Source organism: Frankia sp. CpI1-P, from assembly GCF_001421075.1.
Taxonomy (GTDB): Bacteria; Actinomycetota; Actinomycetes; order Frankiales; family Frankiaceae; genus Frankia; species Frankia torreyi.
Genome location: NZ_LJJX01000020.1, coordinates 56,695 through 114,365, shown reverse-complemented (window position 1 = coordinate 114,365; position 57,671 = coordinate 56,695). Strand labels below are relative to the sequence as shown.

Sequence of the window (57,671 nt, the reverse complement as noted above, 5' to 3'; positions counted from 1 at the left end):
CGCCAGGTACGCCGGGGAGGTACCGTGCCGGCGGTCCCGGACCTCGCCCGGGCCGCCCATGACCCCGGTTCGTAGCTTGGAGCGCCTACCTCGTGACGCGTCGCAAGAATGGGACGGCGGCGACCGCCCCGACCGGCAGGCGCCTGCCCGGACCTGCCCTGATCGCGACGCTGACCGCCCTCGTCGGGCTCGTCGACGTCATCGGCGCGATCAGCCACCGGCCGACCCGGTGGACCTGGCTCGGCCGGCTGATCCCCGGGGTGGTGACGCAGGCCGCCACCGGCACCAGCGTGGGCGTAGGCCTGCTGCTCGTCGGTCTGGCCCACGGTCTGCGCCGGCGCAAGCGCCGGGCCTGGCGCGCGGCGGTGGCGCTGTCCGGCGCGGCCGTGCTGCTGGACCTCGCCCGCGGCCTCGCGGTGGTTCCCGCGGCCATCGACCTCGTCCCGTTCGCCGTCCTGGTCGCCGCCCGGCGCCACTTCCCGGCCGCCGGTGACCCACGGACCAGGTGGCGGGCCCTCGGCGCTCTCGCCGCGCTGGGAACCGCGGACCTGATCGTCGGGCTCTCCGTCATCCGGTTCCGCCACGGCGGCGGCGGCCTCGCGGCGCGGCTGGAGCACGTGCTGGCGGGCCTCGTCGGGGTGACCGGACCGGTTCGGTTCGGTCCGGGCGACGGCGACCTTGTCGCGGCGGTCCTGCTCGCCCTCGGCGCGCTCACCGTCGCCGTCCCCGGCTACCTCGCGTTACGCCCGGCCGCCCCGGTCGCCGCGCTGACCGTGGCCGACGAGACCGCGCTGCGGGCGCTGCTGGCCCGCCACGGCGGACGGGACTCGCTGGGCTACGTGGCGCTGCGCCGCGACCGCAGCGTGCTGTGGTCGCCGTCGGGGAAGGCAGCGATCAGCTACCGGGTCGTCGGCGGGGTCGCGCTGGCCGCCGGCGACCCGATCGGCGATCCGGAGGCGTGGCCCGGGGTGATCCGTCCGTTCCTCGACCTCGCCGCCGCCCACGCCTGGGTTCCGGCGGTGCTCGGCTGCGGGCCGGACGGCGGGCGCGCCTACCAGCGGGCGGGCCTGCGGGTGCTGGAGCTCGGCGACGAGGCGGTCGTGCGGACCGCGGCGTTCAGCCTGGACGGGCGGGCGATGCGTGGCGTGCGGCAGGCGGTGGCGCGGGTCGAGCGCGCCGGCTACACCGCCCGGATCGACCGGGCCACGGAGCTGAATCCGGCCGAGCGGGCGGCGCTGGCGGACCGGGCGGCGGCCTGGCGTTCCTGCGGCACCGAACGCGGCTTCTCCATGGCGCTGGGTCGCGTCGGCGCGCCCGAGGACGCCGACTGCGTGATCGTCCGGGCGTTCCAGGGCGGCCGGCTGCGCGGCCTGCTGACCTTCCTGCCCTGGGGGCCGGGCGGCCTGTCCCTGGACGCCGTGCGCCGCGACCGGACCGCCGCGAACGGGCTGACCGAGTTCATGGTCGTGGCCCTGCTGCGCGAGGCCGACCGGCTGGGCGTCACCCGGGTGTCGCTGACCTTCGCCCCCTTCCGCGCCGCCCTGGCCCACGGGGAACGGCTGGGCGCGACCCCCGCACTGCGGCTGTGGCGCGGGTTGCTGCTCGCGGCGTCCCGCAGGTTCCGGATCGAGTCGATCTACCGCTTCAACGCCAAGTTCGACCCTGACTGGCAGCCCCGCTACGGCTGCTACCCGACCACCCGCGACCTTCCCCGCGTCCTGTTCGCCGCCCTGCGCGCCGAGGCCCTGCTCCCCCGGCCCTCGTTCCCCGGACGCCGCCCGCACCTGCCCTCCCCGACAGCCGACGTCAGCAGCACCGACACCAGCAGCACCGACGTCAGCAGCACCACCGACGGGCGCGCCATCGACGGGCGCGAGGACCCCGGCGACGCGCGTGCCGCCGCGCCCGGCACCGCCCCGGGCGCGGGAGCGGAGACGGCCCAGCAGGCGCCGCAGGACTCGTCCGAACGGCCAGGATCCGAGCCCGCGGTGTCCGCGGGATCCGCGCGGGCGGAGTTGCCGGCGCGGTCCACCGGCCGCCGCCGGGAGGGAACTCACCCGACCGACGGTGGCCATTCCCGCGAGGGCCGACACAGCCAGGAGACCGATCAGGCCCACGATGGCGGCCATTCCCGTGACGGCGCCCGCCGCTCCCCACACCGGGCCACCCGACCGCGTTCCCCCCGACCGCGCCACGCCGAGGCCCCCGACCGTTCCCCCTTCAACACCTGACCGCGGTGGTCCGACTCGCCCAGGGGTCAGCTGCCGGTGGGGCGGCAGGGCTTCTGGTCGGCCGTCGAGACTTCGATGTTCGTCGCGGTCGCGGCGAGCGACAGACCCGTGGCGTCGGTCGAGGCGTTGGTGACGGTCAGCTTGAAGGGCAGGTCACCGACGGGAATCGGGATCTGCGGCACGTAGCTGCCGAGGTTGCCGAGCGGGAGCGTCAGGTTGAACAGTCCGCTCAGCGAGATCTCCGACGGCACCAGCGTGACCTTGTTGTCGTGGACGGCGAAGGTGGTCACGCCGCCGACCTGCTGGTCACCGAGCAGCGGGAGGTTCGCGGTCGCGGTGATCTCCAGGCGGCGCCCACCGTCGACCGGGGTGATGTGCACCCGGCCGGGCTGGGTGCGGAGGAAGGCGTTCAGGTCGGCGTACGTCATGTGGACCGCCGCCCTCATGTCGTCGATGCGGATGGTGCCGTCGCCGCCGGTGGCGAGCCTGAAGATCGGGACGTGGACGCCGCGGACGTGTGCGCTGATCCGCTCGATGCGGGGGCCGGTCGTGGGCAGGCCGGTCATGGTCATGCCGACGTCGGAGAATGATCCGGTCAGCACCTGGGTGAGGAACGGGAAGCCGCCGATGCTGACGTCGGAAACCGTCGGCGGGGGGGTGTCACACGGCAGGTCGGCCAGGGCGCCGCTGCGGATCTGGCTGGCCATCTCCCGTTTCGCGAACGCGACGGCGACTCGGTCGGCGACGAGGAACTGCGCGACGAGCGCCACCAGGACGATGAACACGATCCCGGCACGGCGACCGGGGCGCCAGCGCCGGGTGGTGCGGGTCCGACGGGTCGCGGTGACTCGCTCCGGCGAGTCCAACGAGTCCGACGGTTGCGCCGGCAGGTCCGGCGACTCGTCGTCGGCTGCCGTCGCGACGGCTGTGCCCGCGTCGGGATACNCGACGGTGTAACCACCGGTCCGTGACCATTTTTCGCTCCACGGCCTGTCCACCGCATCGTTTCCCTGNTCGGCGTCGACCTCGACCTCCCGTGACCTGGCGGTGTTCCTCAGGCTACCGTCACCGGTGCGCGCGGCGGCCGATTGACATCCTCCTCGGCGTGAACGCGGGGGATTCCAACATCTACCCGTCCGCCAGGAGAGGATGTGTGCAGTGTTGGGGTTCGCGGTTCGCAGGCCGCCTGTTGGCGTCGCCTCCCCGCGCAGTCACCCACGTGGTTGCCCACTGATGCCCCAGGACGCTGTTGCGTGCCGCGTTCACGTCCGCGTGCGCCTGCTGCCCGCAGCCCCGGCAGCGGCAGCGGCAGACGGCTTGACTCTCCCGCGCCGCCCGATCCCGGGTCCCGCAGGTGTTGCAGGTCTGCGACGTCCACGCAGGATTGATCTTCTCGACCCAGTCCTTACGCCGGTCGACCTCCCGGGCTTGCACCCGGGCGATCTGCCCGACCAACCGGGCCCGCCGCTTCGATCCCCGTCTGGCTCGGGCGAGGCGACGCTGCAACCGGACCAGTCGGGCCGCCTCACCGGGGCGCAGCCCGGGGCAGCGCAGCAACTCCCCGGTGCTCAACGCCGCCGACACCGCCACACCCCGGTCGACCCCGACGACCCCACCGGTCCCCGGGGCGCCAATCGGGTCGGGCACCGCGGCGAACGCGACATGCCAGCGACCCGCACGATCCCGCGTGATCCGGTAGGACCTGGCATCCGGAACGGTGCGGCTACGGCGAAACCTGACCCAGCCCACCTTGGGGATCCGCACCTGCGACCAGCGGCGGTTGACCTGCCGCACATCACCCGACCTGACCGCGACGATCCGGAACCCCTCACCCCGCCCGCGCCGACGCCACGTCGGCCGCCGATGCGAACCACCGAAAAAGTTCGCCCTCGCGGCGGCAAAATCCCGCAACGCCTGCTGCTACACGATCACACTCCCAGCAGCCAGCCAGTCACACGCGCCCCGCGCCGCGGTCAACTGCCGGTTCCACTCGGCGTAACCGGGAGCGGGGCCACACCGCGGGTTCCACCACGGCTGCTGCTCCACACACAGGTTCCACACGAACCGCGCATGCCCACAATGCACCAGAAGAGCCTCTTCCTGTGCCACGTCGGGATACAGCCGGAACCTCGACATCAACCGATCCCAACCCACCGGGACCGCGGAGAAGAAGGTCCTGAGATTCCCGGGCGACCCGCACCCCCACATCACCGAAACCATCAAAGAAGACGACTATTCNCCGAACAGGNAAATCATCCACCTGNNACAGGNNGCGTTCGCACNGCAGTTCACCTGATGGTGCATCGCCTATCCCTACCCCGCTCNGCGGGTGCGGGTGCGGGGAGCCGGATTCCTCCCCGGCCTGAAGGCCGGGGCATCCTCCGGAATTCTCGGTGACAGGTGGCGCAACCTTGCGGCTGGCGCTGGTGAGCGCGGCACCGACGTCGGCGCTGCGGGCCGCCCGATTCCCGGTCGACGAGGACCTCGACCCCGATGGCCGGCGCCGCGCCGCGCTCGCGGCCCAGGCCGTGGCGGGCGGCGTGCTGCCCGGCCGGGCGCGGGTGCTCACCGACGGTTCCGCCCGCGCCCGGCAGACCGCTCAGGCGCTAGCCCTTCCCGGCGCCGACCCGCCCGCGGACGTCGACGGGAGCGGGACCGTGCCCGCAGCGGGCATCGAAGCCGCGCTGCGGGACCTGGACGTGGGTGACTGGCGGGGCCGCGGGCTGGACGAGGTGCCCCTGGACAGCCTGCGGCGGTGGCATGAGGACCCGGCGATGACGCCGCCGGGCGGCGAGTCGCGGCTGGACCTGCTCGACCGGGTCGGTGGCTGGCTCGCGCGGTTGGGCGGCGAACCGGGGAATGTCACTGCGGGCAATGTCACTGCGGGAAATGTCATCACGGGCAATGTCATCACGGGCAATGTCATCGCGGTGACCCATCCGGCGGTGGTCCGCGCGGCGCTGCTCCTCGTGCTGCGCTGCCCGCCGGAGGTGTTCTGGCGCATCGACGTCGCCCCGCTGNCCGCCNCCCTGCTGCACCGTCGCGTCCCCGCCGAACCCGCCGCCGGCTGGACTCTCACCCAGGCCTGCCGTCCCCTCTGACCGTGCCCGGAGCGGCCCGCGCCGGCCGGGCGTGAGGACCGGTGGCGATCAGTGGGCGGCGGCGGGGAGGAAGGGGCGGTTACCGGTGTCGGCGGAGGCAATGGACGCGGGAGCCGGTGCCGCAGCGGGAGCGAACAGGCCGGCGCGGGCGAGCTGCGGCAGGACGCCCTCGCCGAACCAGTACAGCTCCTCCAGATGGGGATAGCCGGAGAAGACGAACTCGTCGATGCCCAGCGCGGCGTACTCGGCGATCCGTTCGGCCACCTCGGCGTGGCTGCCGACCAGCGCGGTGCCCGCGCCGCCGCGCACCAGCCCGACTCCGGCCCACAGGTTCGGGGCGATCTCCAGGGCACGCGGGTCGCGCCAGCTTCCGTCGGCGCGGTGGCGGGCGTGTAGGGCCAGCATCCGCGACTGGCCGATGGATTCGCTGCGGGCCAGGCTGGCCTGCGCGGCGGTGACGACGTCCTCGCCGAGGGCGTCGAGCAGGCGGCGGGCCTCCCGCCAGGCGTCCTCGGCACTGTCGCGGGTGATGACGTGCAGCCGGATGCCGAAGCGGAGGGTGCGGCCGCGCTCCGCGGCGAGNCGTCGGATCCAGGCGATCTTCTCGGTGACGGCGGCCAGCGGCTCGNCCCAGGTCAGGTACACGTCCGCGTGGGTCGCGGCGACGGGGCCGGCTGCGGACGAGGAACCGCCGAAGTACAGCGGCGGGACGGGGTCGGGCAGGGTGGGCAGTCGGGCGGCCTCGACGTCGAGGTGGGTGCCGCGGTGGGTGACGGTCTCCCCCGCCCACAGCCGGCGCACGACGGCGAGGAACTCGTCGCAGCGGGCGTAGCGGGCCTCCTTGTCGAGAGGGTCGCCGTAGGCGCGCTGCTCGTGGGCCTCCCCGCCGGTCACGACGTTGAGCAGCAACCGGCCGGGGGCGTGCGCGCTGAACGTGGCGGCCATCTGGGCGGCGAGCGTCGGACTCAGCAGGCCCGGCCGGAACGCGATGAGGAACGCCAGCCGCTCGGACTCGCGGGCCAGCATCGCCGTCGTCAGCCAGGCGTCCTGACACCACGCCCCGGTCGGGGTGAGCGCGCCGGCGAACCCGAACTCCTCGGCGGCGCGCGCGATCGACGACAGGTAGCCGATGGTGGACCGCCGGTCGCCGGCCNCGACCCCCGCGGGCAGTCCGTGACCCCCGCCGACGATGAAGCGCGAGTCGCCGTAGGTGGGCAGGAACCAGTGCAGCCGCAGCGTCATGTGCGGACACCTCCAGGGATCGCGAGTCCGGCGGGGGCACGCCGGGCGGGGCGTTCAGAGCTGGCCGTGGCGGGGCGGCGGGGTGCCGGACAGCAGCCAGCGGCCGATGTGCTGGACCTTCCAGCGGCTCGGGTCGTGCAGGGTGTGGGTACGACCGTCGCGCCAGTGGCGGGCGAGGTTCAGCGCGCCGGCGGCCGCACGGGTGCCGCCGAGCTCGAACAGCTCCGACGCGGCGCGCACCGCGGCCCGGGCGCCGGCGACCTTGGCCACGGCGGTGGCGACGGACGCCCGCGCGGTGGCCTCGTCGGTCGGGTCGAGCTCGGCGGCGTCGATGGCCGCCGCCGCCTCGCGCAGCAGCGCCTCCGCCGCTCGCACCTCGATCTCCAGCTCACCGGCCTGCTGGACGAGCAGCGGATCGTCGGCGGCCCGCGCCGCGCCGCTTTCGAACCACGGCCGGGCCGTGGCGACCTGCGCGACGGCGGCGTCGAGCGCGCCGCGGGCGATGCCGGTGTCCAGCGCGGCGTGCAGGACCTGCGCGCGGGCACCGTACGTCGTCGGCCCGTCGAACAGCGACGAGAACGGGACGACCTGGCGGGCCTCGACCGCCACCTCGTCGAGACGGACGGTGCCGCTGGCCGTGGTGCGCTGGCCCAGGCCGTCCCAGTCGTCGACGACCTGCACGCCAGCGGCGTCCCGGGGAAGGTAGGCCAGCACCTTGACCGGCGAGCCGTCGGGGCGCGCCGGGGTGTCGGCGAGGACCGCGCGCACAACCAGCCAGTGGGCGAACAGTGCGCCGGTGCAGTAGAACTTCTCCCCGGTGAGCAGGTAGCCGCCGGCGGGGCCGCGGCGCAGCGTGGTGGCGTCGTCGGCGATGGTCCGCCCGCCGCGCTCGGTCTGCGCGTTGGCGAAGCGCCGTCCGGCAAGCGCCTGGGCGAAGTAGAAGGCCTGCTGGTGGGTGTCACCCTGGCGGCGCAGGGCGTCGAGGAAGACGAAGTGGCTGTGCGGGATCTGGGCGAGGCTCGCGTCGGCGGTGGCGAGCAGCCGGAACACCTCGGCCAGCGTCGCCACCGCCACGTCCGCGCCGCCGAAACGGGCCGGCACGGTGATGCCGAGCAGCCCCGAGCTGGACAGCTCCTCGACCTCGACGGCGGGCAGCCGCCGCTCGGCGTCCCGCGTGGCGGCGCCCGCCGCGAACCGTGCCGCGAGCGAGCCCGCGACCTCGACCGCCTCGGCGTCCGAACGCAGCACCGCGGCTGGACGGTCGACGGCCGGCGCGGTCGCGGCGGCGGACGGACGATCGGACACGTCGGCACTCCTGAGGTCGAGGGGCAGCCCTGAGGTCGAGGGGCAGCCCTGGACGGTCGGACCGGTCAGCGGTAGAGCGAGAACTCCGGGGCGCGGCGGTTGAGCGTCCAGTCGCCGACCTCGCGCGCCTTGTAGGCCACCGGGTCGTGGACGGTGTGGGTGCGCAGGTTGCGCCAGTGCCGGTCGAAGCCGTAGGCGCTGGTCGTCGCCCGCGAGCCCTGGATCTCGAACAGCCGGCTCGCCGCCGCCAGCGACACCTTCGTCGTCAGGTACTTCGCCTCGTAGACGGCGATCGCCGCCTCGGCCCGTTCGTCCGCGGTCAGCTCCGGGCCGACGTTCAGGGCGTCCTGCAACGCCGCACCCGCCCGGTCGGCCAGCAGGGCGGCGGCACGGATCTCACTGCGCAGCTCCCCGACGGTCTGCAGGATGTAGGCGTCGTCGGTGGCCCGCTCGACGCCGGCGGTCTCCCACGGCGCGGCGTGCAGGCGGGTCCAGTCGAGTGCCTCCTCCAGCGCGCCCTCGGCGGTGCCGATGTAGAAGTTGACGAACGCGAGCTGCCAGTGCGGCGTGACCAGCGTCTGGTAGGGCGACAGGGTGCGGCCGGTGAGCGGGTCGTCGCCGAGCAGCTCGGCGCGTTCGATGCGGGCGTTGTCGAACACGACGCCGCCGGAGTCGGTGAGCCGCTNGCCGATGTTGTCCCAGTCCTGCAGGGCCTGGAAGCCCTCACGCCCGGCGGGCAGCGAGACGAACACGAGCTCGCCGTCGAGCGCGGCGGTGACGGACAACTGGTCGCCGAGGCTCGCCCCCGAGGCGAACGAACGCCGGCCGGTCAGCCGGAAGGCGTCGCCGTCGCGGGTCAGCACCAGGTCGGAGCCGCCGCGCGGGTTCTGCACGCCGCCCCAGAACAGCTTCTCGGCGCCGTTGCGCCGCGACTGGGCGTCGGCCTGCTCCGGCGTGCCGAACAGCGGAGCGATGCGGGTCTGGGCGTAGTGGTAGCCGAGCAGGTGGGCGATGGACGTGTCGCCGCGGGCGATGCGGCGAGTGAGCTGGGAGGCCTGGGCGTAGTCAAGGCCGTCGCCGCCGTAGGCGACGGGCTCCTGGACGGCGAGCAGGTCGTGGCGGCGCAGCAGTTCGACCTCGGCGCGCGGGGTGCGGTTGGCGCGGTCACGCTCCGCGGCGGTCGCGCGCAGTTCGGCGGCGACGAGATCGGCACGGGCCAGCGCCGCGGTGAAACGCGCCGCGTTGTCGTCGGCGGTCGTGGCGGCGGTCGTCGTGGTGGCGGTCGCGGTGGCGGCGGTCGCGGTCGTGGCTGCGGTTGGGGACGGTCGCCGGTCGGCGTCAAGAGACATGCAGGGCTCCTCGATGAGGGAGATGGACACGTACGTGGTGGTGCGCGTGCACCCCGGAGGCGGAGGCTGGTCACGGACACTGGGCGCTGCCCGTGCGGCGGTAGTCGACGTGGCGCCGCCGGACCAACCGCCGGTGGGCCGCGTGCGGGCGGTCGGCGGGCATCGTCAGGAGGCTCCCCGGACCAGCTCGCCGCGTTCGGCGGCGTCGGCCTCCAGCTCCCGCACGAGCGGCAGGATGCGGCGGCCGAAGTACTCGACGTCCTCCAGGTAGTGCAGGAAACCGAGCAGCAGCAGGTCGACGCCGCGGCGGCGGTAGGCGACGATGCGCTCGGCGATCTGCTCGGGCGTGCCGACGAGGCCGGTGCGGAAGCCGTCGTTGTACTGGACCAGGTCGGCGAACTCCGAGTCCTGCCACATGCCCTTGCCGTCCGAGGTGGACCGGCCTGCCTGCTTCACCGCGGAGCCGAAGCCCTCGACGGCCTCCCGGTCCGCCTTGGCGATGATCTCGCGGAGCACCTCGCGGGCCTCGGTCTCGGTGTCGCGGGCGATGAGGAATCCGTTGAGGCCGAACCGGACGCGCCGGCCGTGGCGGGCCGCCTCGGCGCCGACCTCGGCGATCTGCTCGCTGACGCCGTCGAGGTCGCGGCCGTTGCTGAAGTACCAGTCCGACACCCGGCCCGCCATCGCCCGCGCGGCGGTGGAGTTGCCGCCCTGGAAGATCTCCGGATGCGGCCGGTCGAGGGCCGCCACCGGCTTGGGCTTGAGGTCGAAGTCGTGCAGGCGGTAGAAGTCACCACGGAACTCGGCGTGGTCGTCGGTCCAGATCTCGCGCAGGTAGCGGATGAACTCCTCGCTGCGCCGGTACCGCTCGTCATGCTCCAGCCAGGGCTCGNCGAGCTTGGTGAACTCGTCCTTGAACCAGCCGCTGACGACGTTGACGGCGGCCCGGCCGCCGGAGAGCTGGTCGGCGGTGGCGATGAACTTGGCCAGCACACCCGGATGCCACAGCCCCGGGTGAATCGCGGCGATCACCTTCAGCCGCTCGGTCGCCAGCAGCAACGCCAGGCTGAAGCCGGTCGACTCGTGCTGGTAGGCGGCGCCGTAGGACGCGATGTAGCGGACCTGGCTGAGCGCGTAGTCGAACCCGTTGTTCTCGGCGAGCACGGCGAGGCGCCGGTTGTAGTCGTAACTCCAGTCGGTGCGCTGCTCGATCCTGCTGACCACCAGGCCGCCGCTGACGTTCGGCACCCAGTAGGCGAACTTGATCGGCTCGTGACCGACGTCGACGTCATCTGACATCGGGTAGTACCTCCATGGCGACAGAACGAACAGACGGCAGGACGAATACGAATGACGGCGAGTCCCAGTGCTGCTGAAACGCAGAGTCCCAGGACGGCGTTACCCCAACACGGTGATCTCGCCACGGCGCAACACTGGCGGCACCGCGAAATACCAGCGGTACGGCGCAATACCAGCGGTACGGCGCAATGCCGGTGGTACGGGAATGCGGAGCACGGGAATGCTGGCACTACGCAGAATGCAGCGGCCCCGGAGAAGGGCGAGCCGGCGAGGCCGGCGCGGTGTTACTGACCCGACCGCGGCCGGTGCCGGTGCCGTCGGTCAGGCGGCGGGGCGGGCCCCACATCGTCCGGACCGGCAACAGGGCTCGGCCCGGCGACAGGCACGCCGGGCCAGGGTGGCACGACCAGCNCCCGCATCGACGGACGGCCGGTGCTGCCCGGCGATCCCTATAATGCCCATCGACATGGTGACCAGTCTGACCGCGCCGTCCGGACCGGTCAATCAGGGCTCGGCGAGGGTGCGATAGGGCGGCCCTTGCACCGTCCGGGCAGGAAGGCTGCTGCGGTGCGGATCGAACAGCTCGAGTGCCTCGCCGCGGTCGTCCGCCTCGGGTCGATGCGGGCCGCGAGCGAGGCGTTGCACCTGTCCCAGCCGGCGCTGAGTGAAACCATCCGCAACCTGGAACGCGAGCTCGGCCTGACCCTGCTCGACCGCCGCCGCACCGGCGCGACGATCAGCGCGACCGGCGGCGAGCTGCTGCCCTACATCACCGACGTGTTGGAGTCGGTTGACCGGCTGCGCGCCGCCGCCGACGACCAGCATCGCTCCAGCCGCATGATCCGGATCGGGACAGTGAACGCCGCCACGGTGCCGTTGCTCGCCCCCGCCCTGATCGAGTTCCGCGCCGCCCAGCCGAACACCCAGGTCGAGGTCGTCAACACCCAGCAGGCCGACATCCACCGGCTGCTGCTCGACGGCGGGCTCGATCTCGGCCTGGTCAACCTGATGGACGGCGACGACGTCGCCCCCGACCTGGAGACCGCCGAGCTGTTCCGCGGCCGCGCCGTGCTGTGCTGCCGAACCGACAGCCCGCTGGCGCGCCACACCAGCATCCGACCGGCGCAGTTGCTGTCCGAGCCGTTCATCGCGATGCGCTCGGGCTACCTGATGCACCNCTATGTGCACCGGCTGTTCCGCGACGCCAACCCGGCGCTGTCCTATTCGACCGACGGCGCGGAGATGGGCAAGCTCATGGTCGCCCAGGGCCTGGGCGTGACCGTCCTGCCCGACTACAGCATCGCGGGCGACCCGTTGGAACGCGCCGGCCTGATCACCTATCGCCCGCTCGAGACCGACGACGCCACGGTCATCCTCGTCGTCCAACGCCGCCGGACCCGCCACCTGCCCGCCGCGGTGCGCCGTCTGCAGACCATCCTGCTCACCCAGGCCGCCCAGTACCGAGCCGACCGCCAGGCCGGCTNACCATAAAGCGGCCTTCCTCCGAGCCCCCAGCCGTCCGACGCCTGATCGGGCAGGACCCCTGCCTGTATCAGCTATGGTCAGGCTGGCCGTCTTGATCCTTCTCACCCTTGATCGCCCACAGCCGCACCGTACTATCGTCACTGGCGGTGGCAAGAGTCCGTCCGTCTGGCGAAAACGCCACCGACAACACTCCGTCGGTGTGACCGGTGAGAAGAGCACCGAGCCTGCGCGGGCGACTCAGGTCGGCAACATCCCAAAGCGCAACACACCTATCGTCGCTGGCGGAAGCCAGAGTCCGCCCATCCGGCGCAAACGCCACCGACCACACACCACCGGAGTGGCCAAAGAGGGGCTTTCCCAAAGAACGTGGCCGAGTCGGATCAGCCACATCCCACAGCCGCACCGTCTCATCGTCGCCGGCAGAGGCCAGAGTCCGACCGTCCGGCGCAAACNCCACCGACGACACCCAATCAGTATGNCCAAAGAGAGGATCACCAAGGGCACGCGCTTGACTCGGGTCAGCCACATCCCACAGTCTCACCATCTCATCTCTACTGGCGGTGGCTAATGTTCTCCCGTCCGGCGCAAACGCCACCGACCACACTCCTCCGACATGGCCGGCAAGAGGTCTAAAGATCAGCCTTGGCATAGACTCTTGCGCAACCGAAAGTGGGTCAGGAAAAGATGGTGGCGCGTTCGACACATCACGCCGCGGGAAGGCAGGCTCGGTATCCGGTTTCACCCGACCTTTCAACGAAGCGTTTACAGCCGCAAGAAAACGTAGCCGGGCCACGTCGGCAGGAAGATCGAACAAGTCGATCGACACAACCGTCGCCAGCGTACCCGGACGATCACAGTCGTCGATCCTGACGGGCAGCAACTTCCGGATAAGTCCTTCCGGATCGGCGGCGCGCGCAGCCCTCCACTCCTCGCCTCCATAGACCGACGCAAGATAAGACTCCGAGAGGACCGCGATCGTCCGCGTCGCGCGAGTGACACCCTGTTCCATCTTGACTCGCCAGTCGGATCCAGGTACGAAGTCCCACGCCTGAATCAGCACTCGGTAGTCTGCGGCCTCCAACTGCCAGGCCATCCACTCTGCCCACCGCCGATCAGCAGCGGTGTAGGAGATAAAGAAGTCCCACCCAACCGTGCCGTCATCAACCCCCGACATAACGCAACATCTTCTACCGGATTTGCCGACAGTGGTGCATCACGTCGGATATCGGCGTGGCGTGCGGCGCGTGCGGCACGGTGGCCACCGAGACCGGCACGCGGGGCTAGTAGAAGGCAGGCTCTCGATGCATGAGTACCTTCGGCATGCGCCGCGCCGATCCGAAGGAGATGTCCGCCGTGCCGACAGATAGGGGGAGCCGGATCCGATCCATCGGCACCACCGGCCGCTTGCGGGGGATCCCCGACCGCGGGCCGAACAGCACCGCTCTCCCCCGCGGCCCCAACGACAAACAGGTAAGATCGGCGCGGAGCGCGGNGCGTCGGCCCCGACAGCAAGATCAGAGTTGGAGCGAGGTACTGTCTCGCGAAATACTAAGATTGCAAGAGTGGGAGCAAGAGCCCGACAAGTTGGTGCGGTTCCACGGACACCATGATCGCCGAGGTTCGGATCAGGCGGGACGCTCGGTGTGNGGCTCGTAATCGACTTGCAGCCACTCGGGCTACGGAGCGGCGTCAGCGGTGGCCGACGTCGAGGAGTTCCTCGTGGAAGCCGCCGAAACCGGCGGCACGGTCGACGAGGTGGATCTCCAGGATCCAGCGGCAGGGCCGGCCGTCGACGTCGACCCGCCGCATCGGCTGGTCGCTACCGGGGGTGACGTAGTAGTCGATCTTGTTGCCGGGGATGCGGGCGTGCGGGAACTCGCCGATGAGGTGGCCGGCGAGCGGGCCGCCGTAGGCCCAGCCGGCGTCGGCGGCGAGCTGGCTGACGGCGGCGTACAGCTCGGCGCCGGTGATGTCCGGGCGGGCCTCGAAGTACCGGCGGCCGGCATCGAAGATCCGCGGTAGGTCGGCGAGCAGCCGGTGCTTGACCGGGTCGTCGCCGAGGACGAAGGTGCGGCCGAAGTCGGCCTCCCAGCCGTCGAAGACCGGCCCGAAGTCGCAGAAGACGATGTCGTCGGCGCCGATCGGCCGGTCGGGCGGGTTGTCGGCGTAGGGGTACAGGGTGTTCGGGCCGGCCCGGACGATCCGTTTGTGCCAGTGCCGCTCGACGCCGAACATCTCGTGGGCGAGGTCGCGGATCTGGTCACTGACCTCACGTTCCCCGCGGCCGGGGGTGATCAGGCCCCGCACGGCAACCTCGTCGAACAGCTCCGCCGCGCGGGCCTGCGCGGCGAGCAGGTGGGCCACCCGGTCAGCTTCGAGATCCACGATGGCCCATCGTACGGACGCCGTGGCACCGGCGCCCCAAGTCTCACATGGAGCTGGCAGCCGAGGTGCGCGCGACGTTACCGCCGCCGCCGGCGCGCGCGATGCCCGCGAAACGGGTCGTTCCTACAGTCGGTGCGGACATCGCCCGGCTGTCCCTGGTCAGGGAGGGGACCACCCATGACCGCACCCGCCCATCCGGCCCCGACCCGCCAGGACATGGCAGGTCAGGTGCGGTCGGTCTGCTCCTACTGCGGGGTCGGCTGCGGGATGGTGCTCGACGTCGAGACAGGCGACGACGGCCGGCGCCGCGTCGTCAAGGTCGCGGGCGACCGCGACCATCCGGCCAACCGCGGCCGGCTGTGTACCAAGGGCGCCACCAGCGCGGAGATGCTGGCCGCGCCGGGCCGGCTGACCAGCGCGCTCGTGCGCGGCGACCGGCAGGGCGAGCCGGCGGCGGTCGACGTGGACGCCGCCATCAGCCGGGTCGCCCGGGAGCTGCGCCGGATCGTCGACACCCACGGCCCCGACGCGGTCGCGTTCTACGTCTCGGGGCAGATGTCGCTGGAGGCGCAGTACCTGGCGAACAAGCTGGCGAAGGGGTTCGTCGGCACCAACCAGATCGAGTCGAACTCGCGGCTGTGCATGGCCAGCGCTGGCAGCGGCTACAAGCTGTCGCTCGGCGCGGACGGCCCGCCCGGCTCGTACGAGGACTTCGACCACGCCGAGGTGTTCTTCGTCATCGGCGCGAACATGGCCGACTGTCACCCGATCCTGTTCCTGCGGCTGCTCGACCGGGTCAAGGCCGGTGCCCGGCTCATCGTCGTCGACCCCCGGCGCTCCGCGACGGCCGCCAAGGCCGACCTGTTTCTCCAGATCAACCCGGGCACGGACCTCGCGCTGCTCAACGGCCTGCTCCACCTGCTGGTCACCGGCGGTCACATCGACGAGGCGTTCATCGCCGAGCACACCGAGGGCTGGGCGGCGATGCCGGCGTTCCTCGCGGACTACCCGCCGGACCGGGTCGCGGAGATCACCGGCATCCCGGCGGCGGACATCCGCCGGGCGGCGCAGTGGATCGGCGCGGCCGGGGCGTGGATGAGCCTGTGGACGATGGGCCTGAACCAGTCGACCCACGGCACCTGGAACACCAACGCGCTGTGCAACCTGCACCTGGCGACCGGGGCGATCTGCCGGCCGGGCGCGGGCCCGTTCTCGCTGACCGGCCAGCCGAACGCGATGGGCGGGCGGGAGATGGGCTACATGGGTCCGGGCCTGCCGGGGCAGCGCTCGGTGGTGGCCGCGGACGACCGCGCCTTCGTCGAGCAGCAGTGGGGCCTGCCGGCGGGCACGCTGCGCACCGACGCCGGGCGGGGCACTGTCGACATGTTCGCCCGGATGGCCGCCGGCGAGATNAGGGCCTGCTGGATCATCTGCACGAACCCGGTGGCCTCGGTCGCCAACCGGCGCACGGTGATCGAGGGGCTGGAGGCGGCCGAGTTCGTCGTCGCCCAGGACGCGTTCGCCGAGACGGAGACGAACGCCTACGCCGACGTGCTGCTGCCCGCCGCGATGTGGGCCGAGAGCACCGGCGTCATGATCAATTCGGAACGGAACCTGACCCTGGTGCAGCAGGCCGCCGACCCGCCCGGCCAGGCCATGGCGGACTGGCGGCTCATCGCCCGGGTCGCCGCCGAGATGGGCTACGCCGACGCCTTCACCTACCGCGACGCCGAGGAGGTCTTCGCGGAGATCCGGGCCTTCCACAACCCGCTGACCGGCTACGACCTGCGCGGCGTCAGCTACGACCGGCTGCGCGAGACGCCGGTGCAGTGGCCGGCCGCGGCGGCGGACGGCCCGGCGCGCAACCCCGTCCGGTACCGCAACGACGGGGTCAGCCAGCGCCTCGTCGAACGGCCCGACGGGACACGGCCGCGCCTGGCGTTCGCGACCCCGTCGGGGCGGGCGGTGTTCCATCCGCGTCCGCACCTGCCCGCCGCCGAACTGCCCGACGACGACTTCCCGTTCGTGCTGAACACCGGCCGCGTCCAACACCAGTGGCACACCCTGACCAAGACCGGCAAGGTCGCGAAGCTCAACCGGCTCAACCCGGGCCCGTTCGTCGAGATCCATCCGCGCGACGCCGAGGCCCTCGGGATCGGCGACGGCGACGCGGTCGAGGTCGCCTCCCGGCGCGGACGGGCGGTGCTGCCGGCGGTCGTGACCGACCGGGTGCTTCCCGGGAGCTGCTTCGCCCCGATCCACTGGAACGACCTGTTCGGCGAGTACCTCAGCGTCAACGCGGTCACCTCCGACGCCGTCGACCCGATCTCGTTCCAGCCGGAGCTGAAGGTCTGCGCGGTCTCCCTCATCCGGGTCGCCGCCGCGTCGCCCACCGCGCCGGCCGATCTCCCCGCGGCGAGCGCCCCTCCCGCGGACGCGCGAACCGCGCCGACCGCAGCGGAGACGCCGACCGCAGCGGAGACGCCGACCGCGGCGGAGACGCCGACCGCGGCGGAGACGCTCGGGGAGCTGTTCGGCCTGCGGGCAATCGCCGCGCCGGCCCTCGGCGACGACGAGCGGCGCTACCTCGCGGGTTTCGTCGCCGCCCTGGGCGGTGCGGTCCCGGGGGCACCGGGCGGGGTTCCGGTCCTGCCGCCCGGTTCTCCCCTCTCCCCCGCGCAGGCGGTGTGGGTCAACGGCGCGCTCGCCGGGGCGTTCTCCCGGACCCCCGTGCCCCCGCTCNCCTCCGTGCCCCCGCTCGCCCCCGTGGACGACGCGGAGGACGGGACGGGACCGGGGACGCGGGAGGTCACCGTGCTGTGGGCGTCCCAGACGGGCACCGCCGAGGACTTCGCCGTCACGACCGCCGCCGAGCGGCTCACCACCGCCGGTTGGACGGCGCGGGTGCGGTCCATGGGTGAGTTCTCGCCCGAAGAGCTGCGCGACGGCGGCGACCTGCTCGTCATCACGAGCACCTTCGGCGACGGCGAGGCGCCGGACAACGGCGGCGACTTACTGGAGTCGCTGTCGGCGCCGGATGNGCCCCGCCTGCCGCACCTGCGCTACGCCGTTCTCGCCTTCGGCGACTCCAGCTACGCCGACTTCTGCGGCCACGGCCGACGCGTCGACGAGCGGCTCGGCGAGCTCGGCGCGGTGCGACTGGTGCCCCGGACAGACTGCGAACCGGACTATGAGCAGGACGCCGCGAGCTGGCTTCACGCCGTGCTCGCCGCGCTGGCCCCCGCGGACCACGGCGCCCCCAGGAAGCCGGCCGGCCCTGCGAGGCCCGCCGGCCCGGAGAACCCGGCGGGCACGGCGCCGGCCACCGTCGCAAGCCGGCCCTCCCGCACCGCGCCGACCGCCGCGCCGCTGATCGGCAACGAGCTGCTCAGCCGGCCCGGTTCAGCGAAGGAGGTGCGGCGGTTCGCCTTCCGCACCGCCGGCACCGCGCTGACCTACGAGGTCGGTGACGCCCTCGGCGTCTGGCCGGTGAACGGCGCCGACCTCGTCGCGGAGTGGCTGGAGCGCACCGGTGCCGACCCGGGCCAGCCCGTGCCCGTCAGCGGGGTGGGCGAGATGCCGTTCGCCACGGCGCTGCGCAGCCACCTGGACATCACGGGGATCACTCCGGCGTTGCTGCGGTTCGTCGCCGAGCGCAGCGGTGACCGCGACCTGCACACCCTGCTGCGCCCGGACAACTCCGACGCGCTCGCGCAATGGACGTGGGGACGCCAGGCGGCGGACGTGCTCGCCGAGCTGCCCGTGCGGGCCGGGGCGGCCGAGTGGGCGGGGGTGCTGCGGCGGCTGCAGCCCCGGCTGTACTCGATCTCGTCGAGCCCGCTGGCCCATCCCGGCGAGGTGCATCTGACCGTGTCGGTGGTCCGGTTCGACGGTCGGGGCGGCCGGGCCCGCGGGGGCGTGTGCTCGACGTTCCTCGCCGACGGACCCGGTGAGGCGCCGGTGCCGGTGTTCGTGCAGCGCTCGGCCCACTTCCGTCCGCCGGCCGACCCGGACACGCCGCTGGTGATGATCGGACCGGGGACGGGTGTGGCCCCGTTCCTCGCGTTCCTGCAGGACCGCCGCGCCCGCGGTGCCCGCGGCCGGACGTGGCTGTTCTTCGGCGAGCAGCGCCGGGCCACCGACTTCTACTACGCCGAGGAGCTCGCCGCGCTGCAGGCGGACGGCACGCTGCACCGCCTGGACGTCGCCTTCTCCCGCGACCAGCGGTCGAAGGTCTACGTCCAGGACCGGATGCGCGAGCACAGCGCCCGGCTGTGGTCGTGGTTGCAGGACGGCGCCCACCTCTACGTCTGCGGCGACGCCAGCCGGATGGCCGCGGACGTCGACCGCACGCTGCGCGAGATCGTCGCCCTGCACGGCGGACTCGACGCCGACGACGCCGCCGCCTACGTCCGCCAGCTCACCGCCGACCGCCGCTACCTGCGCGACATCTACTGACCAGCCGCCGCCAACAGGTCATCACGGAGTGTCAACCACGGTCGGACGCGTAGCGCCCTGGACACTGTCCCGCATCTGACGATGCGGCCGTGGGGTGGGGCCGGGACCCGTGGAGAGGACGACGATGCGCTCGGTGCGTACCCTCATGGCCTCCGCCGCTGCGGCGGTGCTGGCGACGATCCCGATGGCGGGGCCGGCGGCGCAGGCCGCGACCGGCGAGCGGGCGGGGCCGCGGCCGGTGGCCGGCGGATCCGACCAACCGGTCGCGCCGGTCGATCTCGGGTTCGCGCCCGACCTGCCCTACCACTCCGCGACGGCGATCAACGACCGCGGGGTGATCGTCGGGACCGCCTCCGGCGGCTCGTACGACCTGCACGGCTTCCGCTGGGCGGCGGGGCGGTCGGCGGCGCTGCCGGACGACGCCCCCGGCCCGTCCGAGATCAACAATGATGATCAGATCGCCGGGTTCGTGCCGCACCGGGACAGGCTCAACACCGGGTTCGTGCTCGGCGCCGGGCGCGGCACCGTCGACACCGGCTTTCCGGTCGGCGGCCAGAACGAACGCGGTGAGGTCGTCGGCGCCCTGCCGGGGCCCGACGGGAACAGGCGCGCGGTGCGCTGGTGGCGCGGCCAGACCATCGACCTCGGCGCCCCGCCCGCAACGTCGAGCGACGGCGTGGCGATCAGCGACGGCGGNCAGATCGCCGTGCGGGTCAGCGACGCGGACGGCAACCACGCCCGCGTGGCCCGCTGGGCCGGCGGCCGGCTCGACGCGCTGCCCACGCTGCCCGGTGGGGGCGCGGCCTGGGCGACGGACATCAACAACCGCGGGGACATCGTCGGCTGGGCGGACACCGCCACCGGCTCCCGTCACGCGGTCGTGTGGCTCGGCCGGCGCCTGATCGACCTCGGCGCCGCCCTGCCCGACCGCACCAGTGAGGCGACGGCCGTCAACGACGCCGGGCAGGTCGTCGGGCAGACGTCCGACGCCGGCGGCCAGCCCGGCCACGGTGTGCGCTGGGACCTCGGGCGGCCGCGAGACCTCGGGACCCTCGGCGGCACGACCAGCGTGCCCATCGCGATCAACGACCGTGGGGACGTGATCGGTGACAGCACCACCGCCGACGGCCACCGCTACGGCTTCCGCTGGTGCGACGGCCGGATGACCGGTCTCGGCGATCTCGGCGGCGGGGAGAGCCACGCCGCGGCGATCAACGACCGCGGTCAGGTCGTCGGCGCCGCGCAGCTCCCCGGCGGCCGTACCCGCGCCGTCCTCTGGCAGTGATCGTCAGGAATCGCGGCCCGGCCTGCCCACGCCCTCGCTGCACGGCCTGGACTCGACGCCCGGACCAGCATCACTACCGCGTGCCGGCCGACGTTGCCCGTCGGCGTCGTCACCGCTATGCGCATCGGGCGCCTCCTCGATGATCCTCTCGGACTGCCGCCCGATCTTTACCCCGACCGGCGGCGCCCCGGGCGCGGGCGGACCGGCCGGGCGGGCGGGGGTGGCGCCGCTCGGCACCGACGCCCCGCGCAGCACCGAGGCGAGGCCGGCGAGCACGCCGAGCCCGGCGGCGACCGCGAACACGATGACGAGCCCGTGGTGGAAGGGCCCGGCGAGCAGCTCGGGGAAGAACTCGCGGCCGGTCAGCGTCGCCCGGTTCGCGGACGGCACGGCGGCCAGTCCGCCGCCGGCCGACAGCAGGTGCTCGACCGGGTTCACGCCGAGGACGGTGGCGAACAGCGACGACACCGGCGGCAGCGCGGCGACATCGTGGGCGACCCCCGCCGGCACGCCCTGCGCGCGCAGGCCGCCGTCCAGCGCGTCCGGCAGGGTGGCCGCGAGACCCGCGATCATCAGCGAGAAGAACACGCCGATGGACAGCGCGGTGCCGGAGTTCTGGAACGTCGCGCGCATCCCCGAGGCGGCGCCGCGCTGCTCCGCCGGCACGCTGCCCATGATCGCCGAGGAGTTGGGGGCGGCGAACATCCCGCCGCCGATCCCGTTCAGCCCGATGAACAGGGCGAACGCCCAGTACGGGAAGTCGACGGGCAGCAGCATCAGGCCGACGAAGCTGCCGGCGAACACGGCCATCCCGGCGGAGGCGAGGCCACGGGCGCCGAACCGGTCGGACAGGAAGCCGCAGACCGGCCCGGCGACGAGGATGCCGACGGTCAACGGCAACAGGTAGATCCCGGCCCACAGGGGCGTGTCCTCGTAGTCGTAGCCGTGCAGCGGCAGCCAGATCCCCTGCAACCAGATGATGAGCATGAACTGCAGGCCGCCGCGGGCGACGGACACGGCGAGCCCGGCGACGTTGCCGGCGGCGAACGCCCTGATCCGGAACAGNCCGAGCGCGAACATCGGATCGGGGTGCCGCCGCTCGACGGCGACGAAGGCGGCGAGCAGCGCCACTCCCCCGACGAGCAGGCCGACGACCGCGGGATTGGTCCAGCCCATGGCGTGCCCGCGGTAGGGCTGCAGGCCCTCGGTGACGGCGATCAGCACGGCGGCCAGGCCGACCGCGAAGGTGATGTTGCCCCACCAGTCGATGCGCCGGGGGCCGCCGCGCGGCGTGGCGGTCTCGCGCAGCCGCCGGTACGCCCACACCGTCCCGAACACCCCGACGGGCACGTTCACCCAGAAGACCGCCCGCCAGTCCAGCACGGCGAGCACGCCGCCGGCGACGAGGCCGACGAACTGGCCGGCGAGCGAGGCGACCTGGTTGATGCCGAGCGCGAAGCCCCGCTGCTCGGCGGGGAAGGCGTCGGTGAGGATCGCGGCGGAGTTCGCGGTCAGCATCGACCCGCCGACCGCCTGCAGCACCCGCCAGCCGATCAGCCACAGCGCCCCGCGGCCGGCGTCGAACGGGTCGAACGACAGCAGGATCGAGGCGAGCGTGAACACCGCGAACCCGGCGTTGTAGATCCGGACCCGGCCGAACAGGTCACCGAGCCGGCCCAGGGCGACGACGAGCACCGCCTGCACAAGCCGGTAGCCCATGATCATCCAGAGCAGGTAGCCGACGTTACCCGGGGCCAGCGGGTCCAGGTGGATGCCGCGGAAGATCGGCGGCAACGCGATGAGAACGATCGACCCGTCGAGCGCGGACATGAACACCGCCGCGGTCGTGTTCGCCAGCACCACCCACCGGTAGTTGTCGTCCACACCCGCCGCCGCGACGGACCTCCCCGCGCCGAACCTCCCTGCGCCGAACCTCCCCGCGCCGAACCTCCCCGCGCCGGATGTCCGCGGCCCGGAGGCCGGCATCAGACGCGTTCCGCGAGGCGTTCGAGCAGCGGCGCGGCCGCGGCGAGCTGGTCCAGTTCGGCCCGGGTGAACCCGGCCGACAGCGCCCCGGTGAGCAGCTCGGTGCGCGCGTCGCGGCGGCTGCGCAGCGCCGCGAGCCCCGACCCGGTCGGTGAGAGGATCACCTGCCGGCCGTCAGCCGGATCGCGACGGCGTTCGACCAGGCCGCGAGCCTCCAGTGCGGCGAGGGTGGCGCCCATGGCCTGCGGGCTGATCTGCTCGAGCCGGGCCAGCGCCGCCGCCGTGGCCGGGCCGCCCCGGTCCAGGCGGGCCAGCGCCGCCGACTCGGGCATCGTCAGCTCCCCCGCGGGCTGGGCCTGGCGCAGCCGGCGCACGAGCATCCCGAGGCTCAGCCGCAGGGCGACGGCGATCTGACGGATGTCAGGAAGGACCTCTGGAAGGTCATCGGGCTGGTCGTCGGGCTGGTCGTCGGGGTCCGAGGGCATTTCATCAGGCTAGGTTGATAAACCTGGACTGACAAAATCTGAACTGCGAGTGTCTGGACTGCCACGCCGGGCGTCAGGCAGCCCCCGAGCCCACGCCGGCGCGGGCCTCGTCGAGTACGCGGGCGAGCAGCCGGGCGGCGAACTGGTCGATCGGCGGCACCAGGTCGGGCGGCAACAGCTCGTACTGGCGGATCAGCCGGGTGACCCGGGCCGCGAGCAGGGTGTGACGCAGCGAGGCGAGCAGGAGGTAGTAATCCATGTCCTCCATCGGCCGGCCGAGGAGCTCGGCGTAGCGGGCCACCGTCGCCGCGCGGTCCGGCAGGCCGGGCAGACGCGCCAACCCGACGCCCTCGCCGAGGTGGCGGTCGAGGTGCAGGAACCAGCCGAGGTCGGTCTCGGGCTGGCCAAGCGACACCATCTCCCAGTCGAGCACGGCCGCGACCCGCTCCCCCTGGAAGATCAGGTTCCCGATCCGGGCGTCCCCCCACACCAGCCGGACGGGATGGCGCTCGGCCGGCGGATGGTCGTGCAGCCAGGCCAGCGCGTCGTCCACCACGCCCCGGGCGGCCTCGTCGACGGCGAAGAACTCCAGGTGACGCTCGTAGGCGGCGAGCTGCTGGACCGCTCCGACCGGGCCGTACTCGGGCTGCCCTGCGAAGTCGAGCCCGAGCCGCTGCNGGTCGAGCCGGTGGATCCCGGCCATCGCGACCAGGCCCGCGTCCCAGACCCTGGCCCGCGCGGCCGGCGCCATCTCGATCATGAAGCCCTGCATGTGGTAGGGCGGGAGGTCGGCGGGCACGTCGCCGTCGACCCGACCGAGCACGACGAACGGCGCGCCGAGCACCTCCGGGTCGAGCTCGTGACCGTACACCGGCGGCACCGGGACGTCGGTGTCGCGGGCCAGGATCTCGGTGACGCGGCACTGCTCGGCGAACCGGTCCCACGGGTAGAGCCGGAACCGCCGCGGCGCCATCCGCACGACCAGCGGCAAGGAGACCCGCTGCCCGTCCGGCCCGATCCGGGTCGCCGGCAGCAACACCAGCTCCCCGGAGAACCCCTGCCCCGACGGCACGGTCGGCTCACCGACCTCCCACCGCACCCCCGCCGTCCCACCACCCGCCGGGCCACCACCCGCCGGGCCGGTGGCATCGGCGGGATGCTCGGCGAGCCAGGCGGCGAGCCGAGCCCGCAGCCGATCCGGATCGGTCTGGAACGGGACGGCCACCGCGCACCCCCTCGCGCCAGACCGGACGGCATGGCGGTCGACCCTCACCTCGGGCGAGACCCGAGGACTGCCCGCGGACGAAAAAATCACACCGAACGGAACATTCTCCCGAGCCAGCCTCCCGCCGACCCCCGCGCCGCGCAAGCACCACAGGCGGTTCCGCGCAACCGCGCCTCACCGCCTGGCCGCGGGGCGCCGCAACCCGCCCGCCGCTGCGCAGGAACCACCGCACCGGCATCGGCGGGCGCGAAACCACCATTACGGTCGCTGCGCTCCGATCCGGACGTCGACGCCCGGCGAGTAGTGCACGAGCGGGTCGCCGGTCGGATGCGGCAGCCCGGCCGCGGTGAGCAGGTGATCGTCGACGTCGAGCAGGTCGGCGCGGTGCAGCGGCCACGGCTCGTGCCAGACCGGGGCGTGGCGGCGCCGCCCGCCGGCGGCGCTGAACAGCCGCCAACGGGCGGTCAGGGAGTGCTCGCGCGGGCCGAGGTCGGCGGCGGCGAACGGCGCACCGATGCGCACCCGCACCCGGCTCTCCGCCGCCGCCGGACGCGGGGCCCGCCGCCGGCACCGGTAGGTGATCTCGTCACCGACCCGGGTCAGCGCCATCGACGACCAGAAGTACGGCAGCCGGAACCGCGTGCGGGCGACGACGACGGCGCCGAGCCGCGCGGCGTCCAGCGAGAGGAACCACACCCCGTGCCGGCCCGCAGCGTCGACCACGTAGGTCCGTACGTTCGTCTCGCAGAACGTCGTCACCGGCCCGAACCCCCGGCCGCCTGCGCTCGCCACCCGCATCCGGAACGGCACCAGTCCCACCCAGGGGGCGCCGTCGAGGACCTCGACCCGCAGGTGCGCGGGCACCAGTCGCGACACCACCGCCGGGTCGAACGCCCAGTGCACGAACGTCAGCTCCGCCCACCGCTGCGTCATCGTGGGTCGCTCGACACGGAACGGGCAGGACCCGCCCGCAGCAGGGACTCCGCCATCCCCCAGGTGGGGGCGGCGGGGGGAGGTCAGGTGCGGTCCTGGATCTCGCGGACGGCGCGGTCGATGTGGTCGGAGTGCTTGTGGTCGGTGCGGTCGTCGACCACGTCGCCGAGCTTGGCGACGGCGGCGTCGATCTTGTCGTCGTGCTCCTCCGCCAGGTCGCCGAGCTTGCCGAGCGCGCCCTTGAAGTCGACCATCGAATGCTCCCCTTCGTCGGATGCCGGGCCCAGGGCCGCGGGCGGGACGCACGGCGTCGTCACCTCCGCGGCGGCCGGGTCGCCGGCACGATCCTGCCGCCGCTCATCCTTCCAGGTGGTGAGGAGCGGTGGCGCCGGAACGGCCACGCCGCCGCAGCAGGAGCAGGGTGGCGTCGTCGTCGTTGTCCGGGTCGCGGCAGGTCCGGAACAGCGAGTCGCCCAGGCCGCGCAGGTCCGGGTGGGCGGCCGCCGCGGGGACGGCCTGGGCGCGCAGCCGCTCGATGCCGACGTCGGGGGCCTCGGTGCGCCGCTCGGTGAGTCCGTCGCTGAACAGGGCCAGCGCGTCCCCGGGCGCGAGGCGCACCTGCGCCGTCCACCCGCCAGCCCCGCCAGCAGCGGCCTCGCCGCCTGTCCCCGGAGGCATCGTGCCCGCCAGGCCGGGGATCGCGGCGCCCACCGGCGGGGCGATCTCGACCTCGACGACGACCGGCTCCCCCACGGTCGGCAGCAGCACCGGCGGCGGGTGACCGGACGAGGCGATCTGCGCGAGCCCGGTCACCGGGTCGGTGACGGCGACGGCGACCGTGGCGATGGCCTCCGGCAGCAGGGCGGCGGCGAGCCGGTCGAGGCGGTGCAGGACGCTGCGGGCGGGCCGCGGGTCGGTGGGGTCGAGGTCGACGACGTAGGCACGCAGGGCGTTGCGCAACTGCGCCATCGTGCCGGCGGCGGCGACGCCGTGGCCGGCGACGTCGCCGACGATGAGGGCCACCCGGCCGTCGGGCATCGGGACCGCGTCGTACCAGTCGCCGCCGACCCGCCCGGCGGCCGCCGGGTCGTACCACGCCTCGATCTCGAAGCCGGGAATCGACGGGAGGCGCTCGGGCAGCAGGCTCTCCTGCATCAGCCGGGCGAGGTCGGCGCCGCGGCGGGCCGGCGGGTACACCAGTCGCAGCAGATGCTGGCGCAGTTCGGCGGCGATCGCGAGGTCGTGGGCCGACCAGGGGCGGGCGCGGCCGCGGACGACCTCGCGCCAGCGGTCGAACGACCGGCGCGGGCTGAGCCGCACCCCGGCGCCCTCCTGGGCGGTCAGCTCCTTGTTGCGCGGATCGCCGCCCCAGTCGACGGTGCGGACGGTCTCCGGGCGGAACCAGGCGACCCCCTCGTCGCCGGACAGTCGGAAGGCGAGGATGCCGCAGGCCACGTCGCGGTGCTCGGCGAGGTGCGGGGCGTCGCGGGGCAGCGCGTCGCAGGCGAGGATGGCGCCCTCGGTGGCGAGGGCGTCGAAGGCCGCCCGCAGCGCCGCGCGGGGCGGGACGGCGCCGAACGTGCGGTACTCGCCGTCGATCGCGACCGCGACCCCGCCGCAGGAGATCAGGTCGGCGAGGTTCGGCCCGCCCGCGGTCAGGACCTCGACCAGCGACGCACCGTCCCCCTGCGCCTCGGCGAGGAGCCGGTCGAGCGCTTCGCGGGTCGCCAGCGTCGCCTCCAGGGTCTGCTCGTTCTCCCGGGACACCAGCCGCAGCGAGAACAGGTGGCCGAGGAACTCGGCGGCGGCGCAGATCTCGTAGCCGGGTTCATGCGGGCCGGAGTAGTGATGGCAGGCGATGAGGCCCCACAACCGACCGTCGCGCAGCAGCGAGATGGACATGGACGCGGTGACGCCCATGTTCTTCAGGTATTCGATGTGGATCGGCGAGACGCTGCGCAGCCAGGCGTCGCTGAGGTCGAGCGGGCCGCCGGTGACCGCGTTCACCGCCGGGACGAGCGGGACCGGCCGATAATCCACGTCCGGGATCAGCCGCAGCCACGACCGCTCATAGAGGGCACGGGCCTGCGCGGGAATGTCCGTGGCCGGATAGTGCAGTCCGCGAAAGCTGTTCAGGCGGTCGAGTTTCGCCTCGGCGACGACCTCACCGTTCCACTCGGCGTCGAACCGGTAGACCATCACCCGATCGAATCCGGTCAGCCGCCGAACCTCCTCGACCACCACGTCGAAGAGGTCGGCGAGCGAACGGGAGCCGTTCAGGCGCAGCACGGACTGTCGGGTCCGTGCGTAGGTCCCGGAATAGGACAGCGGCCGGGCGCTGCGGGCGGGTTGCAGCTCGATGACGACCTGTTCGCCCACGCGGTGCAGCAGGGCGTCGTAACGGCGCAGGTCGTGACCGTCGCCGACGGCGAGGTCGAGCGGGCTTGCCTCGCNCAGGTCGAACGCGGTCCGCACGACGTCACGCACGGCCTTCGCCGCCGAGGCGCCGACGAGCTCCCGCAGCGGCCGGCCGACCGCGGCCGCGGCCTCGTGGCCCAGGGTCTCCGCGGTGTTGGCGGAGACCTGCACCACGGTGAGGTCCTCGTCCGCGCGGACCGCGAGCAGCACGCCATGGGGCTGCACGCTGCCCGGGATGTGGATGGGCTCGCGGTCGCAGTTCGTCAGGTCCACGGGCTCCGGCCGCGGCATCTCCGAGGGCGGCATCCCCGACGACGGCATCCCCGACGACGGCATCCCCGACGACGGCATCCCCGTGAACTCGCCGGCGCCACTCACCGGGCGAATTCCGCCTCGAGGGCGCCGAACAGGGCCGCCGCGGCGCCGGCGCAGGCCTCCACCCGCGCCGCCTCGCCAGCCGTCGCGGCGCGGATCGCCTGGCGGACCTGGCTCCAACGCCGGCCGACCTCGTCGCCGTAGGAGCCGAAGAACGCCGTCGCCGCCGGCGGCACCGCCGTCGTCACGACGTGGCGGACGATGAACCGGCCGCCCAGCGTGGCCCCCTCGAATACGTACAGCACACCCATCGCCGCCGCGATGTCGTCGACCGTCGGTACCCGGGGGCGCGGCCGCGCGGCGAGGGCCGCGTCATCGACGCCGAGCAGCCGCAGATCATGCCGCAGCAGCGGCACCTTTCGCCGCGACGGCCAGTCGGGCAGCGGCGAGCCGGCGCCGGTCAGCATTTCGTCGAGCCGCGGCTCCAACGCGTCATAGTAACCGTGCATCCGCATCAGGACGTCACGATAACGACTGACCGAAAGGTCAGGCGACAGCAGCTCGAGTGCGCTTTCGAGCCGGGTATGTGCCGCGGCCGTGCTCCGCCGCAGCACCGCCATCACATCGGGAAACGCCGGAACGGAACCGCCACCGTCGTGCATAGCGATGCTGCCCCTCAGTACTCGTCGCACTCGGATTACTGCGATATGGCGTCACCTTCGCCTACCGGCAGCATACCGGCGCCGAGGTGACCGCCGTGGGGCTTGGCAACGATGCGAGGACCCCGCACCACGGCGTCAGCGCAGCTCGTCGGCGGTGGTGCGGGCGGCTTCGGTATCGCCGGTGCCGGTCGGGCCGGAATGCTGCTGGCCGGCGGGGCGGACGTGGTCCACGATCGCCGCACAGAAGGCCTTCAGATCATCCGGGCGCCGGCTGCTGATCAGCGTGTTCACTCCCGCGGTGTCGAGGACGACCTCCTCGTCGACCCAGTGGGCGCCGGCGTTGACGAGGTCGGTGCGCACACTCGGCCAGCTCGTGATCCGCCGGCCGCGCACGACCTCGGCGTCGATGAGCGTCCACGGGCCGTGGCAGATCACCGCGACCGGCCGGCCGGCGTCGAAGAAGGCCCGGGTGAATCGGACGGCGTCGCGCTGCGAGCGCAGGAAGTCCGGGTTCGCGACGCCGCCGGGCAGGATCAGGGCGTCGAAGGCGGCGGGGTCGGACTGGTCGACCGTCTCGTCGACGTCGAAGCGGTCGCCCCGGTCGAGGTGGTGGAACGCCTGGATCTTTCCGGGGGCGGTCGACACGAGGACCGGCTCGCCGCCGGCATCCCGGACGGCCTCCCAGGGCTCGGTGAGCTCCACCTGCTCAACGCCGTCGGGGGCCACCAGGAACGCGATGCGGGTGCCCGCGAGATCCTTCGTCATCAGCGTGCTCCTCTCTCGTCCGCTCTTGTCTGCTCTCGTCTGCTCTCGTCCGCGGTCTGCTCTCGGCAGCCCTGCCCGGCCTCGGCCCGGTTACGCAGGTCCGCCACACAACGATCCGGCGGTGACTCTGAGAAACATCACGTTGACGCATGGCCCGACAGCTCCGGCGACCGACCTTAATTTATTACAGAAAGCGACACATCCGCTCCTGTCGGAATGACGACTCATCCCGGAGCATCGGCCATTGAAGACGGCCACATACGATTTCCTCCGACCGGGACATATGATCTTGGGCCGCCGGTATGGCGGGTTCTCCAAGACATGTCCGCCGCATCAGGGAGGCATCCGATAGACCGCAACGAGCTCATCGACCTGACTCGACGGGCGCTCAAAATCGTCACCGACAAGACAACGGACATGACGCCCGAGGAGCGGCGTCAACCGGCGGCCGTGTACACGGAACGGGAACGCTTCGAGGCTGAGCGGGAACTCGTCCTGAACTCGCCGCAGCTCGTCGGCTACCGGTCCGAGCTGCCGAACCCGGGAAGCTTCTGCACGAAGACCGTCATGGACGTTCCCGTGCTGTTGACCCGCGGGTCGGACGGCATTGTGCGAGCCTTTCAGAATGTGTGCGCCCATCGTCAGGCGCCGGTCGCGCAGGGCTGCGGCGAGGCCGAGCGGTTCGTCTGCCCGTATCACGCGTGGACGTACGACAACCGCGGCTGCTTCGTCGGCGGCCCCGGCCGGGAGGGCTTCCCCACCACGATGGCGGGCGGCGTCCGCCTCACCGAGCTGCCCGCCGCCGAGCATTCCGGCTTCCTGTGGGTGGGCCTGCGGCCGGACGCCGGGCCGCTCGACATCGGCGCCCACCTCGGTGATCTCGGCCCGGAGCTCGAGTCCTGGAACATCGGCAACTGGGCGCCGATCGGCGAGAAGACCCTCGATTTTCCGATCAACTGGAAGCTCGCGCTGGACACGTTCGCGGAGAACTATCATTTCGCGACCGTGCACAAGGACACGTTCGCCCTGTTCACCCGGAGCAACTGCGCGCTGTTCGACTCCTACGGCCCGCACCATCGGCTGGTGTTCCCGATGCGTCACATCGGGGATATCGCCGACCAGCCGGAGGAGAGCTGGGAGCCGCTACACAACTTCGTGGTGATCTACGCGTTGTTCCCGAACATCGTCCTGTCGTGCACCGTGGCCAACGGCGAGGTGTTCCGGGTCTACCCCGGCACCGGTCCGGGCCACTCGGTGACCTACCACCAGAACGCCACCCCGATGGATCTCACCGACGAGGCGACCCGCAAGGCGGCGGACGAGATCTTCGAGTACGCCCACAGCACCGTCCGCGACGAGGACTACGTCCTGGCCAGCGACATCCAGCGGACCATGGCGACCGGCGTGCGCCCCGAGCTGGTGTTCGGCCGCAACGAGCCCGGCCTGCACCACCGGCACGCCGCCCTCGATGCCGCCCTCGGCACCGCTCTCGGCCAGCCGATCGCCGAGCCGCTCGGCCGCTGACCCCCGCGCGGGCGCCCCGCCCCCGCCCGCGCCGCCCCGGTCCGTCGCTCACCGCGCACGGACCGGGGCGCCACGCCCGTGTGCCATGAGGTTCCACCGAACCGCGCCAGGCCACTCGCCCGCAAGCCCAACGACGATCTGCGACATGTGGATGTAATGGGCGGGATCTAACGTGCTGGACGCCGAAGTCGCCGGGTGAGTCAAGGGATGCCGATGCCGACCCAGGACGCGGAGACAGCCCTCGCCCGGCTCGCCGGGATGCTGATGTCGGCGTTCGCGCAGGCCCTGGGGCTGCCCGAGGACTACTTCGCCGACCACACCGGCCGGGCCCCGAACGTCATGCGGGCCAACCGCTACCTGCGCCAGCCCGGCTTGCCGGATCCGGCGCCGGGCCAGCTCCGGATGGGCGCCCACGCGGACTACGGCGCCTGCACGGACCTGCTCGCCGACGACATGCCCGGCCTGGAGATCCTCGGCCCGGACGGGGCGTGGCACGGGGTGCGGCCGGTGCCGGGGGCGTTCATCGTCAACATCGGCGATCTGCTCGCTCGCTGGACGAACGACCGATGGCGCTCGACGCTGCACCGGGTCGTGCCGCCACCCGGCGCGCTACCCGGCGGAGACGGTCGCCGACCACCTCATGGGCAAGCTGCTCGGCCCGCGCACGCTGACCCCGTCCGCGGCGACCTCGACCAGCACCGACCGCCTCGCCACCTGACCGCCGCCCCCGCGCGGGGGACGGGTCGGCGCTCGCCCTGGCGTGATGAACGTCAACGCGAATCGCCGGGCGCGCCGGGAACTCCGTCGGCGACAGTCCGCCGGGGACGCCCGCGGCCAGCGGTTTCCGCCGAGGCACTGGTGCGGCAGGGCCGCCGGTCCCCGGCGGGCACGACCTTGGGCCCCCGGCGGGTGCCCGGCGGCGGCGTAGCGTGCCGTGTATGGCATCGGTACCCACTGCACCCGTCGTCGCGACCGGTCTCGTCGGAGGCTATTCGGCCGCCCGTCTCAGCGGGCGCCGGGAACTCGCCGGCGTCGTCCTCGCCGTCGCCGGCGCGGTCTGCGGACGCACCTGGCTGCGCACCCGCGGTCCCGTGGTGACGGGCGTGCTGCTCGGCACGTACACGGCAGCGTTCGGGGCGGCTCACCCGCTCGCGAAGAAGCTCGGAGCCTGGCCCTCCGTCCTCACCGTCGCCGCCACCGCCACCGCCACGACCTACCTGCTCGCCGACCGTCCCACCGCCTCCTCGAACTGACCGCGCCTGCTCGAACTGACTGCGCCTGCTCGACCTGACTACGCCTGCTCGAACTGACTGCGGACGAGCGCCGCGCCGCGGGGCCGCCCGCGGCCGGCGCCGTCCCGCTCAGCAGCGGTAGACCCGGGCGGCGTTGGCGGCGAACAGGCCGTCGCGGGCCGGGGCGGCAAGCTCGTCGACGAGCCGCGCGTACGTCCCGTACAGGTCGTCGAAGCTGCCGAACATGCCATCGACCGGGAAGTTCGACGCGAAGAAGCAGCGGGCCGGGCCGAAGACCTCCAGGCTGTGCGCCACCCACGGCCGGAACGACGCGACGTCGATGCGGTGCAGCGTCATCGCCAGCCCCGACAGCTTGAGGTGCACCCGCGGGCCGAGCCCGGCCAGGCGGGCCAGGCCGTCGCGCCACACCGTGGCGTGCTCCGGGTCCTCCGCCAGCGGCCAGCCGGTGTGCTCGACGACGACGGTGAGGTCCGGGAACGCGGCGAGCGCCGCAGCGGCCGCCCGCATCCCGTCCGGATGGACGACGAGGTCGTAGACCAGGCCGCGGTCCCGGAGCGCGCCGAGCAGGGCGTGCCCGGTGTCGGTGTCGAGGTCGAGACCGGCGCTGGCGCGCACGCCACGGAGACCCGGCGCGCCCGCCTGGGCGTCGAGCTGCGCCACGATCCCGGCGGCGCCGTCCCGCCCGTCGACCCCGCCGATGATCGCCTGCGGCTGGCCGGTGGCCTTGGCGAGGCGGGCGATCTCGGCGGTCTCGGCCACGAAGTGCTCGGGCGCGGCGGTCACGTGCACGTACGCCTCGACGTTCCAGCGGCTCGCCTCGGCGAGGTACGTCGACTGATCGAACGGCCGGCGCATCCGGTCGGCGTCGGGCATGCCGACGGCGGCGAGCGAGGCGTCGGCGGCGAGGAACGGGTACCACTCGGTGCGCGCCGGATCCCAGTGGTGGACGTGGGCGTCGACGACCCGTTGCGGATGTTCCACAGCAGCCTCCCGGGGACGGGGCCGATCAGCCGAACGGTGCGAGGGCGTCGCGTAGCACGTCGTCGATCCAGGGGCCAGGTTCGGCCCCGGCCAGCGACGCGGTGACGGCCGGCGCCGGGTGCGCGCGCAGGCCCAGCCAGCCGGGCCGGACGACGAGTTCGGCGCCGGCCAACGGCGCCGTGTCCGGCGCGGCGACGAGGCTCGCCACCAGCTCGACGAGCCCGACGCGGTCGGCCGGGTACGGGCTCTCCGCGCTGACCGCGAACTCCAGCAGCCTGCCCCCCGAGCCGCCGGCACCGTCCGGGCCGCCGGCACCGTCCGGGCCGTTGGAGCCGTCCGGGCCGTTGGGGCCGATCGGGCCGGACAGTCCGGGCCCGGCCGGGGTGATCGGGGTGTCGTTGACGGAACGGGCGAGCTGGGTGACGGCCTGGGCGGCGCTGCGGCCGCCGGGGGTCAGCGCGGGCACGACATGCACGACGCGCAGTGCCCGTCCGGTCGCCGCCACGTGCCGCGCGGCGGCGCGGGACCACGCGGCATGCCCGAGGATCGTCGCCGCCGTCCCCGCGTGGCTGGTCAGGATCGCGTGCCAGTCCCCGCCCGGTTCCCCGCCGGCGCTGGTCGCGTCGGCGCCGTGGATGACGACCACGGCGTCGAGCCCGGCCCCCGTGCCCGCCGCGGCCCGGCGGATGCCCTGCTCGGCCGCGGCGAAGCCGGCCGCCGCGTCGCCGGTCCCGGTGTCGCCGACCGGCGCCGCGACGGTGCTGTAACCCCACGGCGCGAGCGCCCCGGTGAGCTGCCCGGTCAGCGCGCGATCGTCCCCGACGACGAGGCAGGCCCGCCCCGCCGAACCGGCCGGCCCGACCACACCGACGGAGCCGGCCGGTTCCGCGGAACCGGCCGGCGCGGCCGAACCTGGAGGCGCGGCTACGAGCGGGGCGGAGCGCGGGTTCGAGCCGCCGGTCGAGCGCTGCTGCGCCTGCGCCGGCGCCAGCACCGGCCGCACGAGCGCGCCCAGCGCGGCGGCCGCGCCCGCGCCGCCCGTCGCCACCGCCTCGACCAGGCGCGGCGGCGCGATCAGGGACAGCTCCGAACCGGCGGAGAACAGCACCCGCCCGCGGCACCAGCCGAACTCCTCACTCGCCAGGCGGGCGGCGGCGGGAGCCATGTGTTCCGGCTGCGGCATCGCGGACAGGTCGAGGCCGCGCGGATCGGCGCCGGCGGCGACGAGGCCCTCGGTCACCATCCGGGTGGCGGCGATGGGCGACAGCGCGTTCACCGCCACCCCCGCCGGCAGGACCGGACCGAGCTGCCAGGTCAGGGCGGCGACGGCCCGCTTGGCGCTGCCGTAGGCCGGCCCGTCGACCGAGGTCCGCGCCAGCCCGACGCCGGAGGTGACGCCCACGATCCGGCCGTACCCGCCGGCCGTCATCCACGGCAGCGCGGCGGCCAGCAGGTTGAGATATCCGCCGAGGTGGACGCCGAGCACCGCCGCCCAGTCCTCCGCCGAGGCGTCGGCGATGCGGGGAAAACGCAGGATCCCGGCCGTGTTGACAACGATGTCCAACGAGCCGAACCGGGCGACCGTCTCCTCGACGAGCCCCCGCACGGCGTCGGCGTCGGTGACGGAGATCGGCGCGGCGACGGCACGCCCGCCCTCCGCCTCGATGCGCCGGACGGTCCGCTCGGCGCTGCGCTCCCCCAGCGGCTCGCCGCGCAGGCCGTCGCCGCTGTCCAGCACGACGACGGTGGCGCCGCGCCGGGCGAGCTCCACCGACACCGCCGAACCGATGCCGCCCCCGCCACCCGTCACGATCGCCACGCGGTCCCGCACCCGGCCGACCTCCCGTCCATTCCGTCAGGTGACGCCGCTCACACGCTAGGAGCGCGACGATTTGTCGTCAACGCGGCGGCTGGCCCTGCCCGCACCCGCGCCAGCACCGACCGGCTCCCGCAGGCCGACCCAGAGGCTGTCGCGGGCCCGCGTGAGGGCGACGTAGAGCTGGCGGCGTTCCAGCACAGCGCGCTCGCGGTAGGCGTCGTCCGACTCGGTGGCGCGTCGCGGGCGCGGGAAGCGGTTGCGGTCCGGGATGTACACGCGGGCGAAATCCAGGCCCTTGGATCGGTGGTAGGTGCCCACCTTCACCGCATGAGACGTCGTCCCGTCGTACCTGGACAGCGGCACCGCCGGGATGCCGGCTCCGAGCAGGATGCGCTCCCAGCGAGCGGCCGCGTCGTTGGTCGGGGCGAGCAGGGCTATGTCGCCGTAGCGGACCCCGCGGCCGTCGTGGGCGTCGACCAGATCCGCGCGCAGCGCCGCGGCCTGTTCGGCCGGGCCGGTGACGGCGACCTCGTCGATCTCACCACCGGGACGGTCGATCTCGACGTCGCGCCGGCCGCGTTCACCGGCGACGTCGAGGTCGTCGAAGCTGTCCCCGGCGACCACCTGCTGGGCGTAGCGCAGAATCGCCTCGCGGTTGCGGTAGTTGCGGGCGAGCACGGTGGACCGCCCGACGACGGACACGCCGGCCTCCGCCAGCGTGAACCCGCCGGGGTAGACGGACTGCTGCCCGTCCCCGACGACCAGCAGGCCGTCCTGTCGGTCGCCGACGAGGGCGTGCAGCAGCTGCAGGCCGACGCAGGTCAGGTCCTGCACCTCGTCGACGATGACGGCGTCGAACTNGCCGCCGGCGCGCTCCCTCGCCAGGTCGCGGGCCAGCAGGAGCACGTCGCCGCGATCGAGGACCCCGCGGGCCGTCCGCAGCCGCTCGTAGTGCTCGTACAGCTCCCACACGGCGCGCCGGTGCGTCGGCTGCAGCGGCATGCTGCGTCCGATCCGGGCAAGCTCGGCGTACTGCTCGAAGCCGGTCAGGCCCCGGCCCTTGATGACGGTCGCGATCTCGTCCCGCCAGTACCCCGGTTCCACCCCGGAACGGCCCAGGACCGACGGGAGGCCGACGCGCCCCCACGCCAGCCAGAAGCAGTTGTCGGCGATTCCCTGCTGGTAGCGGGCACGCTCGCCCCGCTGCTCGAGATGGCGAACGGCGAGAGCGTCGACCGTGGTGAACTCGATCCGGCCGACATGCTCGGGGGCCATCCGGGCCAGCAACGCCCGGTTCACCGGCCCGAGGGTGCGGACCAGCGAGGTGAACAGCACCCGGTCCCCGCGGGCGGCCAGGTACTTGGCCCGGTGCAGCGCGACGACGGTCTTGCCGGTGCCCGCCGCGCCACGGATGCGGGCCGGTCCGGACGAGCGGCGGCAGACCAGCCGGGCCTGCATCGGATGCAGCCAGGTCATCCACGCCTCGATCGGCTCGCGGGCCGCGGCGTCGACGAGCTCCCGCCACAGCTCGTCCCGGCTGAACAGCTCGTCCCGGCTGAACACACCGTCCGCGTCCGCTGCCTGCCTGGCCGGCGGCGCCGTCGCAGCGGCGTCCGCGGCAGCCTCGCGCATCGGCGGGCACGCCTCGTCCAGGCATGCCAGCACCCGCTCCACGACGGCGGGTTCCAGCCGCAGGCCACGCCGCACCAGGTTGCGGGTGAGATCGAGTTCGCCGGTGACCTGCACCCGGTCGAGCTGCTCGGTGCCCCGCCGCCCCACGAGAACCAGCAGCGGCACCACCTCGGTCGGCGGCAGACCGGCGTCCGCCAGCACCTGCTCGACGGCCGCCGTCTGATCGGTCAGCTTGCGCAGTTCGTCCTCGGCGTCCTCGTCGCCCCGCCACAGCCGGCCGCCGTCGACCCTGGCCTCACGCCAGTTCTTCACGTCCACCACGAAGACGCCGCCCGGGCCGACCACCAGCACGTCGATGTTGGCACGGCGGGTGCCGGGCCACCGGCGGTCCGGCAGCACCCGCCACCCGGCGTCGTCCATCCCGACGAGCACCCGGACGACGTCGCGCTCTCCTCGCGCCCCCGCCTCCCAGGCCCGGCGGCTGCGGCGTAGCTCGCGGAGCAGGTCGGTCAGGTGCTGGATCTGCCGTTGGACGCCGTCGATCTCCATCCCGATCAGGACGGCCTGACCGAACGCCGACGGCTCGGCCTGGGNCACGCCCGACCGACCTGGCGACATGTCATCTCCTCCCCACCGAGAGTCACCAGGAATGGTATGCCTATGTTGGCTCTTTAGCGGCGTTTGCCGCCGATGGCGTCCTGTAGCTGCCACACTCCGCAGCCGCACATGGGGCGACCGCACATGGGAAGGAGGGTGCGGCGACGGCGGTTCCACCGCGGGCGCCGCGGTCTACCGGCGACCCGGTCAGGGGCCGGCCTGGACGTTCGCGGTCACGTCGCCCAACAGCTCACCGAGACGCTCCCAGGCGGCGTGGGCGGCCGCGGCGTTGGCGCCGGTCGGCGGGCCCGCGGCGAGCAACTGGACGGTCTTCACCGCCGCGTACAGGTACATCGGGCGGGCCCGCCAGACGGTGAGCTGCGGATAGGTCTCATCCAGCGCGCGATGGGCGGTGCGCCGCAGGGGGATGTCGGGGTTGCGGCGGCCGAGATCCATCCGGTGCAGGATGGTCACGGCCGCGTCGATCTCGTCCGGGTCCGGCCGCCAGGCGCCGGTCCGCAGCGCGGCCTCGGCCTCGGCCAGCGCCTCAGCGGCGGCCACCGCCGGATCGCCGCCACCGAAGGGCACGGGCGGCGGGGCCCAGTCGTCGTCATCATCGGTCACCCGACCACGGTCCCTCACCGACACGGCTCTGGGACGCCGAGTGATGAGGCCCATAGCGGACGAAGAATGCACTGAATTCGGCGTGCACAGCGTGCACGCCGCGCGGTCCGGCGGGTAGGTCACGTCGGCCTCACGGGCTGGCCCGCACGGGCCGGATGGAATGATCGGCACCATGCGACCGAGCAGGCGAGCCCTCGTGATCGCGGCACCGGTCGCGGCGGCCGGCGCCGTCGCCGCCGGACTCGTCGCCGGCGGCGTCGGCCGCTCCTCGACCGCCGACGGGCCCGGCGCGGCAGAGCCTACGACGCCCTCCGCCGCCCGGCGTGCCGGCCCCGAGAGCACGGCACACGGCGCGGCGTCACCGGTCGCGGCGTCACCGGAGCCGGCCACCGGCCCGGCCGTGGTGACCGCCACGACGTTCACCAGCGCAGCCCGGGGCCGGCCGGTCACGATGGTCACCGTCACCCCGGCGGGCGGCGGGCGCGGCCTGCCCGTGTGCCTCGTGCTGCACGGGCGGGGCGACGACGCACGCCGCGCCGTCGGCCTGTTGGGCCTCGACGGCCTGCTGCCGGCCGCGATCGGAGCGGGCGTGGCGCCGTTCGCCCTGGTGACCGTGGACGGCGGCACGACCTACTGGCATCGGCGGGCCGCCGGCGACGATCCGGAGGCGATGATCCTCGACGAGATCCGGCCCCGGCTGGCCACGGCGGGCCTGCGCACGGCCCGGATGGCGGCGCTGGGCTGGTCGATGGGCGGATACGGCGCGCTGCTGCTGGCCCGGCGCCATCCCGACCTCGTGGTCGCGGCGGCGGCGAGCAGCCCGGCGATGTGGCGCAGCTACGGCGCCAGCGCCCCCGGCGCGTTCGACTCCGCCGCCGATTTCGCCGCGCACCGGATCCTGGGGACCGCGCCGGCGCCGGGGGTGGCGTACCGGATCGACTGCGGCGACGACGACCCGTTCGCCGCCGTCTCCCGGCAGGCCGTCGCGGACCTGCGGCCACAGGAACACAGTCTCGGCCCGGGCGGGCACACCCCGACCTACTGGCGCGCGGTCGCCCCGGCCCAGCTCGCCTTCGTCGGCGCCGCCCTGCACCGATCCGCCTGAACCTGGGCTGGCCCGAACAGCACCGCGGAACGTGCCGAACTGGCGGTGGGCGGTATCGGACGGCCATCCGCGCGCGCCGGTGTGCCATCCGCGCGCCGTCGGTGCGACGCCGAGACGGGCGGCGGGCGGCGGGCCGTGTGCGCCGGTGAGCACGCGGCCCGCCCGAGCGGCCCGTCCAGTTCGCACCCGGCGCGGCCGGGAGCCGTGGGACGGGCGGCCCGTGAGAGCCGCCAGCTAGGCGATGGCCTGGACCTTGGCGGCCTGCAGACCCTTCTGGCCCTGCTCGATGTCGAAGCTGACGCGCTGCCCCTCGTCGAGGGACTTGAAGCCCTCGCTCACAATCGAGGAGANATGGACGAAGACGTNGCCGCCCCCACCGTCCACCGAGATGAAACCGAAGCCCTTTTCGGCGTTGAACCACTTCACGGTTCCTGCTGACACAGTCGCTCCTCTACTGTTCCTGCCGCGGCGCATCCACACGACACACCGCCGTACTTCCGCCGACCGGATCCNCTCCGGTCGATGGCTCGTGCCATCCTGAAGGTGACCGGCGGCACCAAGAAGAGNAACGTCGGCCAGCGTACCCGCATGCGGCGCGTACGCCGAGCGGAACCGACCGTCCGCGGTGCCGTGCACGCCCGTCCGTGGTCCCCGGCGCGGGCGGGGCAGGGCACCCCGGCGGCGGCGGCGGGGCGTGCCGTTGTCGCATAGCATGACGGTATGGCGGTAGACGATCTGTGGACCACCGCCGATATCGCTCATCGGCTGTCGATTTCGGCGCATCGCGCCCGTGGGCTGTGCGCCCGCGACGATTTCCCCTCCCCCATCCACTCCGTGGGCCATTTTGTCCTGTGGCGGGCGCGCGACGTCGAGGCCTGGCTGACCGAGGGCCGTCCTGATCTCTGACGGTCCCGGCCGCGCCGCCGGTGTCCGTCGGTGCGGGTCGCGCAAGACCGGGGACAGCGCGTGCTGGAGGGGCGGCATGTGCCGGAGGGGCGGCATGTGCCGGAGGGGCGGCATGTGCTGGAGGGGCGGCATGTGCTGGGAGAGATAGCCTTCGGGCTGCTCGGAGTCGCACTCGTGGTGACGGCCGCCCTGACGGCCCGCCGGTTCGGCCTGCCGGCGCCCGTGCTGCTGGTCGTGGCGAGCGCGGTCTACGCGCTGCTGCCCGGGCCCACCGTGCGGCTCGAGCCGGACCTCGTCCTCGCACTGATCATTCCACCGCTGCTCTACTCCGCCGCCCTGAGCTCAAGCCTGGTGGAGATCCGCGCCAACCTGCGCGCGGTGGTCTCGCTGTCCGTCCTGCTCGTCGTCGTCACCGCGGTGGTCACCGGGGCGGCGCTCGTCGCCGTGGTGCCGGGCCTGTCGTTCGCCGCCGCCTGCGCTCTCGGGGCAGCGCTGGCGCCGCCCGACGCGGTGTCGGCCCTGTCGATCGGACGGCGGGTGGGCCTGCCGGACCGACTGCGCACCGTCATCGAGGGCGAGAGCCTCTTCAACGACGCGACGGCGCTGACCCTGTACACGGTGGCGGTGGCCGCGGTGGTCGACGGACGGTTCGACGTCCCGCTGGTCGCCGGACGTTTCCTGCTCGCGGTCGTCGGCGGGCTCGCCGTCGGACTCGCCGTGTCCTGGCTGATCGGCCAGCTCCGGCNGCGCATCGAGGACCCCGTGACCGAGACGACCGTCTCCCTGGCGACACCCTTCGCCGCCTACGTGCCGGCGGAGGCGCTGCACGCCTCCGGGGTCCTCGCGGTGGTGACCGCGGGACTGATCCTCGGTTCCCAGTCCCGCAGCCTGCTGTCCGGGCCCGCGCGGCTGCATGCGCGCGCGGTGTGGCGGCTCGTGGACCTGCTGCTGGAGGGCTTCGTCTTCCTGCTGATCGGCCAGCAGCTCGCGGCGGTCATCCCGGCGATCGGTGACTATCCGCGCTCGACCGTCGCGGCCGCGACGGCGGTGACGGTCGGCGCGATCGTGCTGGTCCGGCCGCTGTGGCTGCTGCTACCCGCGATGCTGCCCACCCCCGAGACACCGCCCACTCCCGAGACACCGCCCACTCCCGAGACGCCGCCGACCCCCGAGACGCCGCCGACCCGCCCGCGCTTCCTGTCCCCCCATCCGTACCTCTCGACCCGCGAACTGGTGGCGCTGTCCTGGTCCGGGATGCGCGGAGTGATCTCCCTCGCCGCGGTCTTCGCGCTGCCGCTGTCCGTCAACGGGACCGGGTTCCCGCATCGGGACCTGCTGGTGTTCTGTGCCTACGTCGCGGTGCTGGTGACGCTCGTCGGCCAGGGGCTCACCTTCGGACCGGTCCTGCACCGGCTGGGGGTGCGGCCCGACCTCGACGAGGGCCGGCGGCAGCGCGCCCGCGCCCGGGTCGCGGCGGCCGACGCCGGCCTGCGGACCCTGGCCGCTCTGCATGATCGCGGCCAGCTTCCCGACGATCTCATCCTGCGCCTGCGCACGGTCGCCGAGGAGCGCAAGCGGCGCAGCGAGGACAGCCTGCGCGCGCTGAAGCNCGCCGACGCCGGCCGGCCCCCCACCGCGAGCCTCACGGAGGCGTTCAGCCGGGTCCGCCGCACGATGATCGAGGCGGAACGCGACGAGCTCCAGCTCTGGCGGGACACCGGCCACCTGTCCGACGCCTCCCTGCGCCTGCTCGAGGACGAGCTCGATCACGAGGAGGGCGCGCTGCCCCCGCCGCAACTGCCGCCTTCCTAGACCGTGCCCGCACTGGCCGTGTCCACAGGCAGCCGGGTCCACCGGCAGCCGGGTCCACCGGCAGCCACGTTCCCGGTGAGTCGGGAGGCCCGCGGGGGTGCCGGTCCGGTCAGCGGGAGCCGGGCTCGCTCGGCAGTCCGAGCGCGAGGATGGCGATGTCGTCGTGCGGTGCGCCCTCGGCGAAATCGAGGACCGCGGCCTCGACCGCCGCCGTCAGCCGTTCGGCGGTGACCGGGCCCAGGGCGCCGACCAGGGAGCGGAGTCGTTCGTCGCCGTACTGTTCGCGGCCGCGGCGCGCCTCGGTGACGCCGTCGGTGTACAGCAGGAGCATGTCGCCCGGGTTCAGCCGGATCGGGGTGTCCACCAGCTCGGCGTCGTCGAAAAGCCCGAGCACGAGGCCGTGCACGCCGACCGGCTGTACGTCACCGTCGGCGCGACGCAGCAGGACGGGGGTGTGGCCGGCCGAGCAGAGGGTGAGCCGGCGGCCCGAGCGCGCGTTGCGGACGTCCAGATAGGCGGCGGTCAGAAAACGTTCGCTGTCCGGGCGCTGCGTCAGCAGCGCCGTGTTGAGCTGGCCCAGGATGGCGGCGGGACTGGTGCTGTGGCTCGCTGNCGCCCGGATCGTGTAGTGGGCCAGGGCGGTCACTCGGGCCGCCTCGACGCCCTTGCCGGCGACGTCGCCGAGCACGACGCCCAGACCGGCCGGCCCGGTGTCGAAGACATCGAAGAAGTCGCCGAGCACCTGGGAGCCGTCGCCGGCCGGCCGGTACCGGGCCGACAGGTCCAGGCCCGGCACCTCGGGGAGTCGGGGCGGCAGCAGGCTCGCCTGCAGGGTGCGGGCCAGCTCGGTGGCGCGCGCGAGCGTCGCCCGCAACGCGATCTCGCCGGAGGCCGCCTCGGACAGCGTCTCCAGGATGGTGCGGTCGCGGGCGGTCCACGGGCGCGGATGGTCGTCCGCGACACTGAAGACCCCGACGATCTGACGGTCCGGACCGAAGACCGGATGGCCCGCCCACGCCGCCACCCCGAGCGTGACGTTCATCGGGTTGCCCCGGGTGCGGGTGTCCGCCGCCGTGTCGGGCACGACGATCGGCCCGGCGGCGTCGATGACCAGTGGGCACAACGCCTCGGCGAGCGGGTGACGCCGGCCGGTCCGGGCCGCCGGATCCACGCCGGCCTCGGGCCTGACGCCGGACTCGGGCCTGACGCCGGACTGCGACTTGACGAAGACGTGACGGTCGTCGATCACGGTCAGCATCGCCAGCGGAGCGTCCAGCATCATCGCGGCCAGCCTGGTCAGCCGGTCGAACGGCTCCTCCGGGTCGGTGTCGAGCAGACCGCACCCGCGGACGGCGGCCAGGCGGACGGGGTCGGCCACCCGTGTACCAGGATCCTGCATCGGATGGGCCCGTCCCCTCACCGGCCCGCGTTCCACAGCACACAGACTAGCCGCGCGTACGCACCCTTTCCGGCCACCGATGGGTGACGCCCGGGCCCCGGCACGGCCGGCGACTGGCCATCCCCGCGCGGACGTGCATACTGGAGCTGATGACCGAGTCAGCGGTGCCCCGACGTCGCCTACCCAACAGCCCCTTCAAGGTTCCGGCGGTCCCCGCCCAGGAGCGGTTCTCGGTCGGTGACCGCGTCACGCATGACGTGTACGGGCTCGGCCGGGTCATCGGGGTCACCGGAGACACCTCCGTGGATGTTGATTTCGGCTCCCGGCAGGAGCGCATCCCGAGTCCGTTCAGCCGGATGTACCGGCTCTGACGAGCCGCCCACGGGTCGTGTCGGTCCGCAGGCTTCGCGCCGCGGCCGACGGCTCTGGCGCGGTCGCCATACCGATCGTCGTCCGACGATCCGTCCCCGAAAGCGAGACACCCCTCATCGCCACCTCATCGATCCATCCTTTCTCCGCGCCGCGGACGGCCCGCACGCAGCCGAGGCGCGAGCTTCCGCCGCCCACGACCCGCCCCTTCCGGATCCCGGACTTCGCCCAGCCCGCCGCGGAGGCCAGCGCGCATCCGATCTCGGCCACCCAGGTCGCCAGCGTCGTCTTCCAGGCTCCGCCGGCGGACCCGACGCCGGCCGCGACCGCGCAGGACGCGACCATGCGGGACGCAACCATGCAGGACGCGACCGCGCAGGACGCCGACCAGCCGGCTGCCCCGAACCGGCGCAGGCCCACTGCCGCCCCCGCCCGGCACAACCAGCGGCGGCGTCGCCCCACCCGCTGACCGCTCCACCGCTCAGAACGGCCGTACCACCGTGAAGCGCACGACTGACCCACGTCGTGATCGCCGGGAAAGCGGTCTTCACGTCGATCGACGGTGCCCCGCCCCGGACGAACGCCCGGAAGGCCGGCTCGTCGAGCAGCGTCAACCGAGCTCCAGCAGAAGCCGCCGGAACACACCGTCCGTGATGGCTACCGCGGCGTACTCATCGAGCAGCCTCGGCCGGTCGGTACCGCTGATCGGAATGTCCGCCTCGGGACCCGTCACCGGGCCGACGGCGGACGGTATCCGCGGAACGGCCAAGGACGCACAGCGTTCCCGCCCGAGACGACCGCCAACGTCCTGAGCCGACGCCCCGACAGGTCGGGGCAGGTCAGGTCAGGTCAGGGTGAGCGGTCGACGGAGCGGATGGCGGCGGTGACGGCGGCCAGCGCGAGCAGGCGGACGAGGTCGACGTCGGCCTCGACCCGGCCGGTTGCCGCGGCGACGAAGGCGTCGCCGTCGAGACGGGTGTGCGGCGGGGTGATGGCCCGCGCCAGCCCGTCGTGGGCGCCCTGCGCGACCAGCAGGCAGCTCGTCTTGTCCAGCCGCGCGTTGGTGACCACCACTCCGATCGTGGTGTGGGTCCGCCCGGCGGCGAGGTCGAAGGGTCGCCACTGCGACTCGGCGGCGTCGAGGGGGACGGGATCGCCGCCGTGGTCGATGTCCCCGAACGCGTTGACCACGCACAACGCGGCGACACTGACCTCGCCGCGGCACCGGTACGCGTGGCCGAGCCCGCCGGGGCCGCGGTACTCGGGCCCGCGCCACTGGCTCGCGTACGCCCCTGTGCCGGCGCCGACCCGGCCGCGCAGCACCTGCTCGCCGCCGGTCGCCCGCGCGGCGAGGTAGCCGGCGTCGGCGGTCGGGCGGGCGGTGGGTGCGCCAACGGCGAGGTCGAACAGGGCCAGTGCCGGCACGACCGGCACCGGGCCGCCGCTCGTGGGCACACCGCGACCGCGCTCGGCGTAGTAGCGCATCACCCCGTCGGCGGCGGCCAGGCCGAACGCCGAACCGCCGGTCAGCAGCACGGCGTCGATGCTGGCCAGCGCCATGTGCGGCGCCAGGGCGTCGAGCTCGCGCGAGGCCGGCGCCCCGCCGCGCACCTCCGCCGAGGCCACCGTGCCCACCGGCAGCTCCACCACCGTNCATCCGGTGACGCCCACCGGATCGGTCCAGTGCCCGACCCGCACCCCGTCGACCCCGATCGCCATCGCGCCGAGCCTTGCACGAATCCGTCCCGGGCGACAAATCTCCGAATACGGACCAGGTGGCGGACGGCGCGGCGCCGGGCCCCCGACGGTAGCGTCCGGGGCATGAGCGATGTGCTGATCTCCGCGACGGACCTGGCCCGGCTCCTCGACTCCGCGCGGCCCCCGCGGGTGCTCGACGTCCGCTGGCAGCTCGGTGGTCCGCCCGGGCGGGACGGCTACCTGGCCGGGCACATCCCCGGGGCGGTCTTCGTGGACCTCGAGACCGAGCTCGCCGCGCCGCCCGTGCCCGCGCAGGGCCGTCATCCGCTGCCGGACGTGGCCGCGCTGCAGGGCGCCGCCCGCGGCTGGGGGCTGTCCGCCGGGGACACCGTCGTCGTCTACGACGACTCGGGGGCGATGTCGGCGGCGCGGGCCTGGTGGCTGCTGCGCTGGGCCTCGGTCGAGCCGGTGCTGATCCTCGACGGCGGGCTCGCCGCCTGGACGGCCGCGGGCGGGACGCTCCAGACGGAGCCGGTCCAGCCGCCGCCCGGCGACATCACCCTCGTCCCCGGCGCGCTGCCGACGCTCGACGCCGACGGGGTCGCGGCGCTGGCCCGCGACGGGATCGTGCTCGACGCCCGGGCCGGCGAGCGCTACCGCGGCGAGGTCGAACCGGTCGACCCGGTCGCCGGGCACATCCCCGGCGCCCACAGCGCCCCGACCGGGGACAACCTGAGCGCCGACGGGACGTTCCACTCCCCCGCCGAGCTCGCCCGCCGGTTCGCGGCGCTCGGCGTCACCGGCGAGCGGCCCGTCGGGGTGTACTGCGGCTCGGGCGTGACCGCCGCCCACGAGGTCGCGGCGCTGGCCATCGCCGGTCACCCCGCGGCGCTCTACCCGGGCTCCTGGTCCCAGTGGTCGAACCTGCCCGACCGTCCCGTCGCCACCGGCCCCGAGGAGGGCTGAGCGAGCACGGCGGCCGCGCCGCACCCCGTCATCGCGCGGGGGATTTCCCGATAGTTGCTAGGCTGATCGAGATGGAGGGGAGCATCGAGCGATGACGCTGCTGACACCGGAACTCCGCGACCTGATCTCCAGTGGTCCGCTTGCGCACCTGACGACGATCAATCCGGACGGCAGCCCGCAGGTAAGCGTCATCTGGATCGGCCTGGACGGCGACGACGTCGTCAGCGGCCATATGGGCCGCTACGTGAAGGTGCGCAACGTGGAACGCGATCCCCGCGTGGTGCTTTCCTTCTCCGCGCCGAGGGTGCCGGGAGCCTACCTGGCCGAGTACGCCGTCCTACGCGCGACGGCCACCGTCACGACCGGCGGCGCCTGGGACCTGCTGAACGACCTGGCGAAGGTCTACATAAGCCCGGAGGCCGAATTCCCAGGCTCGAAGGGCGAGGGCCTTGTCCTGCGCTACTCGATTGACCGCGTCGGCGGCATCGGCCCCTGGGCGGCGGCGCGCTGAACCTCGGCCGCCGGTAGGCCGGCGGATGAAGGACGGCATACCCGTGCCCTCACCGAACTCATCGGCCAAAGCCGGGAGCCGCGAACGAACTTTCGTTGCGGCAGGTNGATTTCGCGGGAAACAACATTGCGCTCGTCCGGGGCGAACATCGGCCCGTGATAGCTTGTCGAATGGCAGAATACTGACGTTCCCGACAAGGAGGCCGGATTCGTGTCGAATCTCGCCGACGGCGACGCGCCCCTGGCCGCNCCCGCGCTGACGACCCCCGAGCAGTGGCGCGACTATCTGCGCGAGTACAGCGAGACGTATCTGCGCACGGCCGATCCAGACGAGCTCTCCGACGAGCAGATCCAGCATCGTTGGGTAGGTCACGAGCCGGCGGCCGAGCAGACGGTGGCGGCGGCCGAGCAACGCCTGGCGGTCCGTTTCCCGCCGACCTTCCGCAGCTTTCTGGCGACAAGCGACGGATGGCCCAACCTCGCCGGGTGGATCGACGAGCTGCACGCGAGCACCGACGTCGACTGGTTCCGCGACACCGTAGACGGCGCCGGTTTCATCAACCTCTACGGAGAGCCGCATAACGANGGACAGGACCTCGACGACCTGCTGTCGGTCTTCCGTCGATCGCTGGTGATCGCGAGCGGCGAGGACTTCTGGCTGCTCGATCCGGCCGATCCCGGCCCGGACGGCGAATGGGTGGCCTGGGAGTTCACGCCGAAGTACGGCAGCCTGGAACGCTTCGCGAGCTTTGCGGAGATCTTCCACGCCGACCGGGTCTTCATGGAGCAGGAGGCAGCCGAGTAGCCGTCCTGCAGGCGACGGCCACGGTCACCGCCGGCGGCGCCCTGGATCTGCTGAACAGCCTGACGAAGGTCTACGCGAACCCGGACGCCGACTTCCCGGGCCCGAAGGGCGACGGGTTCATCCTGCGCTACTCGATCAACCGGGTCGGCAGCGTCGCCCCCTGGGCGGCGGCGCACTGAATCCTCGGCGTGGACGCGCCGCCCGGCCATCGATCAGGCTGGCAATTTCCCGTCGAACATTGTCACGCCGGCCGGCGGTCGGCGCCGCACCCCATCGATAGCGTCGGCACCGACCCCGCATTCCGGGGTCGGGAGACGGGCCAGCCCCGTATTACGCGGTTTACCGCCGAACCGGAGGAGTTATCGATGACCGATCGCACGGCCAACACGCCCACGCCCACGCCCACCCCGCCACGGGCTGCGATGCTGCTGTACCCCGGGCTCACCCTGCTCGATCTGATCGGCCCGCAGACCGCTCTCGCCCCCGTCATGGAGGTGCATCTGGTCTGGCGGACGCTCGACCCGGTCATGTCCGACACCGGCGTGGCGGTGATCCCGACGACGACCCTGGCCGACTGCCCGCCGGACGTCGACGTCCTGTTCGTCCCCGGCGGACGGGACCAGGCCGCTGCGGCGGACGCCGACGTCCTCGCCTTCCTCGCCGACCGAGGCTCGCGGGCCCGCTACGTCACCGCCGTCTGCGGAGGCTCGTTGCTCCTCGGCGCCGCCGGACTGCTGCGGGGCTACCGGGCTGCCACCCACTGGGCCGGCCGCGACGTGCTGGCCCTGGTCGGCGCCGAGAACGTCAACGACCGTGTCGTGATCGACCGTAACCGGATCACCGGCGGCGGCGTCACCGCCGGCCTTGACTTCGGCCTCACGCTGCTCGCGCGGATGTTCGGCGACGACGTCGCGAAAATGGCCCAGCTCGCCATGGAATACGACCCGCAGCCGCCCTTCGACTGCGGTTCTCCCGAGAAGGCCGGCCCCGCCCTGACCGAGCTGGTGCGGGCCACCACCCGGCAGACCAACGACGACATGATCCGCGTCCTGACCGACCTCGACAGCCGGGGCTGGGGCCGCGGACGGAGCGTCGTCGCGGCCGGTTGACCGGCGGGCCGACCCGGTGCGCTCAGGCGAGGGTCCAGAGCCGGACGGCGCTGTCCTGGCCGCCGCTGGCCAGGGTGCGGCCGCGCCCCGCACAATCATCCGATGTCTGTACAGCGCCGACGTCTGTACAACACGGTTGCGCAGGCTGGCCGCTCCTCCGCCACGGGGCCGGACCTGTCCTCGAGCGCACCCCTGGCACCGCCGACTTGACCACGGGCCACGACCGCGCCATGTTACTCTGAGTAGCAGTTCATGACGCTGGGTGGGGGAACTTGCGATGGCGGGACCGTTGACGGACTCGGCGGGCGCGACAGCGGCCACGACGTCATGATCGGTCGTCGGCCGATCCGTCGCCCCCCGGCCGGCCCGGCGACACCGAAGGGTCTCCCTGACCGGCCGCTGTCGGCGGCTCTGACGACGGCTCTGACGACGGCCGTGCTGCTGGCGATGACGGTCGTCCTGCCGGCGCTGCCTGNCAGGGCGGACGGCGACTCGGCGCAGACCACCGTCGGCCTCATCCTCCTGGGAACACCCGCGCTGGCCNCCACCAAGCGCGGCACCGTGGTGGANGCGGACAGGGACGGCAGGATCGGTCCAGGTGACCGGGTGCACTGGACGATCACGGTCGCGAACACCGGGCACACGGTGGTGTCCGCGGTGACCGTNCACGATCCCAAGGCTGGCCCGGTCCGCTGCCCCGCCCCGTCGCTCCTCCCGAAGCAGGCTGTGACCTGCACCGTTCCCGATCATACGATCACGTCCGCGGAGGTCGCGGCGGGCGTCATCACCAACGTGGCGAACGCGTCCGCAGCCGCTCAGGGNGGGCGGGNGATCGCGCCGCCCGCCTTCGCCAGCGTGCCGATCCCGAGCGGCAAGCCGATCGTCGTCTTCCCGCTCCCGCCGTGGCTACCCGGATTCCCCGGCATCCTTCCCCCTCACCCCGGCTTCGATGGCCCCGACTTCGGTGGCCCCGGCTTCGGTGGCCCCGGCTTCGGTGGCCCCGGCTTCGGTGGCCCCGGCTTCGGTGGCCCCGGCTTCGGTGGCCCCGGCTTCGGTGGCCCCGGCTTCGGTGGCCCCGGCTTCGGTGGCCCCAACTTCGGTGGCCCCGCGGCGGGCGGCGCCATCGTGGGCGGCGGCGCGGTGGCAGGCGGTTCCGGCCCTGGTGACGGCTCCGGCCCTGGCCCGGGTAACGGGTCCGGCGGCGGCCCGGGCCGGACCGAGCCCGGTTCCTCGCAGCGCCACGGTGGTGTGTCGCCGGCGCCGGGGAGCCAGCAGGCTGCTCATCCGCCGGTGGCCGTGGCGGGAGGGCAGCCCGACGAGCCCAGGCGCAGCGGTCTTGAGCTGGTCGTACTCGGCACGGTCACCGCCGGCTGCGCGCTCGCCGCACTCGGGGCGCTCGGGGCCCGGCGGACCAGACGCCGGCGTTGAGGCGCCCGGCCGCCTCGCTGCCCGTCCTCGGTGCCCTGACCCTCGCCGGGATCATGCTGGCCGGGATCGCGCTGATCGTCCTGGGATGGCCGGCCAGACCTGCCCCGGTGGCCGCCCCGCTGCCTGAGACCGGCGGGCCGCACCGGCCCGGGCCATCGCCCGGATCCGGCGGGGCGCGCACGGTCCAGATCCCGCGGCACCAGTCCGATCTGCCGGCATCCAGCCTCCGGATACCAGCGCTCGGCGTCACCGCCAGGATCGGCCGGGCGACCGAGGACCAGGGCGTCCTCACTCCGCCGCAGGCGCCGTCCGAGGTCGGGCTGTGGTCCGGTTCGGCCGCGCTGGACGCCGGCTCCGGGGAGGTGACCCTCGTCGGGCACGTGAACTGGCGGGGAATGCCGCCCTTCGCGTTTGGACGGCTGGCCCACCTGCACGCCGGAGACCTCGTCTACACCAGTGACGCACGCGGGGAGCAGACCGCGTGGCGGGTCAGGCGGGTCTCCGCCCGTGCCAAGGCCGGCGGCGTCGATCCGGCGGCCTTCGCCGGAACGCAGGGCCCACGGCAGCTAGTCATGATCACCTGTGGCGGACCGTTCGACCTCCGGGCCCACTCCTATTCCGACAACGTGTACGTGCGCGCCACCCCCGCGTAAGCGGCGGCCCCGTCAGAGGAGACGGCTGCCATGTCCCGCTCAGCCCACGTCGATGAGCTGGCCGTTGCGGAACATGTCGACGAAGAGCTGGTGGTCACGGTGGACCTGGGCGCCGTAGTCGTGGGCGAAGTNGACCAGCGAGGCGACGAACGCCTTGGCGTCGCGCGAGATCGCACCGTGGATCGCGTCCTCGGTGGAGAAGCTCACCAGGTCGTGCTCGCTCTCGTCGTCCGCGACGGCGTGCATCCGGGCGGTGGAACGGCCGAGGTCGGCGACCAGGGCGAGCATCTGCTCGGGTTCGTTCACCTCCGACCAGTCCAGATCCTGCGCGTACGGCGACACCTCGGCGACGAGCTGGCCGACGCCGTCGAGCTCCGTGTGGCCGAGCCAGGAGTCGCTGTGCGCCTGCAACGCGCGCTGCGACAGCGCCGTGCGGTGCCCCTGGTGTTCGAAGTAGTCGCGGATCCGTTCGTCGGACACGAACCGGCTGACCGCCGGCACCTGCCCCTGCTTCATGTACAGGACGACGTCGTTGTCCAGTGCCTGCGTCTGCCCCTCGACGAGCAGGCTGTACGACGGCAGGCCGGCGCTNCCGATGCCCACCCCGCGGCGGAGCACGACGTCCTTGACCGTCAGCGACACCGGGCNGGTGCGCCGGTCCGGCGGCACCGTGTCCACGTAGCGCTCGAACGCGGCGAGGACGCCCGCCCGGGTGGCCTCGTCCACCGGGCTGATGCCGTCGTCCCGGGCGAACCGACGGTCGTGGCCCTCGACCACGGTGAGCTCGTCGAGCAGTCCCACCCTGGTGGAGCGCCGTGCCTGCTGGAGGAACGCGTGGACCACCCCCGAGGTGGTCGCGAGCNTCAACAGGTCCGACGACGACGCGTCGCCGCCCTCGGCAAGCTCGCGGATCCGGTCGGCGTAGGCGCCCACGCACGCCTCGACGAGCCGGGTGATCACCGCGTCGCTGAGCGCCTTGGCGCGCCCGAGCAGGGCCAGGCTCGCGACGAGGCGCCGCAGGTCCCAGGTGAACGGTCCGACGTAGGCCTCGTCGAAGTCGTTGACGTTGAACACGAGCACGCCGTTGCTGCTCATGTACGTGCCGAAGTTCTCCGCGTGCAGGTCGCCGTGGATCCAGATCCGGCTGGTCCGCTCGTCCAGGAAGGGGTCGTCGAGGGCGTGGACGTCGGCGTAGAACAGCGCCGCCGAGCCCCGGTAGAAGGCGAACGGCGTCGCCGCCATCTTGCGGAACTTCCGCCGGAACGCCCCGGGCTCCGCCGCCATCAGCTCGCCGAAGGCGGCGGCGAAGACGTCGGCGAGGACCTGGGCGCGCTCGGGGTCGGTGCCGGGCGTCGCCATGCTCAGCCCGTCACCTCGCTGGTCTGCATCACCGGGGTGATCGTGGTGTAGTTCGCGACGTCGGCGCCGATCGCCCTGCCGTCGCCGCGGGACATCGCCGCCTTCATCGCCTCGATCGAGGCGAACCGGAAGTGCGCGACGGCGACATACGGGCCGTCCAGCCCGCGGTCGATCTCGACCTCCGAGACGCCCCACATCCCGCTGACCATCGGGATGTGGGAGTCCCGATAGTAGTCGTGGTCGAACGTCGCACCCTCGGTCCTCGGGTACAGCACGCTGAGCCGGATCATGGTGACCGCCCCTCACAGTCGCGGCATCCGCCGATCGGGACGCGCTGGTCCCAGCTTCTCCCAGAACGCCCCACCCGCGCGCGCCACCCGCCCCCGGCCCGCCCGCCACCCGGTCCGCGGGCCACCCGGTCCGCGGGCGGCGCCCTTACTGCCGGGACGCCAGATGGGTGAGGATCCCCGCCGGGGCGTCGGGCGCGATGGCCGCGGCGATCGCCCCGGCGGCGCCGGCGGCGGCCTCCACGGATCGTGGCAGCATCACGCTCTCGTAGGCGCGAACGGCGGCGTCCAGGCTGCCCGCGGGGCCGTCCGGGTTCGGGGCGCCGGCCTGGGCGGCGATGGCCCGGGCGAGGTCGGCGCCGTCGAGCATCGCGAGGTTGGCGCCCATCCCGGAGAACGGCGACATGAGGTGCGCCGCGTCGCCGAGCAGGGTCAGTCCGCGGGTGTGCGGCCAGGTGTGCGGGACGGGCAGGGCGTGGATCGGCCGGTTGAGGTACGGGCCGTCGTTGGCGGTGATGAGCGTGAGCAGGGACGGGCTCCAGCCGGTGAATTCCGCCAGCAGCACCTCGCGGACGCGCCCGGTGTCGGCGAGGTCGACGCCGGCCACCTCGTGCCAGTCAAGCTCGGTGCGCAGGGCGATGTAGACGCGGATGTGGCCGCCGCTGTTGCGCTGGGCGATGAGCCCGCGGTTGTCGTGCAGCGCCATCATCAGTCCCTGGCCGGTGAGGGCCGCGGCCCGCGGGTGGCGCCGGTCGGCGTCGTCGAAGTGGGCCTCGACGAACGTCACGCCCGAGTAGCCCGGGACGGCGCCACCGAGCAGCGCCCGGACCCGGGACCAGGCCCCGTCCGCGCCGATGACCAGGACATGCTCGGCGCACGTGCCGTGGGCGAAGTGGACCGGTGGGCGCCGCCGCCGAGTGGCTCGAGACGGGTCACCGAGTGACCCCACCGGACCGTGCCGGGAACCAGTGCGTCCAGCAGGAGGGCGCGGAGCTGCCCGCGATCGATCTCCGGGGCACCATCGTCCCCCCGATCGGGGACAAGGTCGAGCAGCACTCCGGCGTCGCGACCGAGCACGCGCATCTGCTGCCCCTCCGGCCGGGCCAGCGCATGGAAGGCGTCGAGCAGGCCGGCTGCGGCGAGCGCGACCTGGCCGGAGTCGGCGTGCATGTCGAGGCTGCCGCCCTGTGGACGAGCGTCGACCGAGGCGTCGAGGTCGTAGACGGTGACGTCGATGCCGTGGCGCTGCAGGACCCGGGCGCAGGTCAGGCCGCCGGGGCCGGCGCCGACGACGGCGATCTTGGTGGGGTGGACAGACACTTCCATGATCGTGCTCCTGTCATGTCGATGGGCGGCGAGCGAGGGCGGGGACGGCAGCGCTATGGCTCCGCCTCCGCCGGTCCGCCGTCTCCGGACACGCCCAGAAAATCAGAACGACTTCAAAAGTGCAACGGATACATTTTTTGAGCAGCTCAACCATGCGGTACTGTGGCGGCGTGGAGCAGACGACCCCGTCGGTGGGACGCCGGGAGCGCAAGAAGGCGGCCACCCGTCAGGCGCTGGCCGACGCGGCGCTGNCGCTGTTCCTGGAGCGTGGATTCGACGCGGTCGGGGTCCGCGAGATCGCCGAGGCGGCGGACGTGTCGGTGACGACGCTGTTCAAGCACTTCCCCGAGGGCAAGGTGGCGCTGCTGTTCGACGAGGACGCCGACCGCGAGGCCGCCCTCGTCGCCGCCGTCCGCGACCGCCCGGCCGGCCAGTCGATCCCCCAGGCCCTGCGCAACCACCTGACCAGCGCCCGGTCGGCCGAGCGCCGCGCCGACCCGCGCCTGCGCGACTTCCACGCCCTGGTCGACGGCACGCCCGAGCTGCGCGAGCACTCCCGCNGGATGTGGCTGCGCCACGAGACCGCGCTGGCGGCGGCGATCGCCGAGTCCAGCGGACTGCCCGCGGATGACCCGGCATGCCTGGCCCTCGCCCACTTCGCCCTGGCGGCCGCCCATCTCGCCGCCGCGCGCATCGGCATCGGCCCCGAGGCGGAACCGGCGGCCGACGGGAACCCCGGTAACGCCGCCCTGGAGCGGATCTTCGCGTTGTTGGAGCATGGATGGACGGCGGTGGCCGCATCCCCGCCCGACTCCGCGTGATCCCATCGCCGGTTCTACCGACCCAATTCGCGTGGTCGACCCGCTTTGTCGTTCCCCTGTCCTCACTGTTCTCCGGCTGAATACCGGTTTCCGTCGCGACGATGGGGGAACAGCGCCTCGACCAGCCGCTTCAAGGTGCGGTTCGGGGTCGGCCGTCGTACTTTCGAGGTGGGCGCGAGCTTCGCGAATTCCGCGCCTGGTCGACAACCAGGGGAGCACAATCATGACGCAGACCAGTAAGGACCGCGCAGTCGTCGACTGGACGGACCTGGGCAAGGACCTGTGGTCCTTCCTGACCGGCAAGGGCGCCGCGATCAACTACCAGTTTGTCGACATGCTCGTCGAGGTTCCGCGGGACACCGGGCCCGACGCCGCGCGCGCGACCTGGCGTCTGCACGGCACACTGCGGATCGCCACCTCGGACAACGACTCGCCCNGCGCCTTCACCAACGGCGCCGCGCGCTAGTGACAGCCCGATTCTCCGGTGACGTCGCCTTCAGCGTCGAGGACGGCTCCGGGCCGGTCGGCGGACGCTTCGAAGCGTCCGGCGACCGTATCCGGATCACCACCGGTCAGCCGGGGCAGCTGTGGTCGGTCGCGGGGGACCTCCTCGCCGCCCTCCCGGCTGGCGTGTTGCCGGCCACGGTTCCCGCCGGACGCGCCGGCCTGCGCCACGTCGCCGACGTCCTCGCCGCCGAGGGCATGACGGTCGAGATCCACGGACCGGCCGGTCCCCTCGTCACCATCGGGGCCGACGTCGACTCCCGCCTCGGGGGTCTGACCGTGGGCAGCCGCCGGGTGGAGCCGAGCATCCCCGCCGCCCTGCCCGGACACCCGCACGCGACCGGGCGGGCCGCCGCGGTGGGATTCGTGGCGTTCGCCGCGTTCGTGGCCGGGTTCGCGGCGCGCGCCCGGCTCCGCCACCGGCCGGGCTGACGGCAGACCTGCACCGCAACCCGCGACCGGCGGCGGAGCCACATGAGCGCGGCTCCCCGACGGGAGCCACCGCTCGGCCGCCGCTACGCGCCGATCGCGGAGAACAGCAGGGGAAGTGAGGCGTGCAGTTCCTGGGTCCAGTAGCTCCAGATGTGGACGCCGGGGCTGTAGAAGTGGGTGGTGAGCAGCGGATCGCCGGTGGCTCCGGGGTGCGCGGCGACGTAGGCGTCGTTGAGCTTCTGAGTGAAGGCCTGGCTCTCGGAGTTGACGATCGCCTCCGTGTTGGTGGAGCCGGGGTCGGGATCGTTCGGACCCCTGGTGCCGTCACCGGACGAGACGTAGATCGGGATGCCGGTCAGCTTGTCGGCCAGGTAGTACGGGTCGTGCTGCTGCCAGGTCGCCGCCCCGGACGTGGTCGTCGGGTCGCCCCACAGCGTCCGGACGTCCTTGCCGGCCGACCACACCTGCGTCCTGATGGTCGGGTAGTCGGCGTAGGGGTGCAGGGCGCCGCTGTAGGACGCCACCGCCTTGAAGTCGTCGGGATGCCGGGCCGCGTAGGACACCGCGCCGAACCCACCCATCGACAGGCCGGCGATTGCCCGGTCGGGACCGGCATGGTAGTTGCGTTCGAGCAACTGCCGCAGCTCGACCAGGTGGAAGGTCTCCCACTTCTGCGGATCGGCGATCCAGTCGCTGTAGTAACCGACGTTCCCGCCGTCGGGCATGACGACTATCACGCCGTGTCCGGCGGTCTGGCTTTCGACGTCGGTATTGGTGGTCCAGTCGACGTGGCCGGACGTCCCGCTGCCCGCGCCGTGCAGCAGATACAGCGTCGGCCAGGTCCGATCGGCCTGCGGGTCATAGCCGGTCGGCAGCAGGATTCGCACGATCTCGTTCGCGTTCATGGCCGCCGAATGAACGGTGAGGTCGATCAGGCGCGCATCGTCCGACGTCGGATAGGTGACACAGGTGACGGACGATCCGTCGTCGCTGGTGGCCCCGAGCGCCGTACACGACGCCGCCTGNGCCGGGGAACCCACTATGACCAGGCCGATCAGCGCACTCACCGCGACCACCGCGGGCAGCGTGATCCGCCGTCTCCAACTCCGTGCTCTCATGGCCCCGACGCTAGTGCGAAATGGTAATTAGGCCCCACAAAAGGGCTAGTTCGGACTAATGCGATGAAAAGCGTACGAAGTATGGCGAATAGCAAGATCGGGCGGATGGCCGTTGCGAGCCACGCCGACGCCAGCCGAGAATCGGTGCGCCCCCGGTCGAGATGGTCCTCCGGCGCAGGCCTGGGGGCGGCGAGTCGCGTCCGTCACACCGTTCGTCGCCCCGCCCGAGAGGCGGGCGCACGCAGGTTGCGCCGGCGTGTGACGATGGACGGGGATGTCGGGCCGGGTCGGCGGACCGCCGCGTTGTTCGGCGGTCGACACAGGTGGAAGCGGGAGGGTGGCATGTCACAGCGCCGTCCGCCGGACGCGAATCCCTTCGAGTCGAAGCTGTCGGCCTTCCTCGTCCAGCCGGACGGCACCCGCGCGCCGCTGCCCGCGGCGCTCCGCTTCGATCGGGCCGATCCGTTCGCCGTCAGCCTGCGGCTACGGACGAGTACCGTGCAGACAGTCACCTGGACCTTCGCTCGTCAGCTCCTGATCGACGGCGCCCGGCGGCCGACCGGTGTCGGCGCCGTGGAGGTGCGCCCGGCGTTCCACGACGGGACCCGCCTGCTGGTCCTGTCGCTGAAGTCGGCGTCCCGGCACACCGAGGTCCAGCTCCGCCACGAACAGGTCGCCGCGTTCATCAACGACACGTTGGCGGCGGTTCCCTCCGGCGCGGAAGGCGACCACGTCGACTGGAACGCCGAACTGGACAGGTTTCACGACGACGGTCCGTAGCCCGCACGCCGAGTACGCGAGCACCGTGGGCGCCATGAAGGCGCGGGTGCGCCGGCGCGGGTCCGGCCCCGCGGCCGACTTCACCGAGCCCTACCCGGTCGAGTTCCCGGCGGACTCCGCGGGTTGAGGCAGGTTCGTTGAGCAAGGTGGGAGGAAGACGCGTGTCGGGTCAGGTCGTCCGGCGCGGGTGCGCGGCGACGATGACGGNGATCTCGGGATGGCCGGTGGGATGCAGCAGATGTGCCGCCGCCGGTTCGCCGGCCAGGTCGAACATCGGATGGCCGAACGCGCCGATTCCCCGGCAGTCCCACACCAGGCCCAGGGCCGGATGGTCCGCACGCAGCAGCGCGCCGATCTCGGCGATCCGCGGGTCACCGGCATGCAGGTCGGCGGCCATGCGGAACTGCCGTGCCACCGGCAGCAGCAGCTCGGCGGGCGCCGACGCGGCGGCGAGCAGCGAGAGCACGTGCCGGCGTGCCGGCTCGTACCCGGCAGGATCGCCCCAGACCCGCGCCCAGGCCGCGTTGGTGGCGACGATGTCGAGATGGTGGTCGAGCAGAGCCGCCGGGCTCGCCGGCCAGCCGTCCAGCAGGCCGGCGAGCCCACGCAGATGCTCGCCGGGCGGGGCGATCGCCGGCGGCTCGGGCGCCACCAGCCGGCGAAGGTGCCGCCGGCCCACCTCGTCGAGGCGCAGCACCCGGCCGACGGCGTCGAGGACCTGCGCCGAGGCCGTCGCCCGGCCCTGCTCCAGCCCGGTGTACCAGGTCAGGCTGACGCCGGCCAGGGACGCGAGTTCCTCGCGGCGCAGCCCCTGGACGCGGCGACGCCCACCGGCGGGGAGTCCGACGCTGGCCGGTTCGACCAGCCTGCGGTACGCCCGCAGGCAGGCCCCGAGCTCACGTCGCCGAGCAGCCGCCGTGTCTGC

35 protein-coding genes and 36 pseudogenes (1 of these 71 running past the window's edge) are annotated in these 57,671 nt (G+C 73.2%); 27 read left to right on the top strand and 44 right to left on the bottom strand.

The window, feature by feature from the left end:
* Nucleotides 1-92 precede the first annotated feature (92 nt).
* On the top strand, nt 93-2,231 hold the full coding sequence (locus FF86_RS15315) for a phosphatidylglycerol lysyltransferase domain-containing protein (RefSeq protein WP_044885910.1): 2,139 nt from the start codon (nt 93-95) through the stop codon (nt 2,229-2,231).
* Nucleotides 2,232-2,257: 26 nt separating this feature from the next.
* On the opposite strand, the gene FF86_RS15310 is transcribed toward FF86_RS15315, so the two are convergent.
* A complete protein-coding gene (locus tag FF86_RS15310; protein WP_255355808.1) occupies nt 2,258-3,001 on the bottom strand; it encodes a DUF2993 domain-containing protein in 744 nt (247 codons plus the stop codon).
* Nucleotides 3,002-3,359: 358 nt separating this feature from the next.
* Nucleotides 3,360-4,367: pseudogene (locus FF86_RS15305) on the bottom strand (RNA-guided endonuclease InsQ/TnpB family protein).
* A gap of 257 nt (nt 4,368-4,624) precedes the next feature.
* On the opposite strand from FF86_RS15305, the pseudogene FF86_RS15300 reads away from it, so the two are divergent.
* Nucleotides 4,625-5,251, top strand: a pseudogene (locus FF86_RS15300) (histidine phosphatase family protein); the annotation flags it as partial.
* Between the two features lie 129 nt (nt 5,252-5,380).
* Here the strand turns inward: FF86_RS15300 and FF86_RS49300 are convergent.
* The 8 genes and pseudogenes from FF86_RS49300 to FF86_RS49270 form a co-directional block, all read right to left on the bottom strand.
* A pseudogene (locus FF86_RS49300) lies at nt 5,381-5,914 on the bottom strand (LLM class flavin-dependent oxidoreductase); the annotation flags it as partial.
* A 1-nt stretch (nt 5,915) separates the two neighbouring features.
* Nucleotides 5,916-5,960 (bottom strand): annotated as a pseudogene (locus FF86_RS49295) (hypothetical protein); the annotation flags it as partial.
* Between the two features lies 1 nt (nt 5,961).
* A pseudogene (locus FF86_RS49290) lies at nt 5,962-6,485 on the bottom strand (LLM class flavin-dependent oxidoreductase); the annotation flags it as partial.
* 143 nt (nt 6,486-6,628) lie between these two features.
* Complete coding sequence (locus tag FF86_RS15290) at nt 6,629-7,879, bottom strand: SfnB family sulfur acquisition oxidoreductase (RefSeq protein WP_082121962.1); 1,251 nt, start codon at nt 7,877-7,879, stop codon at nt 6,629-6,631.
* Nucleotides 7,880-7,944: 65 nt separating this feature from the next.
* Nucleotides 7,945-8,564: pseudogene (locus FF86_RS49285) on the bottom strand (acyl-CoA dehydrogenase family protein); the annotation flags it as partial.
* A gap of 1 nt (nt 8,565) precedes the next feature.
* A partial coding sequence (locus tag FF86_RS49280) for an acyl-CoA dehydrogenase family protein (protein WP_242418810.1) occupies nt 8,566-9,228 on the bottom strand: 663 nt, incomplete at its 3' end.
* 165 nt (nt 9,229-9,393) lie between these two features.
* A pseudogene (locus tag FF86_RS49275) lies at nt 9,394-10,120 on the bottom strand (LLM class flavin-dependent oxidoreductase); the annotation flags it as partial.
* Nucleotide 10,121: 1 nt separating this feature from the next.
* A partial coding sequence (locus FF86_RS49270; protein ID WP_242418809.1) for an LLM class flavin-dependent oxidoreductase occupies nt 10,122-10,527 on the bottom strand: 406 nt, incomplete at its 3' end.
* Between the two features lie 567 nt (nt 10,528-11,094).
* Here FF86_RS49270 and FF86_RS49265 point away from each other — a divergent pair.
* Nucleotides 11,095-11,704, top strand: a pseudogene (locus tag FF86_RS49265) (LysR family transcriptional regulator); the annotation flags it as partial.
* 1 nt (nt 11,705) lies between these two features.
* Nucleotides 11,706-12,010, top strand: a pseudogene (locus FF86_RS49260) (LysR substrate-binding domain-containing protein); the annotation flags it as partial.
* A gap of 69 nt (nt 12,011-12,079) precedes the next feature.
* On the opposite strand, the pseudogene FF86_RS49255 reads toward FF86_RS49260, so the two are convergent.
* From FF86_RS49255 to FF86_RS15270, 3 genes and pseudogenes are all read right to left on the bottom strand, one after another.
* Nucleotides 12,080-12,464: pseudogene (locus FF86_RS49255) on the bottom strand (WD40 repeat domain-containing protein); the annotation flags it as partial.
* A gap of 27 nt (nt 12,465-12,491) precedes the next feature.
* Nucleotides 12,492-13,186: toll/interleukin-1 receptor domain-containing protein (locus FF86_RS49250; RefSeq protein WP_255355800.1), on the bottom strand; the 695-nt coding region annotated here is incomplete at its 3' end.
* A 515-nt stretch (nt 13,187-13,701) separates the two neighbouring features.
* Complete coding sequence (locus FF86_RS15270) at nt 13,702-14,397, bottom strand: M24 family metallopeptidase (RefSeq protein WP_095212182.1); 696 nt, start codon at nt 14,395-14,397, stop codon at nt 13,702-13,704.
* Nucleotides 14,398-14,574: 177 nt separating this feature from the next.
* Between FF86_RS15270 and FF86_RS49245 the strand changes: the two are divergent.
* The 5 genes and pseudogenes from FF86_RS49245 to FF86_RS35940 all read left to right on the top strand — a co-directional run.
* Nucleotides 14,575-15,809 (top strand): annotated as a pseudogene (locus FF86_RS49245) (molybdopterin-dependent oxidoreductase); the annotation flags it as partial.
* A gap of 1 nt (nt 15,810) precedes the next feature.
* Nucleotides 15,811-17,139, top strand: a pseudogene (locus FF86_RS49240) (molybdopterin oxidoreductase family protein); the annotation flags it as partial.
* A 6-nt stretch (nt 17,140-17,145) separates the two neighbouring features.
* Nucleotides 17,146-17,437: pseudogene (locus tag FF86_RS49235) on the top strand (flavodoxin domain-containing protein); the annotation flags it as partial.
* Nucleotide 17,438: 1 nt separating this feature from the next.
* Nucleotides 17,439-18,855 (top strand): sulfite reductase flavoprotein subunit alpha (locus FF86_RS49230; protein ID WP_242418808.1); only part of this gene is annotated, 1,417 nt, incomplete at its 5' end.
* 697 nt (nt 18,856-19,552) lie between these two features.
* Nucleotides 19,553-20,140: pseudogene (locus FF86_RS35940) on the top strand (HAF repeat-containing protein); the annotation flags it as partial.
* A gap of 3 nt (nt 20,141-20,143) precedes the next feature.
* Here FF86_RS35940 and FF86_RS49225 read toward each other — a convergent pair.
* The 11 genes and pseudogenes from FF86_RS49225 to FF86_RS15220 form a co-directional block, all read right to left on the bottom strand.
* A pseudogene (locus tag FF86_RS49225) lies at nt 20,144-21,205 on the bottom strand (MFS transporter); the annotation flags it as partial.
* 1 nt (nt 21,206) lies between these two features.
* A partial coding sequence (locus FF86_RS49220; RefSeq protein ID WP_396229897.1) for an MFS transporter occupies nt 21,207-21,970 on the bottom strand: 764 nt, incomplete at its 3' end.
* Between the two features lie 155 nt (nt 21,971-22,125).
* Complete coding sequence (locus tag FF86_RS15250) at nt 22,126-22,506, bottom strand: MarR family transcriptional regulator (protein ID WP_044885931.1); 381 nt, start codon at nt 22,504-22,506, stop codon at nt 22,126-22,128.
* Nucleotides 22,507-22,684: 178 nt separating this feature from the next.
* Nucleotides 22,685-23,288, bottom strand: a pseudogene (locus FF86_RS49215) (phosphotransferase); the annotation flags it as partial.
* A gap of 1 nt (nt 23,289) precedes the next feature.
* Nucleotides 23,290-23,590, bottom strand: a pseudogene (locus FF86_RS49210) (phosphotransferase family protein); the annotation flags it as partial.
* A 504-nt stretch (nt 23,591-24,094) separates the two neighbouring features.
* Nucleotides 24,095-24,769 (bottom strand): YqjF family protein, encoded by a 675-nt coding sequence (locus FF86_RS15240; RefSeq protein ID WP_044885900.1) that lies wholly within the window; start codon nt 24,767-24,769, stop codon nt 24,095-24,097.
* Nucleotides 24,770-24,852: 83 nt separating this feature from the next.
* Complete coding sequence (locus tag FF86_RS32030) at nt 24,853-25,023, bottom strand: antitoxin (protein ID WP_009742703.1); 171 nt, start codon at nt 25,021-25,023, stop codon at nt 24,853-24,855.
* A 103-nt stretch (nt 25,024-25,126) separates the two neighbouring features.
* Nucleotides 25,127-27,222: pseudogene (locus FF86_RS15230) on the bottom strand (SpoIIE family protein phosphatase); the annotation flags it as partial.
* Nucleotide 27,223: 1 nt separating this feature from the next.
* Nucleotides 27,224-27,565: pseudogene (locus FF86_RS49205) on the bottom strand (hypothetical protein); the annotation flags it as partial.
* Nucleotides 27,562-28,122: a biliverdin-producing heme oxygenase gene (locus FF86_RS15225; RefSeq protein WP_236705990.1), complete on the bottom strand. Its 561-nt coding sequence runs from the start codon at nt 28,120-28,122 to the stop codon at nt 27,562-27,564. The gene FF86_RS15225 and the pseudogene FF86_RS49205, both read right to left, overlap by 4 nt.
* A gap of 177 nt (nt 28,123-28,299) precedes the next feature.
* Nucleotides 28,300-28,929, bottom strand: coding sequence for a type 1 glutamine amidotransferase domain-containing protein (locus tag FF86_RS15220; protein ID WP_082121960.1), 630 nt, complete (start codon nt 28,927-28,929; stop codon nt 28,300-28,302).
* Between the two features lie 321 nt (nt 28,930-29,250).
* Between FF86_RS15220 and FF86_RS15215 the strand changes: the two genes are divergently transcribed.
* The 3 genes and pseudogenes from FF86_RS15215 to FF86_RS15210 all read left to right on the top strand — a co-directional run bounded on the left by FF86_RS15215 (nt 29,251) and on the right by FF86_RS15210 (nt 31,706).
* Nucleotides 29,251-30,453, top strand: a complete 1,203-nt coding sequence (locus FF86_RS15215) for an SRPBCC family protein (RefSeq protein WP_199865411.1) — start codon at nt 29,251-29,253, stop codon at nt 30,451-30,453.
* Between the two features lie 207 nt (nt 30,454-30,660).
* Nucleotides 30,661-31,041: pseudogene (locus tag FF86_RS49200) on the top strand (2OG-Fe(II) oxygenase family protein); the annotation flags it as partial.
* A 350-nt stretch (nt 31,042-31,391) separates the two neighbouring features.
* On the top strand, nt 31,392-31,706 hold the full coding sequence (locus FF86_RS15210; RefSeq protein WP_044885896.1) for a hypothetical protein: 315 nt from the start codon (nt 31,392-31,394) through the stop codon (nt 31,704-31,706).
* 108 nt (nt 31,707-31,814) lie between these two features.
* Here the strand turns inward: FF86_RS15210 and FF86_RS15205 are convergent, their stop codons facing one another.
* The 5 genes and pseudogenes from FF86_RS15205 to FF86_RS15190 form a co-directional block, all read right to left on the bottom strand.
* A complete protein-coding gene (locus FF86_RS15205) occupies nt 31,815-32,687 on the bottom strand; it encodes an amidohydrolase (RefSeq protein WP_055407843.1) in 873 nt (290 codons plus the stop codon).
* A gap of 25 nt (nt 32,688-32,712) precedes the next feature.
* Nucleotides 32,713-34,518: an SDR family NAD(P)-dependent oxidoreductase gene (locus tag FF86_RS15200; protein ID WP_044885894.1), complete on the bottom strand. Its 1,806-nt coding sequence runs from the start codon at nt 34,516-34,518 to the stop codon at nt 32,713-32,715.
* Between the two features lie 45 nt (nt 34,519-34,563).
* Nucleotides 34,564-35,366 (bottom strand): annotated as a pseudogene (locus tag FF86_RS49195) (3'-5' exonuclease); the annotation flags it as partial.
* A 1-nt stretch (nt 35,367) separates the two neighbouring features.
* Nucleotides 35,368-36,687: NERD domain-containing protein (locus FF86_RS49190; RefSeq protein WP_255355807.1), on the bottom strand; the 1,320-nt coding region annotated here is incomplete at its 3' end.
* A 255-nt stretch (nt 36,688-36,942) separates the two neighbouring features.
* Nucleotides 36,943-37,359 (bottom strand): hypothetical protein, encoded by a 417-nt coding sequence (locus FF86_RS15190; protein ID WP_044885892.1) that lies wholly within the window; start codon nt 37,357-37,359, stop codon nt 36,943-36,945.
* Between the two features lie 172 nt (nt 37,360-37,531).
* Between FF86_RS15190 and FF86_RS15185 the strand changes: the two genes are divergently transcribed.
* On the top strand, nt 37,532-38,464 hold the full coding sequence (locus FF86_RS15185) for an alpha/beta hydrolase-fold protein (protein ID WP_052681165.1): 933 nt from the start codon (nt 37,532-37,534) through the stop codon (nt 38,462-38,464).
* A 234-nt stretch (nt 38,465-38,698) separates the two neighbouring features.
* Here the strand turns inward: FF86_RS15185 and FF86_RS49185 are convergent.
* The 3 genes and pseudogenes from FF86_RS49185 to FF86_RS35935 form a co-directional block, all read right to left on the bottom strand.
* Nucleotides 38,699-38,814 (bottom strand): annotated as a pseudogene (locus FF86_RS49185) (cold-shock protein); the annotation flags it as partial.
* A 16-nt stretch (nt 38,815-38,830) separates the two neighbouring features.
* On the bottom strand, nt 38,831-38,905 hold a 75-nt coding region (locus FF86_RS49175), incomplete at its 3' end, for a cold-shock protein (protein ID WP_242418819.1).
* Nucleotides 38,906-39,031: 126 nt separating this feature from the next.
* On the bottom strand, nt 39,032-39,226 hold a 195-nt coding region (locus tag FF86_RS35935; RefSeq protein ID WP_206778953.1), incomplete at its 3' end, for a hypothetical protein.
* A gap of 276 nt (nt 39,227-39,502) precedes the next feature.
* Here FF86_RS35935 and FF86_RS49165 point away from each other — a divergent pair.
* Both FF86_RS49165 and FF86_RS49160 read left to right on the top strand, forming a co-directional pair.
* Nucleotides 39,503-40,115: pseudogene (locus FF86_RS49165) on the top strand (cation:proton antiporter); the annotation flags it as partial.
* A 17-nt stretch (nt 40,116-40,132) separates the two neighbouring features.
* Nucleotides 40,133-40,979 (top strand): annotated as a pseudogene (locus FF86_RS49160) (cation:proton antiporter); the annotation flags it as partial.
* A gap of 312 nt (nt 40,980-41,291) precedes the next feature.
* Here the strand turns inward: FF86_RS49160 and FF86_RS49155 are convergent.
* Both FF86_RS49155 and FF86_RS49150 read right to left on the bottom strand, forming a co-directional pair.
* Nucleotides 41,292-41,794, bottom strand: a pseudogene (locus FF86_RS49155) (PP2C family protein-serine/threonine phosphatase); the annotation flags it as partial.
* 1 nt (nt 41,795) lies between these two features.
* Nucleotides 41,796-42,560 (bottom strand): PP2C family protein-serine/threonine phosphatase (locus FF86_RS49150; RefSeq protein WP_242418805.1); only part of this gene is annotated, 765 nt, incomplete at its 3' end.
* A 170-nt stretch (nt 42,561-42,730) separates the two neighbouring features.
* On the opposite strand from FF86_RS49150, the gene FF86_RS15160 reads away from it, so the two are divergent.
* Together FF86_RS15160 and FF86_RS15155 are read left to right on the top strand one after the other, a co-directional pair.
* Nucleotides 42,731-42,952 carry a hypothetical protein gene (locus FF86_RS15160; protein WP_041940919.1) on the top strand — a complete coding sequence of 74 codons (222 nt, stop codon included), beginning with the start codon at nt 42,731-42,733 and terminating at the stop codon, nt 42,950-42,952.
* 17 nt (nt 42,953-42,969) lie between these two features.
* Entirely contained in the window at nt 42,970-43,419 is a 450-nt protein-coding gene (locus FF86_RS15155) for a hypothetical protein (RefSeq protein ID WP_044885887.1), read from the top strand.
* A 380-nt stretch (nt 43,420-43,799) separates the two neighbouring features.
* Here FF86_RS15155 and FF86_RS15150 read toward each other — a convergent pair.
* Nucleotides 43,800-44,603 (bottom strand): annotated as a pseudogene (locus tag FF86_RS15150) (P1 family peptidase); the annotation flags it as partial.
* Between the two features lie 168 nt (nt 44,604-44,771).
* On the opposite strand from FF86_RS15150, the gene FF86_RS15145 reads away from it, so the two are divergent.
* From FF86_RS15145 to FF86_RS15120, 6 genes and pseudogenes are all read left to right on the top strand, one after another.
* Complete coding sequence (locus tag FF86_RS15145) at nt 44,772-45,614, top strand: sulfurtransferase (RefSeq protein ID WP_044885885.1); 843 nt, start codon at nt 44,772-44,774, stop codon at nt 45,612-45,614.
* Between the two features lie 91 nt (nt 45,615-45,705).
* Entirely contained in the window at nt 45,706-46,125 is a 420-nt protein-coding gene (locus tag FF86_RS15140; RefSeq protein ID WP_044885884.1) for a PPOX class F420-dependent oxidoreductase, read from the top strand.
* Between the two features lie 393 nt (nt 46,126-46,518).
* Nucleotides 46,519-46,709 (top strand): annotated as a pseudogene (locus FF86_RS66560) (SMI1/KNR4 family protein); the annotation flags it as partial.
* A gap of 1 nt (nt 46,710) precedes the next feature.
* Nucleotides 46,711-46,929: pseudogene (locus FF86_RS49145) on the top strand (SMI1/KNR4 family protein); the annotation flags it as partial.
* 365 nt (nt 46,930-47,294) lie between these two features.
* Nucleotides 47,295-48,038, top strand: coding sequence for a DJ-1/PfpI family protein (locus FF86_RS15130; protein ID WP_044885882.1), 744 nt, complete (start codon nt 47,295-47,297; stop codon nt 48,036-48,038).
* Between the two features lie 1,424 nt (nt 48,039-49,462).
* Nucleotides 49,463-50,119, top strand: coding sequence for a class F sortase (locus FF86_RS15120; protein ID WP_052681159.1), 657 nt, complete (start codon nt 49,463-49,465; stop codon nt 50,117-50,119).
* Between the two features lie 39 nt (nt 50,120-50,158).
* Here FF86_RS15120 and FF86_RS62475 read toward each other — a convergent pair.
* The 7 genes and pseudogenes from FF86_RS62475 to FF86_RS66555 form a co-directional block, all read right to left on the bottom strand.
* A pseudogene (locus FF86_RS62475) lies at nt 50,159-50,250 on the bottom strand (hypothetical protein); the annotation flags it as partial.
* A gap of 1 nt (nt 50,251) precedes the next feature.
* Nucleotides 50,252-50,710 (bottom strand): annotated as a pseudogene (locus FF86_RS49140) (DUF2252 family protein); the annotation flags it as partial.
* Between the two features lies 1 nt (nt 50,711).
* Nucleotides 50,712-50,766: pseudogene (locus FF86_RS49135) on the bottom strand (hypothetical protein); the annotation flags it as partial.
* 1 nt (nt 50,767) lies between these two features.
* Nucleotides 50,768-50,981: pseudogene (locus FF86_RS49130) on the bottom strand (DUF2252 family protein); the annotation flags it as partial.
* A gap of 1 nt (nt 50,982) precedes the next feature.
* Nucleotides 50,983-51,478, bottom strand: a 496-nt coding sequence (locus FF86_RS49125; RefSeq protein WP_396229892.1) for a DUF2252 family protein, incomplete at its 3' end; no start/stop codon positions are given.
* A gap of 2 nt (nt 51,479-51,480) precedes the next feature.
* Nucleotides 51,481-51,768: an EthD family reductase gene (locus FF86_RS15110; RefSeq protein WP_044885879.1), complete on the bottom strand. Its 288-nt coding sequence runs from the start codon at nt 51,766-51,768 to the stop codon at nt 51,481-51,483.
* 145 nt (nt 51,769-51,913) lie between these two features.
* A pseudogene (locus FF86_RS66555) lies at nt 51,914-53,091 on the bottom strand (FAD-dependent oxidoreductase).
* Between the two features lie 252 nt (nt 53,092-53,343).
* Between FF86_RS66555 and FF86_RS49120 the strand changes: the two are divergent.
* The 3 pseudogenes from FF86_RS49120 to FF86_RS66550 all read left to right on the top strand — a co-directional run.
* Nucleotides 53,344-53,651, top strand: a pseudogene (locus FF86_RS49120) (TetR/AcrR family transcriptional regulator); the annotation flags it as partial.
* 1 nt (nt 53,652) lies between these two features.
* A pseudogene (locus tag FF86_RS49115) lies at nt 53,653-53,912 on the top strand (TetR family transcriptional regulator); the annotation flags it as partial.
* A gap of 223 nt (nt 53,913-54,135) precedes the next feature.
* A pseudogene (locus FF86_RS66550) lies at nt 54,136-54,348 on the top strand (hypothetical protein); the annotation flags it as partial.
* 583 nt (nt 54,349-54,931) lie between these two features.
* Here FF86_RS66550 and FF86_RS15085 read toward each other — a convergent pair.
* On the bottom strand, nt 54,932-55,753 hold the full coding sequence (locus tag FF86_RS15085) for an alpha/beta hydrolase family protein (protein ID WP_242418816.1): 822 nt from the start codon (nt 55,751-55,753) through the stop codon (nt 54,932-54,934).
* A 555-nt stretch (nt 55,754-56,308) separates the two neighbouring features.
* On the opposite strand from FF86_RS15085, the gene FF86_RS34245 reads away from it, so the two are divergent.
* Entirely contained in the window at nt 56,309-56,746 is a 438-nt protein-coding gene (locus FF86_RS34245) for an SsgA family sporulation/cell division regulator (RefSeq protein ID WP_044885874.1), read from the top strand.
* 208 nt (nt 56,747-56,954) lie between these two features.
* On the opposite strand, the gene FF86_RS34790 is transcribed toward FF86_RS34245, so the two are convergent.
* Nucleotides 56,955-57,671: part of a helix-turn-helix domain-containing protein coding region (locus tag FF86_RS34790; protein ID WP_131729377.1), annotated on the bottom strand (this coding region is incomplete at its 3' end). Its footprint extends 90 nt past the window's final position; the window shows 717 of its 807 annotated nt.

What these genes read in the sequence shown, in the direction of transcription:
- FF86_RS15130 (WP_044885882.1), top strand. Translation starts at nt 47,295, where the DNA reads ATGACCGATCGCACGGCCAACACGCCCACGCCCACGCCCACCCCGCCA.
- FF86_RS15220 (WP_082121960.1), bottom strand. Translation starts at nt 28,929, where the DNA reads ATGACGAAGGATCTCGCGGGCACCCGCATCGCGTTCCTGGTGGCCCCC.
- FF86_RS15145 (WP_044885885.1), top strand. Translation starts at nt 44,772, where the DNA reads ATGAGCGATGTGCTGATCTCCGCGACGGACCTGGCCCGGCTCCTCGAC.
- FF86_RS34245 (WP_044885874.1), top strand. Translation starts at nt 56,309, where the DNA reads ATGTCACAGCGCCGTCCGCCGGACGCGAATCCCTTCGAGTCGAAGCTG.
- FF86_RS15210 (WP_044885896.1), top strand. Translation starts at nt 31,392, where the DNA reads ATGGCATCGGTACCCACTGCACCCGTCGTCGCGACCGGTCTCGTCGGA.
- FF86_RS15215 (WP_199865411.1), top strand. Translation starts at nt 29,251, where the DNA reads ATGTCCGCCGCATCAGGGAGGCATCCGATAGACCGCAACGAGCTCATC.
- FF86_RS15185 (WP_052681165.1), top strand. Translation starts at nt 37,532, where the DNA reads ATGCGACCGAGCAGGCGAGCCCTCGTGATCGCGGCACCGGTCGCGGCG.
- FF86_RS15110 (WP_044885879.1), bottom strand. Translation starts at nt 51,768, where the DNA reads ATGATCCGGCTCAGCGTGCTGTACCCGAGGACCGAGGGTGCGACGTTC.
- FF86_RS15140 (WP_044885884.1), top strand. Translation starts at nt 45,706, where the DNA reads ATGACGCTGCTGACACCGGAACTCCGCGACCTGATCTCCAGTGGTCCG.
- FF86_RS15085 (WP_242418816.1), bottom strand. Translation starts at nt 55,753, where the DNA reads ATGAACGCGAACGAGATCGTGCGAATCCTGCTGCCGACCGGCTATGAC.
- FF86_RS32030 (WP_009742703.1), bottom strand. Translation starts at nt 25,023, where the DNA reads ATGGTCGACTTCAAGGGCGCGCTCGGCAAGCTCGGCGACCTGGCGGAG.
- FF86_RS15240 (WP_044885900.1), bottom strand. Translation starts at nt 24,769, where the DNA reads ATGACGCAGCGGTGGGCGGAGCTGACGTTCGTGCACTGGGCGTTCGAC.
- FF86_RS15160 (WP_041940919.1), top strand. Translation starts at nt 42,731, where the DNA reads ATGACCGAGTCAGCGGTGCCCCGACGTCGCCTACCCAACAGCCCCTTC.
- FF86_RS15250 (WP_044885931.1), bottom strand. Translation starts at nt 22,506, where the DNA reads ATGCTCGTGCGCCGGCTGCGCCAGGCCCAGCCCGCGGGGGAGCTGACG.
- FF86_RS15225 (WP_236705990.1), bottom strand. Translation starts at nt 28,122, where the DNA reads ATGGCGGTGCTGCGGCGGAGCACGGCCGCGGCACATACCCGGCTCGAA.